Genomic DNA, 56701 nt, shown 5'->3' with positions numbered 1-56701 from the left:
ACCTGTACCCCGACATGCCGCTGGTCCTGCTGCTCTCCAAGGCGCTCGGCCGGCCCGTGAAATGGGTCGACACCCGCACCGGGCTGATGAACTCCACCGTCCAGGGCCGCGACCACCGCCAGCACGTCACCCTGGCCGGCACCCGCGACGGCCGGATCACCGCCGTGCGCTGCACCAGCTACGCCAACCTCGGCGCCTACCCCTCCACCATCGGCCCCGGTGTCGCCACCGCCCTGATGGGCCGCTCCATCAGCGGCATGTACGACATCGACGCCGCCTTCTGCGAGGTCTACGCCGCCTTCACCAACACCGTCCCGCTCGGCGCCCAGCGCGGCAGCGGACGCGCGGAGGCCGCGTTCCTCATGGAGCGGCTCGTGGACCGCTACGCCGGCGAGATCGGCATGGACCCGGCGGCGGTGCGCCGCAAGAACCTGGTGCCGAAGGAGAAGTTCCCGTACGACAACGGCCTCGGCTGGACCTACGACTCGGGCGACTACCAGCGCAACTTCGACCGGGCCATCGAGCTCTCGGACTACGCCGGAATGCCCGCCCGCAAGGCCGAGGCCCGCGCCCGCGGCAAGCGGCTCGGCGTCGGCATCGCCTCCTACGTGGCGATCTGCGGCGTCGGCCCCTCCACCCGGATGTCCCAGGAGGGCATGCTCGGCGGCACCTGGGAGAGCGCGAACATCCGCGTCCACCCGACCGGCGAGGTCACCGTCACCGTCGGCTCCGCCTCCACCGGCCAGAGCCACGGCACCGTCTTCGCGCAGGTGGCCGCCGACGAGCTCGGCATCGACCCGGCGCAGGTCCAGGTGTACGAGGGGGACACGCTCAAAGCCCCGTACGGGCAGGGGACTTACGGATCGCGCTCCTACAGCATGGCCGCGCCGGCCGTCGCCCTCACCGCCCGGAAGATCAAGAGCAAGCTGGTCAGGGCCGGAGCCGTCTTCCTCGGCGTCCCCGAGGAGAAGGTCGTCTACGGGGAGGGCAAGGTCTTCGAGGAGGGCAACGAGGAGAACACCAAGACCTTCGCCGAGCTGGCGATGGCCATGTGGTACGGCTGGGGGCTGCCCCCCGAGATCGAGCCCGCCCTCGACGAGACCACCCACTTCGACCCGCCGGACTTCAACTACCCCTTCGGGACGCACGTGGCGGTCGTCGAGATCGACGAACTGACCGGCGAGACCGAGGTGGTGGCCTACACGGCCGTCGACGACGCGGGCAACATCGGCAACCCGAAGATCGTCCTCGGCCAGATCGAGGGAAGCATCCTGCACGGCCTCGGCCAGGCCCTCATGGAGCACGCCGAGTACGACACGGACGGGCGGCTCGTCAGCCGCGACCTGAACCACTACGCCCTGCCGCGCGCCGCCGACGCGCCCTTCTTCACCCTCGACAAGACGGTCACCCCCTCCCCGCACAACCCGCTGGGAGCCAAGGGCGCGGGCGAGATCGCCACCGTGCCGCCCGCCGCGGCCGTCGTCAACGCCGTCGTCGACGCCCTGTCCGACCTGGGCGTCCGGCACATCGACATGCCCGTCACCCCCGAGAAGGTCTGGCGCCGCCTGAGAGGGGAATCCCAGTGATCCTCGCCGAGTTCGACTACGTACGCCCCGTCGGCCTCGACGAGGCCCTGACCCTGCTGGCCGGCCGCCCCGGCGCCCGGGTGCTGGCCGGCGGGCAGAGCCTGCTCCCCGGGCTGCGCACCGGCGAGGACCGGGCCTCCCTGCTCGTCGACCTCCGCAGGCTGGAAGAGCTCCGGGGGATCGAGCCGGTGCCCGGCGGGCTCCGGATCGGGGCACTGACCACCCTGGCCGAGCTGGCCGCCGACCCCCTGGTGCTGGCCGGGGCCCCGGAACTCGCCGCCGCCGCCCGCGCCAACGGCGACCCCCAGGTCCGCAACCTCGGCACGGCCGGCGGCAACCTCGCCGCCCGCGGCCGGGCCACCGACCTGCCCGTCGCCGCCATCGCCGCCGGCGTCACGGCCGAACTGGCCGGTCCCGGCGGGGTGTCCACGCTCACCGCCGAGGAACTGGCCGCCTCCGGGGTCCCCGCGGGCACCGTCATCACCGCCCTGCACGTCCCGTCCGGCTCGGGCGGCGGCGCCGCCTTCGAGAAGACCGCCGACCGGGCCACCCGCTACCCGGTCTGCGCCGCCGCCGTACGGATCACCCCCGACGGGCCGCGCATTGCGGTCACCGGAGCCACCGCCCGCGCCCTGCGGCTGCGCGGGGTCGAGGAACGCATCGGCGGGGGCCCGTACACGACGGAGGCCGTGCTCGCGGCCTTCCGCGCCGAACCCCGGGAGCTGTTCGTCCCGGGGCGCGGCACCTCGGCCGAGTACCTCGGCCACCTTGCGGGCGTACTCACCGCCCGCGCGCTCACGAGGGCCGTGCAGGCAGCCGCCTGACCGCCCACGACGGGGGAGTTGAAGCAGTGGAACCGTTGCCCACGACAGCACGGACCGCGCGGTCCGCCACCACCACGGGGGTCACCTTGCGTCCAGCCGCCGGCGCCGCCGGCGCACCGGGAGGCTCCGGCTTCCGGGTGGTCGGCGCGGTCCTCGTCCTGCTGATGCTCTCCTCCTCCGTCCCCTCGGCCCTCTACGTGCTCTACCAGCAGGAGTGGGGCCTGTCCTCCGGCATGATCACGGTGGTCTTCGCCCTGTACGCCGTCACCGTGCTCGCCGGACTCCTGCTGTTCGGCTCCCTGTCCGACACCCTGGGCCGGCGGCCCGTGCTCGCCGCCGGGCTGGTCCTCGCGATCGTCGCCATGGGGCTGTTCGCCTCGGCCCAGGGGCTCGGCCTGCTGCTCGCCGCCCGCGCCGTCCAGGGGCTGGCCGTGGGCCTGGCCACCGGGGCCATGGGCGCCGCCCTGCTGGAACTCGCCCCCAGCGCCCGGCCCGCGCTCGGCGCCCAGGTCAACAGCGCCGGCCCGACCGTGGGGATCGGCCTCGGCGGCATCGGGGCCGGGCTGCTCGTGCAGTACGCACCCGCTCCGACCGTCCTGACCTACCTGCTGCTCGTCGGGGCCTTCGCCGGCTGCCTGATCGGCGTGGCCCGGATGGCGGAGAGCGCCCCGGGGCGGGCGGGCGGGGGCCGGTTCGCGCTCGCCCCGCACCGGATCCACATCCCCGCCCCCGTGCGCGGCCGCTTCGCCGTGCTGATCCTGACCATCGTGGCCGTCTGGTCGGTCGGCGGCTTCTACCTCTCGCTCGGCCCGCACCTGGCCCTCTCCCTCCTGCAGAGCACCAACTACCTCGTCGGCGGCGCCACCGTGGCCCTCCTCGCCGGAGCCGCCACCGCCGCCCAGCTCCTGCTGGGCCGCACCGAGGCCCTGCGCACCGCCGTCCTCGGCCTGCTCGGCCTGCTCGGCGGGCTGGCCCTCGTGCTCCTCGCGCTCGGACTCGGCTCGGCCCCCGTGTTCCTGGCGGCGACCGCGGTGCTCGGGGCCGGCTGGGGAGCCGCCTTCCTCGGCTCCTTCCGTGCACTGAGCGCCCTGGCCGAACCGGCCCACCGCGGCGAACTGACGGCAGCCGTCTACGTGTTCGCGTACCTCGCGATGAGCGTGCCGGCGGTGCTGGCCGGACTGCTCACCAACGTCCACGGCCTGCACCGCACCGCGGTCGGCTTCATGGCCACCGTCGCCGGGGTGTGCGCGCTGGCCCTGCTGGCCACCCTGCGGCTGGCGGCCCGGAACCGGGCGGAAGGGGGCGCCGCATGAGCGGGATCCCGGGCACCGCGGCGCTGCGCACCGCCCTGCGCGCACTGGAGATCTTCGAGGGGCTCACGGAGGAGCAGCTGGACTGGCTGGTCTCCGTCTCCGAACCGAGGGTGCTCGCCGACGGGGAGCTCCTCTTCCGCGACGGGGAGGAGGCCACGGGCTTCCACGTCCTGCTCTCCGGGGGCCTGGTGGTGACCAAGGTCGTCGACGGCCGGGAGGAGGTCCTGACCCGGCACTCCACCGAGGAGGAGAGCGCGGCCGCCGAGGACCACGACGGCAAACCCTCGGCCGCCCACCGCTTCACCGGCGAACTGCCGCTGCTGACGGACGGGGCGTACGTGGCCACGGCCGCGGCGAGCGGGCCGGCCACCACCGTGGTGGCGTACCCGAAGCCGGTCTTCTTCGAGATGCTGACCCGCTGCCACGGGGTGGCCGCCGTACTGATCCCCGTACTGGCCTGGCGCATCAAGTCCTCCGAGGTGCAGGCCCGCAAACGGGCCACCGTCGAGGCCCTGGGCACCCTGGCGGCCGGCCTCGCGCACGAGCTGAACAACCCCGCCGCCGCCGTGGCCCGCGCCGCACAGGAACTGGCGCCCGCGCTGGAGCAGCTGACCCGCTCCGCCCAGGCCTGGGGGGCGGCCGCCACGGACGCCGAGCGTGCCGTCTTCGACCGGCTCGCCGGGGAGCTGGACAAGACGGCGCCGCCGGTGGTCACCGATCCGCTGGCCCAGGCGGACGCAGAGGAGGCGATCGCCGACTGGGCGGAGGAAGCGGGCGCGGAGCGGGCGGTGCTGCTCGGCTCGGGGGTCTCCGATCTCGGAATGGACCTCGGCGGGCTGCTGGACCGGCTGGAGGGGATCGGCGAGCCGGCGCTGCCCGCGGCCCTGGACCATCTGGCGGCCCTCCTGGAGATCCGCTCGCTCGCCGCCGAGCTGCGGGCGGCCGGTCCGCGGATCTCGCAGCTGGTGTCGGCCACCCGGGATTACGCCAATCTCGACCGGGCGCCCGAGCAGCGGTTCGCCGTCACCGACGGACTGGAGAACACGCTGGTCGTGCTGCGTGCCAAGCTCGCCGGGATCGGGATCGTGCGCGCGTACGACCCCGACCTGCCCGAACTGACGGGCTATCCGAGCGAGTTGAACCAGGTGTGGACCAACCTGGTCGACAATGCCGCGGCGGCCATGGACGGCGCCGGAACCCTCACCCTGCGGGCCCGGGTCGAAGGCGTCTGCATGGTGGTGGAGATCGCCGACACCGGCTCGGGGATCCCCGAGGAGTCCCTGCCGAGGATCTTCGAACCCTTCTACACGACCAAGGACGTGGGGAAGGGGACGGGGCTCGGGCTGCACCTCAGCTACCGCATCGTGACCCAGCGCCACCACGGTTCGATCACGGCCCGCTCGCGGCCGGGGGAGACCCGGATGACCGTCCGGCTGCCGCTGTCCGGGACGGACCCGTCCTGTGCCGTGCCGGCCGTACCCGCCATGGACCCAACCGTTCCGTCCTCATCGCAGAGTTGAAATCGAAGAGCTGAAAGGGAGTCGACATGCCCAAGTACGACATCTCCACGCTGCACCCGGTGTTCGTCCGGCAGATGGACGCGCTCGCCGCCCTGGACATCGAGGCGGTCATGAAGAACTACACCGACGACGCGGTGCTGTTGCGCTTCGAGGGGGTCTCCGTCGGCATCGACGCGGTGCGCGAGACCTTCACCGGCTACCTGACGGTCAAGCCCACCCTCGTGGAGCTCCAGGAGTACGTGGAGACCGACGACACGATCTTCTACCGGGCGATCATGAACCTGAACGGCGAACCGGAGCACGCGTTCGGGACGCTCGTCGTCCGCGATGGCCGGATCTGGCGGCAGACTGCCGGATTCGGCGGCTGATTTCGGAAATCTCTGGGTAGCGTGTGCGGGGAGGGTGGGGAAGTGCACCCTCCCCGTATGCGCGACAGCCGTAGATATATGCAAGAACCGTGAAGGGGAGGTCATGGAAACCGAAACGGGCCGGGTCGAGGCATTCAGTGATGGTGTATTCGCGGTCATCATCACCATCCTTGTCCTGGAGTTGAAAGTTCCGGAAGAAACCGGATCCGACTTCTGGCACGGAGTGCGAGAGCAGTGGCCGCACTACGCCGCCTATGTGGTGAGTTTCCTCATCATCGGAGTGATGTGGGTGAACCACCACACCATCTTCAGTCACATCAAGCGGGTCGACCGTCCCCTGCTGTTCCTGAACCTCCTGGTGCTGATGGTCGTGTCGGTGGTTCCCTACACGACCAACGTGCTCGCCGAGCACCTCATGGAGGAGGGCGGGTCGGCCAACGCGGCGGCCGTCCTCTACAGTCTCCTCACGGTGGCCTACGCCTTGGCGTTCCTGGCCTTCTGGTGGTACGTCACCCGCGTCGGGCACCTCTTCCACGACCAGGTGGACAAGAACGGCGCCCGGGCCACCCGGGTCCGGTTCGGACTCGGCGCCATCGCCTACCCCTGCACCGTCGCCCTGGCGTTCTTCTCCGCCCCGCTCACCCTCGTCGCGCACTTCCTGATCGCGCTCTACTATGCGGCGAACCAGATCCCCATCCCCCTCGTGGTAGAAGAAGAGCGGCTCGAAACTGTCAGCGACCTCAGGAAGTAGCCGCACGGACCTACGGCCGTTCTCCGCGGTCAAGTAGGGTAATGGATCTAGCTGGTCGCGGGGGAGGCCCGGATGGCTCGCGTAGTCCTGCCGGAGGAATCCACGAAGGAAATCTCCGAATCGATCGACGTTCTGATCTCGCTCTTCTTCGAGTCGTTACCCCGGCGGGACCAGCGAAACTGGGCCCGCGTATACCTGAACGGCCTGGTGCGGACCAACGGAAAGAAAACAATTCGTAACATCGCCGGAACCGGGGCCAGTTCCGTCGAGCAGAGCCTCCAGCAGTTCATCAGCAAATCCCCCTGGGACTGGACCCCCGTCCGCCGCTCCCTCGCCCAGCACCTGGAACGCACCGCGCAGCGCCCGCTGGCCTGGGTGGTGCAGCCCATGGTCATCGAGAAGGCCGGGGACCGGTCGGTCGGCGTGGGGCGGCAGTTCGTCCCCCAGCTGGGCCGCACCGCCAACTGTCAGCAGGCCAGCGGCATCTGGCTCACCTCCAGCGATGCCGGCTTCCCCGTCGAATGGACCCTCACCCTCCCCGGGCCCTGGACGGCGGAACTCCTGCGGCGCCGGCGGGCCGGGATCCCCGACACGGCCCGCTCGCTCACCCCCGCCCAGGACGCGGTACACGCGGTCCAGCGGATGGCCGCCGGCTGGCAACTCCAGCGCAGGCCCGTGGTGATGGAGGTCTCCAACAGCGAACTTCCACAGTGCATCGAGTCGTTCGCGGCGCAGGACATCCCCTTCGTATTCAAAGTGGACGGCACCCTGCCCGTCTCCTTCGGCGGAGCCGGCCGGCACAAACCCGGACCGCACACCGCACCGGCCCGCGAGCTCATCGACTCCCTGCGCTCCCAGCGGCGGGTCGTCGAATGGACCCGGCACGGCCGCGCCGAGGGAGCGGTCACCCTGCTCACCTCCGCCGCCATCTTCGCCACCCCCGGCGAGGACCGCCTCGTACCGGCCCCGCCCACCCCGCTGCTCCTCGTCGGCGCCTGGACCGAGGCGGCCCTGCTGCCCACGGAGTTCTGGATCACCAACATCGGGGACCGGCCGCTCGCACAGCTCTTCCTGCTCGCCAAACTCACCGACCGGGTCGCGCTCGACTTCGCCGAGGTCTGCGAGCCCGCCGGAATCCGTGACTTCGAGGGCCGCTCCTTCCGCGGCTGGCACCACCACGCCACCCTCGCCAGCGTCGCCCACGCCGCGATGCTGCTGGGCGCGCGCGACCGGGGCACCCACCCCGCACCCGCCGAGCCCTACCCCGGCACGGCGCGGACCGCCCCCACCCGTACGATCGCCGCCGCGCACGCCGGGGGACCCCCTGCGCTGCCGCCGAGACCGGTCATCCCCGGGCAGAGCCCGCGCCGCGAGTACATCCGCTGATGCTGGACATCGCCGAAGAACTACGCGCGTGGTGCGCCGCCGGACGGGACTTCGCCGTGGCCACGGTGGTCGCCGTCAGCGGCAGCGCACCACGCGGTCCCGGTGCCTCACTGGCCGTCGACGCCGCGGGCACCGCGCTCGGCTCCCTCTCCGGGGGCTGCGTGGAATCCGCCGTGCACGAGCTGTGCCTGGAGGCGATCGCCTCCGGGCAGGGCGGTGTGCACCGCTTCGGGTACAGCGACGACGACGCCTTCGCCGTGGGGCTGACCTGCGGGGGAGTCCTCGACGTGCTGGTCACCCCGGTGCGCCGGCAGGACCCCGTGCGGCCCGTCATCGGGGCCGTGCTCGACGCGGCCCGCGGCGGGGCCCGCTGCGCGCTGGGCCGGGTGGTCTGCGGGCCGCCGCAGCAGCTGGGCCGGGCCATCGCCGTGCACGCCGACGGCTCCTACGAGGGCCGCCTCGGCGGGGGCGCCGCGCTGGACCGGGCCGCCGCCGAGCGGGTCCGGGGCTGGCTCGCGGCCGGCCGCACCGGCACCGCCGAGCTCGGCACGGCGGGCGGGCTCTGCGGACAGCCCCTGACCCTGCTGGTCGAATCGGCCGCCGAGCCGCCCCGGCTGCTGGTCTACGGGGCCATCGACTTCGCCGCCGCCCTCACCCGGATCGGCGCCTTCCTGGGCTACCGGGTCACGGTGTGCGACGCCCGGCCCGTCTTCGTGACCGCCGCCCGGTTCCCGGAGGCGGCCGAGGTGGTCGTGGACTGGCCGCACCGGCACCTGGCCGCGGAGTGGGAGGGGGGCCGCCTGGATTCCCGTACGGCGGTGTGCGTCCTGACCCACGACGCCAAGTTCGACGTCCCGCTGCTGACGCTCGCCCTGGGGCTGCCGCTCGGGTACGTGGGAGCCATGGGCTCGCGCCGCACCCACACCGAGCGGGCGCGGCGGCTGCGGGCGGAGGGCGTGCCGGCGTCCGCGCTGGCCCGGCTGCGCTCACCGATCGGCCTGGACCTCGGCGGGGGGACCCCCGAGGAGACCGCGCTCGCCATCGCGGCCGAGTTCACGGCCGTACGGTACGGCGGAACGATTCTTCCGCTGGCCCGGACCCACGGCCCCGTCCACGGGCAGGCGCAGGCGCCGGTGGCGGCGCCGGTGCACGACCGGAGGACCAAGGTCCCGTAGGAAGAGACCATCCAGCCCAAAATGTCCTGGACGATCAGCCGGGGCGGTGTGAACTCCAGGTCGTGTGAGAATGAAGTACGTGCGTTCCTCGACTGCCCTGTCGGGGTCACCTCCGAACGACTGGGATGTTCAGCACGTGCGTTTTCTCAATGACCTGAAGCCGCCGTACGACCTGACGTACGACGACGTATTCATGGTGCCGAGCCGCTCCGCGGTCGGTTCCCGCCAGGGCGTCGACCTTTCCGCGCCTGACGGCACCGGCACCACCATTCCGCTGGTCGTGGCCAACATGACCGCCATCGCCGGCCGCCGGATGGCCGAGACGGTCGCCCGCCGCGGCGGCATCGTCGTCATCCCGCAGGACATCCCGATCGACGTCGTCACCGACGTGATCTCCTGGGTGAAGACCCGCCACCTCGTGCTCGACACCCCGATCACGCTGGCCCCCACCCAGACCGTCGCCGACGCGCTGTCCCTGCTGCCCAAGCGCGCGCACGGCGCCGGCGTGGTCGTCGACGCGGACGGCCGCCCGGTGGGCGTCGTCACCGACCACGACCTGACCGGCGTGGACCGCTTCACCCAGCTCTCCGAGGTCATGTCGAAGGAGCTCCTGCTCATCGACGCCGACATCGACCCCCGCGACGCCTTCAACCAGCTCGACGCCGGCCACCGCAAGCTGGCCCCCGCCGTCGACAAGGACGGCAGGCTCGTCGGCATCCTCACCCGCAAGGCCGCGCTGCGCGCGACCCTGTACACCCCCGCCACCGACGCCAACGGCAAGCTGCGCATCGCCGCCGCCGTCGGCATCAACGGCGACTTCGTGGCCAAGGCCAAGCAGCTGCTCGACGCGGGCGTGGACACGCTCGTCATCGACACCGCGCACGGCCACCAGGAATCCATGATCAACGCGATCAAGGCCGTCCGCGCCCTCGACCCGCAGGTCCCGATCGTCGCCGGCAACATCGTCGCCGCCGAGGGAGTCAAGGACCTGATCGACGCCGGCGCCGACATCATCAAGGTCGGTGTGGGTCCGGGCGCCATGTGCACCACCCGCATGATGACCGGTGTGGGCCGCCCGCAGTTCTCCGCGGTGCTGGAGTGCGCCGCCGAGGCGAAGAAGTACGGCAAGCACGTCTGGGCCGACGGCGGCGTCCGTCACCCGCGCGACGTGGCGATGGCGCTGGCCGCCGGCGCCTCGAACGTCATGATCGGCTCCTGGTTCGCCGGTACGTACGAGTCCCCGGGCGACCTGCAGCAGTCGGCCGACGGCCGCCTCTACAAGGAGTCCTTCGGCATGGCCTCCGCGCGCGCGGTCCAGAACCGCACCTCGGAGGAGTCCGCGTACGACCGCGCCCGCAAGGGTCTCTTCGAGGAGGGCATCTCCACCTCGCGGATGTTCCTGGACCCGGCCCGCCCGGGCGTCGAGGACCTGATCGACTCGATCATCGCGGGCGTCCGCTCCTCCTGCACCTACGCCGGTGCGGCCTCCCTCGCGGAGTTCGAGGAGAAGGCCGTCGTCGGCATCCAGTCCGCGGCGGGCTACGCCGAGGGCAAGCCGCTGCACGCCAGCTGGAGCTAGTCGCTCGGATTCACCTCTTCACTGCGCCGGGGTCCCCAGCTGGGGACCCCGGCGCAGTGCTGTCCGGGACCGCCTCCGCCACCTTTCCGAGTGCCGCCCTAGCGCCCCGGCCCAGACTGTCGAGCGCCGACGACGCGTCGTGCTGCCCCAGGCCGTGGAAAGGTGAAGACAGGTGGACACATTCAGCCGAGACTTCGGGCGGACTTCCGTCGTTCCCCCCGAGCTGGTGGTGCGGGAGGACGAGGGCGACACCGTGGCGCAGGCGATGCGGGAGGCGGCCGCCGCGGGCCGTGACATGACCGTCCGGGGAGCAGGCCGCTCGACCAACACCCAGACGCTGTCGCCCGGGGTCGTCATCGACAACTACCGCCCCGATGCCGTCCCGCGGTTCGTCGGGGACGACCACCGCGTCGAGGTCCCGAGCGGGATCACCTGGCTCGAACTGGAGCGGTGGCTGAACCGCCACGGCCGCTCCAATCCCGTCCTCCCCAGCTACCTCAACATCACCGTGGGCGGAAACCTCTCCATCGGGGGATTCGGGCTCGCCTCCTGCCGTTCCGGCATCCAGAGCGACCAGGTCCACGAGATCGAGCTCATCGACGGGACGGGCCGCGCGCGACGGTGCTCCGACCAGGAGAACTCCGAGCTGTTCCGCTACGCCCTCGGCGGCCTGGGGCAGGTCGGGTTCATCAAGAAGGTGGTCCTGCGGACGGTTCCGTACCAGCCCGTCACCCGTGCGGCCAGGATCGAGCACACCGGACTGGCCGACCTCACGGAATTCATGCTGAACGGCGTGCAGGAGCCGTGGGTGTCGAGCTTCTTCGGCATGTACGACCGGGCCTCCTGGTACTCGCACGTATCGCTCACCGACGACGCACCCGCGCCCGCGGACCCGGCGCAGGAGTTCCTTGTCCCCGACTACATGCAGTTCAGCCACGGCGAGACCGCGAAGGCCCTGCACCACCTGCTCGAAGAGGACTCCCACGCGAACATGTGGGTGGACCACATCTTCGACGAGGAGGGCTTCAAGCTCTTCACCAAGAAGGTGGAGGGCATGCTCGACGAGTACCCGCTCTCCGAGACCCTGGTCGCCCTGTACTTCCTGGTGATCCGCCGCCCCGAACAGGCCACCCCCTTCGTCCTCGCCCCCGTGGTGGACGCCCCGGTCCAGTACCTGATCGGCATCTTCACGGCCGCCGGGACCGGGGATTCCCGCGGGATCTCCGAGACCGGGCGGGTCCTGCGGGAACTGCTGGAAGCCTGCGCGGAGGCCGGGGGCCGCCCGTACCTCTACGGAACCCACGATTTCGACACCGACCTGCTCGAGCGGTTCTACGGGGCTCCGGCCCTGCAGCGGCTGCGGGAACTGCGCGAGGAGCACGCGCTGACCCACTTCGCCCGCCGGGCCTTCGGGGACGTACGGCCTTCCTAGCGGCGTCTTCCGCCGGTCGCCCCGCCCGCGGACCGACGGGCGGGGGCAGGTGGGCGGTGCCACGCTGGTCGTACCCGATCCGCGAAAGGCAGTCGCCATGATCACCACCGACTTCGTCCCCGGCTCCCCCTGCTGGCTGGACCTCGGCGCACCCGACGTACCCGCCGCTGCGGCCTTCTACGGGGCCGTCCTCGGATGGGACTACGAGTCCATGGGAGAGGGAGAGGGTGGCGGGGAGGCCGGCGGGGAGGGCGGCATGTTCCGGAAGGACGGCAAGATCGTCGCCGGACTGGGGAAGCTCACGGAGGAGGGCGCCCGCCCGGCCTGGATGATCTACTACAGCGTCCCCGACGCCGAGGCCACGACCAGTGCCGTCCGCAGCGCCGGCGGCACCGTCCGGGTGGAGCCGCGGCAGCTCGACGCGTGGGGCACGATGGCGCAGTACAGCGACCCGCTGGGGGGCCAGTTCGCGGTCTGGCAGCCCGGGGAGAACAAGGGCGTCGACCTCGTGGACCAGCCGGGCTCGCTGTCCTGGACCGAGCTGTACACGAGCGATGCCGCGGCCGCCCGGGAGTTCTACGGGGGCGTCTTCGGCTGGTCGTTCAGCGATATGCAGATGCCGGGCGGTGGGGGCACGTACACCCTGATCACCCCTGCCGGGCAGCCCGAGGGCCGGATGCAGGGCGGACTGATGGAGCTCTCAGCGGAGGACCTCGCGGTGGCGGGCGGACGGCCGTACTGGCACCCGGTCTTCCACGTCACCGACTGCGACGCGGCGGTCGCCGAGGTCACCGCGCGCGGGGGCAGCGTGCAGATGGGGCCCGCGGACGCCGAGGGCGTCGGCCGACTGGCCGTCTGCCTCGACCCGTCGAACGCGGACTTCGTGGTACTGACCCCCTCGGAGGCCTGAGCCCCACCCCGGACTGTCGGGCTCCGTCCCGGGCTGCCGGGTTCCGCCTTGGGGTGTTGGCCCGCCTTGGGGTGCCGGGCTCCGTCCAGGGCTACCGGGTTCCGCCTTGGGGCGCTGGCCCGCCCTGGGCTGCTGGGCCGCCCTTGGGTGCTGGCCCGTCTTGGGCTGCTGGGCTCCGCCTTGGGGTGTTGGGCCGCCCTTGGGTGCTGGCCCGTCTTGGGGTGCCGGGCTCCGCCCCGGGATGTCGGCCCGCCTTGGGACGCCGGGGCCCGCCCTGGGCTGCCGGGCGGGGCCCGGGACCGGACCTGCGCCTCTCTCCCGGGGCCCCTCTCCTCAGGGGGCGGCGCTTTCCGCTGTGGTCCCGGCGCCGTCCGCAGGGGCGGGGGCGGGACCGTTCGTGTGCCGTCCGCCGCCGCTGCGCGCCGGGGGGCGACCGTTCACCGACGGGAGGCGACCGGTGGGCGCAGGGCGCGGAGGGATACGTCAGGCGGCGGATAACTCCACGCGCGCGGTCGGGCACGCTCGGTGCATCCGACCCGGAAGGGGTAGCCCATGTCGCCCATGTTCGCGACCGCCGGCTCCGTCATCGGCTCCGGCCCCGCCATAGGCCCCGGCCCCGTCATCGGCCTCGCCCCCGTCACCGGCCCCGGCCTGGGCTCAGGCTCCGCCACTGACCCCGGCCTCGACTCCGCCTCGGGCTCCGGCCCTGTCATGAGCCCCCGCCCCGGCCTGGGCCTGGGCCTGGGCCTGGGCTCAGGCTCCGTTGCTGGCTCCGGCCTCGGCTCTGCCTTGGGCTCCGGCTCCGTCGCCGGCCTCGGCTCTGCCTCGGGCTCCGGCCCCGCCATAGGGCCCGGCCCCGGCCTGGGCTCAGGCTCCGTTGCTGGCTCCGGCCTCGGCTCTGCCTTGGGCTCCGGCTCCGTCGCCGGCCTCGGCTCTGCCTCGGGCTCCGGCCCCGCCATAGGGCCCGGCCCCGGCCCGGGCTCAGGCTCCGTTGCGGGCCTCGGCCTCGGCTCTGCCTTGGGGTCCGGCGCCGTCGCCGGTCGCGGTGGCGCTGCCGGCCTCGGACTCGGGGCCGGCTTGGGGCCCGGCACCGAGCCCGGCACCGGGTCCGGCGCGGCCCGCCGCCGGACCGATGCGTACGCTCTTGCGCGGGTGGAGAGGGAGCACGGCAAGGCGCTTCACGGGTTTCTTCTCGGCCTCACCTTCGGGGACCGGCACCGGGCCGAGGACCTGCTCCAGGAGACCCTGTTCCGGGCCTGGAAGCACCCCGAAGCCCTGGAGAGTCCGGCTCATGGGTCGCTGCGGCCCTGGCTGTACACCGTCGCCCGGCGCGTGGCCATCGACGCCCGCCGGGCCCGGCTGTCGCGCCCGGCCGAGGTCGGGCCCGACGGGCTGGAGCAGTCGCCGGCCGACGAGGACCGCACCGAGCGGTCCGCGGCCGTCCTCGACGTCCGCGAGGCCCTGCGCTCACTCAGCCCCGATCACCGGGCCGTGCTCCTGCTCATCTACTTCCGCGGGGCCAGCGTCTGCGAGGCCGCCGAAGCGCTCGGAGTGCCCGCCGGCACCGTCAAGTCCCGTACGTACTACGCCCTGCGGGCCCTGCGCGCCCTCCTGCCCGGCTACGATGACGGCCACCTCCGCGCGTGAACGGACCTCCAGCTTCGCCAGGATGTGCGAGACATGGGTCTGCACGGTCCGGCGGGACAGGAAGAGGGCCGAGGCGATCTCCGGGTTCGTCCGGCCCCGCGCGACCAGCAGCGCCACCCTCAGCTCCGCCGGAGTCAGCGCCTCCCACCCCCGCGCGGGCCGGCGCCGCGCCGCCCGGCTGCCCCGCCGCACCCCCAGGCTCCGCAGCCGCGCGTCCGCCCGGGCGATGTCCCACCGGGCGCCGAGGAGCTCGTACGAGGCCACCGCGCCGGCCAGCGCCGACCGCGCGGCCGGGAGGTCCCCGTGCCAGGCCCGGGCCACCGCCAGGTCCTCCAGCGTCTGCCCCGCCACCAGCCCGCCCCGCGCCAGCGCCGCCGTCTCCGCCAGCAGCTCCGGGTCCTGCGCGAACAGCCCGCGGCAGCGCAGCAGCGCCAGCGCCGGACCCGGCTGCTCCGGCAGGGCCGCCGCCGCGCGGGCGCAGGCGGCCAGCGCCGAACGCGCCGTAGCGGCGTCCCGGTCCTCCAGCGCGAGCCGGACCGCCTCCGACAGCGCCCACGGCCGGTCGGAGGCCACCGCCTCGTCCACGCCGTCCTCCAGCACCGGCAGCAGGGCCTCGAGCGCCTCGCGGGGGCTCCCGTCGCGCTCCGCCAGCAGGGCGCGGGCCAGCAGGACGTGCACGGTGTGCCGGCGGGCCGCGGGCGGCTCGTACGCCGCCGGGCCGAGCGCGGCCAACTCCGCTCGGGCAGGCGCCTGTTCACCCCGGTGGCCCAGGATCAGGGCGCGCAGCCCGCGGGTCAGGACCGGCAGCCAGCCGTCCGAGACGGGCATGGCCTCCGCCCGGGCCAGGCCGGCCAGTGCGGCGTCCCAGTCGCCGAGCCGGTAGCGGAGATCGGCGAGCAGGGCCTCCGTGACCACGAGCCGGCCCGTGGAGCCGGTCCGCGCCGCCAGCCTCCGGGCCTCGCGCAGCGCGGCCGCGGCGGTGTGCGGTTCGTCGAACCGCAGATGCCCCTCGGCCTGGTTGGCGAGCAGCAGCAGCCGCATGTCGTTGGCGGCCGGACTGCGGCGGGCGTACGCGATCCCGGCCGCCATGTGGCGCAGCGACTCCCGGCCCCGGTTCAGGTGGAACAGCGCGAAGGACATGGCGTGTTCGGCCTCCGCGCCGCACAGCGGATCGCCGAGCAGCCGCGCCCGCGCGACCAGCGGCCCGGCCAGCGCGTACGCCTCCTCCGGCCGGTGCAGATCGGCCAGCGCCAGGACCCGGCACGCCTCCAGACGCAACCGCATGCGCGCCCCCGGGTCCTCCGAGCCCGGGTCCTCCGCGCCCCGTACCTCCGCGTCCGGCACCTCCCCGGCCAGCGCCTCCTCGGTGACCTCCAGGGACCGGGCCATGTCCCCCTGGATCATCAGCGCCGACACCAGCTTGAAGGAGAGCGCGGCCCGCCGCCCCGGATCCCGCGCCCGTTTCCGCAGCGTCCGGAGCAGCTCCACGGACTCGGGCCGCCGCAGCATCAGCGCGGCATCGGCGAGCCCGTCCTCCAGGGCCTCCCGGTAGGGGGCCCGGTGCTGCCCGGCGCTCCGGTCCGCGGGCGGGTCGGCGCGCGGCTCCGTGGCCCGGTCCTCGGTCTGGTCCACGGCGCGGCGCAGCAGGGCGGCGGCCGTTTCGGGGGCCGTCGCGACCAGGGCCTGCGCCGACTCTGCCGTCCAGCGCACCGCCCACGGGTCCAGCGGGCCGCCGGCCAGCAGGTGTCCGGCGGTGCGGGCGGGGTCGAGGCCGGCCTCGGCGAAGGTGCGTGCGGCGTCCTGGTGGAGGACGGTCCGGGCGGCCGGGGGCAGCTCCGCGTACAGGGCCAGCCGTACGGCCGGCTGCCGGAACCGCAGGGCCTCGTCCTCGTCGGCCGGGGGTCCGGCGGGCAGGGGGCCCGGTTCCAGTACGCCGGCCAGGAGGGGCGCCTCCAGGTCCGCGAGCAGGTCCCGCACGGGCAGGTCCCGTACGAGGGCCAGCTCGCGCGCCGTGAAGGCCGGTCCGAGCAGGGCCGCGTGCCGGAGCGTGGCCACGGCCGCCGGGGGCAGCCGGCCCGCTTCGCGGGTGGCCGACTCCGGGGGCGGCGGCAACTCGGCGACTGGGAGGGTGAGTTCGGCGCAGTCCCCGCGGACTTCGATGATGCCGGACCAGTGCGCGAGCAGCTCCCGCAGCAGCCGGGGATTGCCGCCCGCGTGCCCGGCGGCCTCCCGCAGCCGGGGGCCGGGCGGCGCGCCCAGGACCTCCCGGACCAGCGCGGCCGACTCCGCCCCCGTCAGCGGCTCCAGCCGGAGCGTCCGCCCGCCCGGCCCGCCGCCCAGGGAGGCGCACAGCTCCTCCACCCCGGCCCGCCGGGGCAGCCGCCGTCGGGCCGTCAGCAGCATCAGCGGCAGCCGCCGCGCCGCCCGCGCGAGATGGCGCCACAGCAGCAGGGAGGCCGGATCCGCCCACTGGAGGTCGTCCAGGGCCAGCAGCAGCGGCCGCCGGGCGCACCACTCCTCCACATCGGCCGCCAGCAGGTCCACGGCGGCCAGCAGCGCCCCGCCGGGTTCGGCCGACCGGGAGGCCTCCCGGAGCAGCGCCAGGGCCCGGGCCCGCCCCGGGCCGGCCGGATGCAGGCAGTCCAGCGCGGCGCGCAGCGGAAGTCCGGTGCCCAGCGTCTCGGCGGCCCCGTACCGCACCCCGCAGCCGAGCGCGGCCGCGTCGGCCACCGCCCCGCGCAGGAAGGAGGTGCGGCCCGCACCCGGCTCCCCCTCCACCAGCAGGCAGGCTCCGCCGCCCTCCGCGCCCGCCCGTACCCATGTCCGCAACGCGTCACGGCACTCGTCGCGGTACTGTTCCCGCCCGACCCGCACGTCGGCGATCCCTCCGGTCGTCCGCGCCCCCTCCAGGATGGCAGCCCGCGGGCCGGTCAGCGCCGGGGAATTCGGCCAGGTGGGGCCGAACTGTGCACCCCCGCCCGGTATTTGGGAATCCGCACCGAGATCTTCATGCCCGCGCCGACACCCGTCTCGATGACGAGCCCGTGGCCGTCCCCGTAGACCTGGCGCAGCCGCTCGTCCACATTGGGCAGCCCGATGCCCGAGGAGGATCCCGGCTGTTCCCCGGCCAGGATCCGGCGCAGCAGGGACGGATCCATCCCGACGCCGTTGTCCTCGATGGTGATCAGCGCCTCCGCGCCGGCGTCCCGGGCCGCGATGGTGATCCGGCACTCCTCGGTGGAGTCCTCCAGCCCGTGCTTGACCGCGTTCTCCACCAGCGGCTGCAGACACAGGAAGGGCAGAGCCACCGGCAGCACCTCGGGCGCCACCTGCAGGGTCAGCTTGAGCCGCTCCCCGAACCGGGCCCCGGCCAGCGCCAGATACTGCTCGATGGACCGCAACTCCTCCGCCAGCGTGGTGAACTCCCCGTGCCGCCGGAAGGAGTAGCGGGTGAAGTCCGCGAACTCCAGCAGCAGGTCCCGGGCCCGCTCCGGATCGGTGCGCACGAACGAGGCGATCGCCGCCAGGGAGTTGAAGATGAAGTGCGGGGAGATCTGGGCGCGCAGCGCCTTGATCTCGGCCTCCATCAGCCGGGTCCGCGAACGGTCCAGCTCGGACAGCTCCAGCTGTACGGACACCCAGCGGGCGACCTCGGTGGCGGCCCGCACCAGGACCGCGGACTCCCGCGACCCGTAGGCCACCAGCGCGCCCAGCATCCCGTCCTCGCCGGTCAGCGGGGCGACCACGGCCCACTTGAGGGGGCAGTCGGGCCGCTCGCACTCGGTGCGCACGCTCTGGCTGCGCCCCGAGTCCAGCATCACCGCGACCCGGGCCATCGCACGGCGCTCGTGGTGGTCGGCGCCCGGGCCGTCCCAGGCGAGGACGCGTTCGCGGTCGGTCAGGCACAGGGCCTCGGTGCCGAGGAGGGAGCGCAGGCGCCGGGCCGCCTTGCGGGCGGCGTCCTCGGTGAGACCGGCGCGCAGCGGGGGAGCGGCGAGGGAGGCGGTGTGCAGGGTGTGGAAGGTGGCCCGCTCGACGGGGGTGCCGAGGTCGAGCCCGAGGGCCCGCTCGCCCCGCCGGGCCTGCCACCGGCCTCCGGCCCACCCGACGCCGAGCAGCAGCGCCCCGCCGACCGCTGCCAGCACCGAGAGCAGTGCTCCGGTCATGGTGTGCCGCCCTTCGTCGAGAGCGGTGCTCCGGGGGCCGCCGGAGCCGGGTCCGACACCGCCTCCGGGAGGTGGAGCCGGGCCAACGTCGCCGCCGTGCCCGGCGGGATCCGCCCGCGCGTGCCCAGGGACACCGCCACCATGGTCAGGAAGCCCAGCGGGACCGACCACACCGCCGGCCACGCCAGCAGCGTGTTCGCCCAGCCCGCCGGTGCCAGCCCGGCCCGCGTCGCCAGCACCGCGCTCAGCGCCGCCCCGCCTCCCGTGACCAGCCCGGCCACCGCCCCCGGCGGCGTCAGTCCGCGCCACCAGATCCCCAGCACCAGCAGCGGACAGAACGAGGACGCCGACACCGCGAAGGCCAGCCCCACCGCGTCCGCCACCGGCACCTCCGTCACCGCCGCGCTCCCGGCCAGCGGCACCAGGATCGCCACCAGCACCGCGGCCCGGAAGCTCCGTACCCCGCGCGCGGGCAGCACGTCCTGGTGCAGCACGCCCGCCACCGCCATCGTCAGCCCCGAGGCCGTGGACAGGAACGCCGCGAACGCGCCGCCCGCCAGCAGCGCCCCCAGCAGTTCCCCGGCGAGCCCGCCCACCAGCCGGGCCGGCAGCACCAGCACCGCCGCGTCCGCCTCCCCGGTCAGGGCCAGCTCCGGGGCGTAGATCCGGCCCAGCGCCCCGTACACCGGCGGCAGCAGGTAGAAGGAGCCGACCAGGCCGAGGACCACCAGCGTGGTGCGCCGCGCCGCCCGCCCGTTCGGGCTCGTGTAGAAGCGCACCGCGACGTGCGGCAGCCCCATGGTCCCGAGGAAGGTGGCCAGGATCAGCCCGTACGTCGCGTACAGCCGCAGCTCGGGCCGGTCCCCGGACAGCGGCTCCGACCAGCTCGACACCCCGGGCCGGGCCTCCGCCCGGCTCTGCGGCACCGCGGTGTGCGGGGCGAACTCCAGCCGTGCGTGCGCCCGTACGGAATGCTGCCCGGCGCCGAGGGTCACGGACTGCCCCGCGTACGCCTGCCCGTCCACCTGGCCGGTCACCGTCACCGTCAGCGGCGCGTCCAGGGAGAGCCGTACGTCCTCGGCCAGGGTGACGGCGGTGTGCTCGCGGAACACCGCCGGGGCGTCGAAGGAGGCGCGCGGGGCGCCGTCCCCCGCCCAGGCCGCGAGCAGGAAGAACGCGGGCACCAGCAGGGCGGTGAGCTTCAGCCAGTACTGGAAGGCCTGCACGAAGGTGATGGACCGCATCCCGCCGGCCGCCACCGCCGCCGTCACCACGCAGGCGACGACCACCCCGCCCACCCAGTGCGGGGCCCCGGTCAGGATCTCCAGGGTCAGCCCCGCGCCCTGGAGCTGCGGCAGCAGGTACAGCCAGCCGACGCCGAGCACGAACAGCACCGCGATCCGGCGCACCGCCTGCGATTCGAGCCGGGCCTCGGCGAAATCGGGCAGGGTGTACGCCCCCGAGCGGCGCAGCGGTGCCGCGACCAGCACCAGCAGCACCAGGTACCCGGCGGTGTAGCCCACCGGGTACCAGAGCATCTGCGGCCCCTGGAGCAGCACCAGCCCGGCCACGCCGAGGAAGGAGGCCGCCGAGAGGTACTCGCCGCCGATCGCCGCCGCGTTGAGGCGCGGGCCGACCGTGCGCGAAGCCACGTAGAAGTCCGAGGTGGTCCGGGAGATCCGCAGGCCCAGCGCGCCGACGAGCAGGGTGACCAGGACGACGACGGTGACCGCGGTCAGCGCGTACGTCTGGTTCACCGGCGGGTCCTTCGGCTGCGGCGCGGGCGCGGGCGCGGCCCTGCGCGGGTGGCGGGTCCCGGTCGCGCGCCGGATGCCGGTCGCGTGCCGGATCCCGGTCGTGTGTCGGGGTCCGGGGAGTCTACGCACGCCCCCGGACCGGGCAACAGGCCCTCCCGCAGGTCAGGCCGGATATGGCTCAGCGGGCGGGATCGCGGTGCTCCGCGCAGTCCCGCAGCGCGATCTCCAGCTCCACGTACGATTCCTCGGCGCGCCGGAAGGCCAGCGTCAGGGCGGCCCCGGCCCGGGGCGGCAGCTGTCCGTGCACGCCCTCGCGGGCCTCGTCCAGTACGTCGGCCCAGCGCGCGGCCGCGCTCCGCAGGCGGGCGAGCAGCGCCTCGGCCTCGGCGGGGCCGGCCGGCCGGGTGCGGGGCAGTCCGGTCAACGCGTCGAGCAGCGCCTGGATTTCGGACATCGCTTCCTTCCGTGGCGGAAGATCCACGATACGCGTGGGGCTCCGGCCGGGCGGGCGTCGCGGACGCCGCTGCGGCCGATGGCGCGGGCGGATCGCCGTACGCGCCTCGCCGCACGGTGAACGGTGCGTTGCCGCGCCGGACGGTAGGCGCGACCCGCCGGGGCCGCTTCGTCCGGGCCTCCGCGGGCCGGCGCCGGGTCCCTGCGGGGCCGTTCCCCCACCCCGCCCCTTCCCGAAACCGGGGCTGCGCCCCGGACCCCCTTGGGGCTGCGCCCCGGACCCGCTCGGGGCTGCGCCCCGGACCCCCTTGGGGCTGCGCCCCGGACCCGCTCGGGGCTGCGCCCCGGATCCCGGGCGGTTCAGCCCATGGCCTGGCGCATCAGCAGGTCCCGCAGTTCCCGGGTGTGGCGGCGGCTCACCTGGAGTTCGGCCGATCCGACGCGGACCGTCGTGGTGCCGGAGTCCAGGCGCAGTTCGTCGATGCGGGCCAGGGCCACCAGGTGGCGCCGGTGGATGCGGACGAACCCGCGGGCCGCCCACCGCTCCTCCAGCGTGGCCAGCGGGATCCGGACCAGATGGCTGGTGCCCTCGTCGGTGTGGAGCCGGGCGTAGTCGCCCTGGGCCTCCACGTACGCGATGTCCGCGATGGCCACGAAGCGGGTGACGCCGCCGAGTTCGACGGCTATCTGGTCGGGGCCGCGATCGGTGACCCGGTCCGTGCCGGCCCCGGTCGCGACGGCCGCCGGGAGCCCCGTGGCCGGGGCCCCGGGGCTTGCGGGGGCGGCGGCGCGGGCCGCGGGTACGGCCGCCACGCCCCCGGGGGCGACCGGCGCGGGCTGCTCCCCGGACAGGCCGGACTGCGCGCAGGCCCGCCGCACGGCCTCGGCCAGCCGCTCCGGCCGGACCGGCTTGAGCACGTAGTCCACGGCCTTGAGGTCGAAGGCCTGCACGGCGAAGCCCTCGTGCGCGGTGACGAACACGATCAGCGGGGGCCGTGCGAACCCGGCCAGCAGCCGGGCGATGTCCAGCCCGGTCAGACCCGCCATGTGGATGTCGAGGAAGACCACGTCGATGCCGTCGGCCCCGCCCGGGCCGCTCTCCAGCGCCCGGGTGATCCGGCGCAGCGCCTCGGTGGCGTCGCAGGCGCCCTCGGCGCTGAGCACCCGCGGGTCCGAGCGCAGCAGGTAGAGGAGCTCCTCGAGCAGGGGCTTCTCGTCGTCGACGGCCAGTACGCGCAGCATGATGCGGAGTCTAGATTCCGCCCGGCCGGGGCGGAACGGTGCGCGGCCCCCGCCCCGGGGGGAGGGGAGGCGGGGGCCGCGCGGTCCGGTGGCCGGGGTGAGGGGTGGCGCGGCGGGCTACTGGGCGGTGATGAGCTTGCCGTTGGGGGCGACCGGGTACCAGGTGCCGCCGACGCCCTGCCCGTTGATGTCGCCGGGCTTCTTGTCGCCGGTGAAGGTGTAGACGGGCCAGCAGTCCACCGTCTGCTGCTTCTTGCCGTCGGGGCGGTCGAGCACCAGGTAGTTCTTCTGGACGATCCCCTTGGTGTTCGCCTGGTCCACCGGCGGTACGACCGGCCACTTGGCCACGCAGTCGCCCTCGCACTTGGAGACCATGGGCCACGCCGTGTCGGGCTTGAACCGGTAGACCGTCATCCCGTTGCCGTCGACGATGTGGTCCCCGAGCTTCGGGTCCTTGGCCACCGTCAGCGCGCCGGAGGGCTGGCCCGCGCCGGCCGCCGGGGGAGCGGCCTTCGCCGCCTTCTTACCGTCGGGGGCGGCCGCGAACCAGGTGCCGCCGACGCCCTGCCCGTTGGTGTCGCCCGCCTTGGTGTCCTTGCTGAACCGGTACACGGGCCAGCCCGCCACCGTCAGCTGCTTGCTGCCGTCGGTACGGACCACCTCGCCCAGCAGCGCCGGGTCCATGCCCGCCGCGGCGGTGGCGTCGCCGGCCGCGACCACCGGCCAGGTCTTCGCGCAGTCCCCGTCGCAGCTGGACTTGGACGGCTTCGCGGTGTCCTTGTCGAAGCGGTAGAGGGTGAAGCCCGCACTGTCGGTGAGGACGGAGCCGAGCTTCTCGTCCTGAGTGACGGCCAGTTGGCCGGTGGGCCCGGCCTCGGCGGCGCCGGCCGCGGAGGCGTCGGAGCCGTAGCCGTCGCCCGAGGAGCCCGGGGAGCCCGAGGAGGGGGCCTGGGAGGGAGCGGCGACCGCTCCGGCCGGCTTGGCGGCGTCGCCCGCCGGGTCGCTCCCGCCGCACGCGGTCGCGGTGAAGACGACGGCGACCGCCACGGCCGCCAGGGTGGTTCCGCGCTTGATGCCCATCTTGATCTCTCCCACGTGTGTGTCCCTGCCTGCGCCGCCGCGCCCCTCCGTCCGAGCGGAGTGGAGCGGCGGCAACTCTGCGCAGGACACGCCTCGTCGGAGCCGATCTGTTCAATTCCTCCGATGTGGGCTGTTTCACTCACCCCAGGTCGAACCCGGCCCGCCTCATGGCCGTGGCCACAGCGAGGCCGAGCGTGCGGTGTCCGGCGTCGTTGGGGTGCAGGCCGTCCGCCAGGTGCTCGGGGCCCAGCACCTCCCGCCCCGGCAGCAGCACCAGCCGCTCGTCCCCGGCGGCGATCCGCTCCCGGACGGCACGCTCCATCGCGTCGCGCAGGGCGCCCAGGGTGGCTCCCAGCTTGTTCGGGGTGCGCTCCGCGTCGGGGCGCAGCACGGGGGAGAGGAGGAGCAGCGGGGTCCGGGGGTGGCCCTGGCGGACCAGTTCGAGGAACGCGCGGGTGGTCTCGTACAGCAGGGGGGCCGAAAAGGGCACGCGGGACCAGCAGTTGGTGCCGAAGGCGAGGGTGAGGACATCGGCGGGGAGTCCGGCGAGCTGCTCGGCGCAGGCCAGCTCCCCGCGCGCGGCGCCCGCGTAGCCGAGGTTGACGGTGTCCCAGCCGAGGGCCCGCCCGGCCACCGCGGGCCAGCCGTGCGCGGGCCGGGTGGACCACCAGCCCTCGGTGATGGAGTCTCCGTGCACCACCCAGCGGGTGGTCGGCGGCGCCGGGGAGACCGGGCCGCCGATCCCGCGCAGTCCGAGGATCAGCGGGGACTGGGTCTCGGGCGGGTGGATGGTGAACGGGCCGGATCCGCCCGGCAGTTCGAGGCGTACGACGGCCTCGGCGGCGGGCTCCGTGTACAGCTCGGTGACCACCCCGTGCCGGTCCCACAGGGCGAACCCGTGGGCGAGGTCGCGCAGCGCGTCGGTGGGGCCGGGCACGGTCGCCCGGTAGTGGATCTCCACCGCCCGGGCCCCGGGCGCGGTGAACTCCAGGCGCACCCCGATGGGCAGGGTGGCCCGCTCGCCGGTGTCCCAGGGCAGCCGCATGGTGTCCGCGGGGTCGGCCCGCACGGGGCGGCCCCCGTCCAGCCAGGCCACACCGCGCAGGAAGGGCCCCGGCTCCAGCCACGGGCCGGCCTCCGCGCCGGCGGGCGTACCGGCGGGCATGCCGGCGGGCGCGCCCGTGTCCGGCCCGGCTTCGCGTGTGCTCATCGTGCGCCTCCGACCGTCGGGTAGGGGAACTTCACGCCGACGCCGCCGTCCACCACCAGCGTCTGGCCCGTGATGTACGAGGACTGCGGCGAAGCCAGGAAGTACAACGCGGCCGCGATGTCCCGGGGTTCCGCGACCCGGCCGAGCGGCGCGTTCTCCGCGTTGAGCCGCCGCCCCTCCGGACCCAGCAGGGCGGCGACCCGCGGGGTCCACACCACTCCCGGCGCCACCGCGTTGACCCGTACCCCGCGCGGGCCCAGCTCCACCGCCGCCGAGCGCACCAGGGACATCAGGCCGGCCTTCGCAGCCCCGTAGGCGGCGTGCAGCGGGGCCGCGGTGAGTCCGGAGACGGAGGCGACGAAGACCAGGGGGCCGCCGCCGGCCGCGGCGACGGCCTCGCCGCCGTACTGGACGGCCAGCCAGGCGTGCCGCAGCACCAGGTCGAAGTGCCAGTCCCAGCCGGGGTCGTCCAGCTCGGGCAGCGGGGCGTACCGGGCCATGCCGACGATGTCGACGACCCCGCCGACCGGGCGGCCGCCGAGCAGGTCCGGCGCCGCGGCGAAGAGCTCCCGTACGGCCTCGCGGCGCGTGACGTCGGCGGCGTACGGGACGCCCCCGGTCTCGGCCGCGACCGCGCGGGCCCGCTCCTCGTCCACGTCCACGCACAGCACGCGGGCACCGCCGGCGGCCAGCGCGTGCGCGGTCTGGCGGCCGATGCCGTTGCCGGCGCCGAGCAGGACGAGGGCCCGGGCGTCGAGGCGGTGCAGGGCGGCGTAGTCGGGGACGGGGGAGGTGTCGGGGCCGGAGTCCGGGCCGCCACCGGACGAGGGGCCACCGCCGGACGCAGGGCCGCCGCTCACGCCGAGGCCCTGCGGGGCGTGTAGCGGGCCAGCTCCGGGATGACTTCCTTGCCCAGGATCTCCAGGGTGCGCAGGATCTCCCGGTGCTCCAGGTAGCCCCACTGGACGTAGCAGATGAGCTGGTCGACGCCGAGGTCCGCGTACCGCTTGGCCTTGGCGACGATCGTCTCCGCGTCCCCGATGAGGATCATGTCCCCGTCGCTGAACTCCCGTACGGGCACGTTCCCTTCGAGGATCGGCGTGAGCAGCGGGAAGGTCCGCTCCCGCTCCTCGGGGCTCAGGTGGGGCAGCTCCCAGTCCAGGGTGAACTGCGCCAGGTTGGAGTACCACCAGGCGACCGACTCCCAGACCCGGGGGCCCGGCTCGGTGCGCGGCGCGGTGGCGTGGACCAGGGTGTAGGCGGCGACCCGGTCCGTGGTGACGTCGGTGAGCGGGCGCGGGGCGGCGGCCGCGGCCCGGTAGGCGGCGACCTGGGCGGCCATCGCCTCCAGCGGCTGCATGATCGAGAAGGAGAGCAGTCCGAGGCCGTGCCCGCCCGCCACCTCTGCGGAGCCGGGGGAGGTGGCCGCCATCCAGGCGGGCGGGTGCGGGTCCTGCACGGGCTTGGGGGTGACCATGCGGCGCGGGAAGCTGAAGCGTTCCGATTCGTACGCGAAGTACTCCTCGCGCCACATTCCGGTCACGATTTCGATGGCCTCGCGCCAGTCCTCGCGGGACTTCTCCCGGTCCACCCCGAAGGCCGCCTGCTCCATGGGCGTGGAGCGGCCGGTGCCCCATTCCACCCGGCCGCCGGAGAGCACGTCGACGGTGGCGACCTTCTCCGCGATGCGCTGCGGCGGGGTGAAGGCGAAGGGGGTCAGGGTGACGCCGAAGCCCAGCCGGATCCGCTCGGTGAGACCGGCCAGGTGCCCGAGGAGGACCTCGGGGGCCGGGCAGTGCGAGCGGCCCTCGCGGAAGTGGTGCTCGACCGCCCAGACGGTGCGGAATCCCATCCGGTCGGCGAGCCGGATCTGTTCCACCGCCTCCCGGTAGGCGCGCTGCTCCGCGGCCCGCTGGCCGTGCGGGTGGGCTCCCCGCCAGGGCCGCGGCACGTCGATCTCGTAGAGCACGTCCAGGTCCATGGCGGCACGCTGCGCCAGATCTGACGAAGTGTCAAGAACGGGGGCCCGGGATAGGCCGCGCACTGATCGATCATCCCCGCGCAACAAAGGACCATCCAGGACAGATCCGCGCAACGATCAGTCGCCAATGTGCAAGGATGGTGCATTACGGGCGGTATCACTCAGCTCGTAGGCTCACTCGCTGTACGTGGAGTGGCGTGGACCGCCTGCTCGGCGGTCCCCCATGCCCAGGCCCTTCCCGGCCTGCTCCTGCTCCGGACCGCTGCGGTCGACGCCTGACAACCCCACCCGCAGTGACAAAGGAGTCCCCTCGTGCTCGACCACGGCCAGGCGCCCCCGCTCGCCCCCGCCCCCGAGGCGCCGCGCAAGCCCGCCCACCCGCTGCTGCGCCGCAAGCCGGTGGAACAGCTGGTCGCCGAGGGCGGCAAGGGCGAAGGCGGCTCCCTGCGCCGCTCGCTCACCATGTGGCAGCTGACGATGATCAGCATCGGCGCGACGCTCGGCACCGGCATCTTCGTCGTACTGGGCACCGCGGCCCCCAAGGCCGGCCCCGCCGTCACGATCTCCTTCATCATCGCGGGCCTGACCGCCCTCTTCTCGGCCCTCTCCTACGCGGAGCTGGCCGGATCGGTGCCGGTCTCCGGATCCTCGTACTCGTACTCCTACGCCACCATGGGTGAGCTCGTCGCCTGGGTCTGCGGCTGGTGCCTGGTCCTGGAGTACGGGGTCTCCGTCGCGGCGGTCGCCGTCGGCTGGGGCGAGTACCTCAACGAGCTCCTCGACGGCACGATAGGGGTCACCATCCCGGAGGGCGTCTCGGCGCCGCTGGGCGAAGGCGGGTTCATCAACCTGCCGGCCCTGGTCGTCGTCCTGCTCGCCATGGTCTTCCTGATGCGCGGCGCCAAGGAGAGCGCCCGGATCAACTCGATCATGGTCGCGGTGAAGATCGTCACCCTGCTGCTCTTCATCGGCATCGGCTTCATGGGCATCAAGGCCGGCAACTACGCCCCGCTCGCCCCGCTCGGCATCACCGGCATCAGCGCCGGCGCCGCCACGCTCTTCTTCTCGTACATCGGCTTCGACGCCGCCTCCACCGCCGGTGAAGAGGCCAAGAACCCCAAGCGAGACCTGCCGCGCGCGATCATGCTCTCGCTGCTGATCGTGACCGTGCTCTACGTGCTCGTCGCCTTCGTCGCCGTCGGCGCCATGCCGTGGCAGGACTTCGAGGGCACCGAGGCTGCGCTCGCGCAGATCATGACCGACGTCTCCGGGCACACCTTCTGGGGCGTCGTCCTCGCCGCGGGCGCCGTCGTCGCCATCGCCTCCGTGGTCTTCGCCGTCCTCTACGGCCAGACCCGCATCCTCTTCGCCATGTCCCGCGACGGCCTCGTGCCCAAGGTCTTCGCCAAGGTCGACGGGAAGACCGGCGCCCCTCGCGCCAACGTGGTGATCGTCTCCCTCTTCTGCGGAACGCTCGCCGCCTTCATCCCGCTCGGCAAGCTCGCCGACGCCACCAGCATCGGCACCCTCTTCGCCTTCGGCCTGGTCAACGTCGCCGTCGTGATCCTGCGCAAGACCCGCCCGGACATGCCGCGCACCTTCAAGGTGGCGCTGTTCCCCATCACCCCGATCCTCGGCCTGCTGGCCTGCGGCTACATGATGCTCAGCCTGGACACCGCGACCTGGATCGTTTTCGGTGGCTGGATGGTCGTCGGGCTCGTGATCTACTTCCTGTACGGCATCCGCCGCTCCCGTCTGGCCGTCGTAGAACCGGCCGCAGCAGAGAAGTGATCCACGCGCAGTGCGACTGAACGATCTCGACGAACGCATCGTGCACGCCCTCGCCAAGGACGCCCGCCGCTCCTTCGCGGACATCGGCTCCGAGGTGGGACTCTCGGCCCCCGCCGTCAAACGGCGGGTGGACCGGCTGCGCGCCGAAGGAGCCATCACCGGCTTCACGGTCCGCGTGGACCCCGCCTCGATGGGCTGGGAGACCGAGGGCTTCATCGAGATGTACTGCCGCCACAACACCTCGCCGGACGACATCCGGCGGGGGCTGGAGCGCTACCCCGAGGTGGTGTCCGCGTCGACCGTCACCGGCGACGCGGACGCCCTCGTCCAGATCTTCGCCTCCGACATGCGGCACTTCGAGCGGGTCCTGGAGCGGATCGCCGGCGAGCCCTTCGTGGAGCGCACCAAGTCCGTCCTCGTCCTCTCCCCGCTGCTGCGCCGCTTCACCTCGGGCGCACCCGCCTAGGCGTGCTGCGGGACCTCGTCCTTCATCAGGCCGCGCAGCTGCTCGCGGAACTCCGGGGTGTCGGTGTGGCTGTGCACGTCGGTGGCGTGCTGCACGGCGGCGCGGAGCAGTTCCTCCTCCTCGCCCGCGATGGTGAGGGTGCAGTTCAGTTCGCTCGGGTACTCCCTGCAGTCCAGAACCTTGCGCATGACGTACCTCCCTGGATGGCAGGCGCTGGTGGACTCACCTCACCTCCCACGATCCTCTTCCCGGGCCCGGGGCGAAAGCCGGGAGGCCGGGAGCCGGGAGCCGGGACGCCGGAATATCCGGGACCTCACCCCCGCCGCGCCCACTCCGCGGCCAGCAGCCGGTACGAGCGCACCCGGTCGGCGTGCGCGTGCGTGATCGTGGTGATCAGCAGCTCGTCCGCGCCCGTCGCGTCCCGCAGCCGTTCCAGCTGGTCGGCGACGGTGGCCGGCGAACCGGCGAACTGGGTCTCCACCCGGTCCGCGACCAGCTCGTGGTCGGCCGCCGACCAGTCCCGGGTCAGTGCACGGGCCTCGTCCGGCGACGGGAAGGGGATCGCGCCCTCACCGCTGCGGATGCTGTGCACCCAGGGCGCGTACCCGGTGGCCAGCTCCCGGGCCTCCTCGTCGTCCGGAGCCACCACCACGTCGGCGGACACGCTCAGGTACGGCCGGTCCAGCCCGCCCGGCTCCGCCGAGGGCTTGAAGGCCGCCCGGTAGGCCCCGACCGCTTCCAGTACGCTCGCCGGGCTCACGTGGTAGTTCGCCGTGAACCGCAGCCCGTTGGCCCCGGCCGTCTCGGCGCTCACCCCCGCGCTGCTGCCCAGGATCCACACCTGCACCCCGGCGCCCTCCCCGGGCACGGCGTGCCCCTCCACCCCCTCCGGCGAGCGGTACTCCCCGCGCAACAGGGCCAGTACGTCGTCCACTTGCTCGGAGTACTCCTGCGGCGTCGCTCCCGGAAGCTGCAGCAGCCGGTGCTGGAGCGCCACCCGCGGGTGATCGCGCAGGTGGGCGAAGGAGAACGGCTTCGGGATGCGCAGCCCGTTCCCCGTGGTGTACGCCACCGGCGGCCCGGCCTCGGTGCGGCGCGGCGGCGGACCGCCCGCCGAGCGGCCCAGACCGAGGTCGATCCGCCCCGGGTGCACCGCGTCCAGCAGCCCGAACTCCTCGACCGTGGACAAGGCGGTGCGGTGCCCGAGCTGGACCGCCCCCGAGCCGATCCGGATCGTGGAGGTGGCCGAGGCGGTCAGCGCCAGCACGACGGCGGGCGAGGTCCCCGCCACCCCCGGATTGAGGTGGTGCTCGGCGAACCAGTAGCGGGTGTACCCGAACCGCTCGGCCTGCCGGGCCAGGTCGACGCTGCCGCGCAGGGCCTCGGCCGCCGCGGAGCCGGACGGTATCGGGACGAGGTCGAGGACCCCGAGCGGGATTCCGGGCATGGTGTGCCCCCTTCTTGCTTGTGGTGTGTGACGGGCTCCGGACGCGGGGCCGCGCTCGTACGGGCCCCGCGTCAGCCGCGGGCCGGGGCGAGCGCGCGGGGCGCGGCCAGGCCGAGGTGGTCGCGCAGCGTCGGGCCCCCGTACTCGCGGCGGAAGACCCCGCGCTCCTGGAGCAGCGGGACGACGGTGTCCGCGAAGGCGTCGAGCCCGCCGGGGGTGAGGTGCGGGACCAGGATGAACCCGTCGGCCGCGTCCGCCTGGACCAGGGCGTCGATGGCCTGGGCGACGGTGAGGGGCGAGCCGACGAAGGACTGCCGGGCGGTCGTCTCGATCACCAGCTCCCGGATCGACAGGTTCCGGGCGGCGGCCAGCTCCCGCCACTCCCGGGCCACGGCCAGCGGGTCGCGGTGCATGCGCACGCTCGCCCGTCCCAGCGCGATGGTGTTCTCGCCGGGCTCCGGATCGACGGTCGGCAGCGGCCCGTCCGGGTCGTGGTCGGAGAGGTCCCGGTTCCAGACGTGCTCCAGGTGCTTGATCGCGGTCGCCCCGCTGACCTGCTGGAGCCGCACCTCGTGGGCCAGCTCCCGGGCCTCGGCGTCGGTGTCGCCGAGCACGAAGGAGGCCGCGGGCAGGATCTTCAGCTCGTTGGGGGTGCGCCCGTAGCGGCCGAGGCGCCCCTTGACGTCCGCGTAGAAGGCCCGGCCCTCCTCCAGCGTCCGGTACCGCCCGAAGATGGCGTCCGCGGAGGCCGCCGCGAACTCCCGGCCCTCGTCCGAATCGCCCGCCTGGAAGATCACCGGCCGGCCCTGGGGGCCGCGCGGCACGTTGAAGTGCCCGGCGATGTCGAACTGCTTCCCCCGGTGGGCGAAGGCGCCGGGGCCCGCGTCCCGCAGGAACTCCCCGGAGACCGGGTCGGCGAGGATCTCGCCGCCGTCCCACGCGTCGAAGAGCTCGTGGGCGGTGTCCAGGAACTCCCGTGCCCGCTCGTAGCGTTCCTCGCGCGGCAGGAAGCCGCCGCGCCGGAAGTTCTCCCCGGTGAAGGCGTCCCAGGAGGTGACCACGTTCCAGGCGGCGCGGCCGCCCGAGAGATGGTCGAGGGAGGCGAACTGGCGGGCCACCTCGTACGGTTCGTTGAAGGTGGAGTTGATGGTGCCGGTCAGTCCGAGGTGTTCGGTGACGGCGGCGAGCGCCGCCAGCACCGTGAAGGTGTCCGGGCGGCCCACCACGTCCAGGTCGTAGATCTCACCGCCCTGTTCGCGCAGGCGCAGGCCCTCGGCGAGGAAGAGGAAGTCGAACTTCGCGCGCTCGGCGGTCCGCGCGAAGTGGACGAAGGAATCGAAGTCGATCTGGCTCCCGGCGGCCGGGTCGCTCCACACGGTGGTGCTGTTGACCCCGGGGAAGTGCGCCGCGAGATGGATCTGCTTGAGCGGCTTGCTCATGGGTGCTGTCGGTCCTTCCGGGGGATCAGGCGGCGGGGACGGTAGTGGGGGAGGGCTCCGGGGGTGCGGCGTACCGGTTGGCGGGGCGTGCCAGCCCCAGCAGGCCGCGGAGCGAGGAAGCCTCGTAGACCCGGCGGAAGACCCCGCGCCGCTGGAGCTCCGGGACCAGGCCGCGGGTGATCGCCGGCAGGTCGTGGGCGAGCACCCCCGGCCGCAGCCGGAAGCCGGTCAGCCCGGCCCCCCGCCACTCCAGCAGCAGGTCGGTGAGGTCCGCCGGGGTCCCCGCGAAGACGCGGGCGTCGCTCGTGTACGCGGCCCCGTGCGCGGCGTCCAGCCGCTGGAGCCGCCGCTCCGCCGTGGCCTGCTGCTCGTCGAGGAAGACGGTCAGCTCGCCGAACAGGTGCGGGATGCCGGGGAGCGCGGAGACGGCGGAGCGGACCTCGGCGGCATCGCGGGCGGTCACGTAGCCGATGTCGGCCGACCGGGCCAGGAAGGGGTACACGGCGGCGTCCGAGGCCAGCGCGCTGACCGGCGGCAGACCCTGGGGCGGCCGCGGGGTGATGGACGGGCCCTTCACGCTGAAGCGGGGCCCCTCGAAGTCGATGTAGTGCAGCTTGGAGCGGTCGATGAACCGGCCGGTGGCCACGTCGCGGATCTCGGCGTCGTCCTCCCAGCTGTCCCAGAGCCGGCGCACCACCTCGACGTGGTCGGCGGCCTCCGCGTACAGCCCGGCCGGGTCCAGGGGCTCCGTACGGCGCCCGAAGTGGCGTACCTCGTCCGGCCGTTCGGAGATCTGGATGCGCAGCCCGGCGCGCCCGCGGCTCACGTAGTCCAGGGTGGCGAGCGCCTTGGAGACGTGGAAGGGCTCGGTGTGCGTGGCCACCACGCTCGGCACCAGCCCGATGTACCGGCTCAGCGGCGCCACCCGGGCGGCGACGAGCACCGCGTCGAGCCGGCCCCGCACCAGGTCGGTGCGACCGTCGGGCCCGGCCGGATCGGTGGACTGCAGGCTCAGCGAGTCCTCGAAGGTGACGAAGTCCAGCAGCCCCGCCTCGGCCTCGGCGACGAGCGCGGCCCAGTAACCGGCGGTGAACAGCAGGCCGGGCTCCGCCCCCGGTTCGCGCCAGGCGGCGGGATGCCAGCCGGCACCGTCGAGGGCGACGGCGAGGCGGAGCGCGGGGGAGGGAGAGAGGGAAGGGGAGGGAGAAGGGTGCGCGGGCATGGTGGAACGGCCTCCTGATCGGGCGGCGCGGCGAAGGGCGGAACGATCGCGGAACGGATCGCGGAACGCGGAGCGCTGATCAGGAACGACAGAGGGAGCCGGCGACGCGCAGGAGGTCGATGTGCGCGCGGGAGTGCAGCCGCACGGTGCGGCGCGGGGTACGGGCCTCACCAGCGGTGCGTACGGTTCGTACGGTCATGCCGGGCCACCCCCTTCACCTCGTGCTCCGGTCTCCCTCCCGACGCTAGGTCAGGAGGGACCGGGCCACAACGGATGGAGTGTCAATCCGTGTTAAGCCTTCGTGTCGGGCGTGCGAAGCCCGACGAAGAACGGCTCGCGGCGCAGGGTGAACCCCATCGAGAGGTAGAGCCCCACCGCCGCGGTGTTCTCCGCCGCGGCGTGCAGGAAGGGGGTGTCCCCGCGCTCCTCCACGGCGGCCGCGACCGCGCGGATCAGCCGCCCGGCGAGCCCCTCGCCCCGGTGACCGGGGTGCGTGCAGACGGCGCTGATCTCCGACCAGCCCGGCGGCCGCATCCGCTCGCCCGCCATCGCGACGAGCCGGCCGCCGCGGCGGATCCCGAGGTACGTGCCCAGCTCGACGGTGCGCTCCCCGAACGGGCCGGGCCGGGTCAGCGCGACCAGCTCCAGCATCTCCGGCACATCGGCGGGCCCCAGCAGGACCGCCTCCGGCTCCTCCTTGCCGCGGACCGCGCTGCCGTCCAGCTGCACGCCCGGTATCGACATCAGGGTCTCCCAGCCCGCGGGCGGGGTCGGCGACAGCCCGGTCACCCAGACCTCCTGACCGGGACCGGCGAGCGCGGCCAGATCGGCCCAGGCCCGCGGATCCTCCGGGTCGGCGAGCGCGGCGAAGGGCGATACGCCCGCCGGGTACCGGGCGGCGAGGCCGGCGGGACCGGTCTCGGCGAAGCCCCGGTGCGGGCCGCCCAGCGCGGCCCAGACGGGATTGTCGAGGACTGCGCCGGGCCGGGACTCGCGGGACATGGCGGGAGCTTCCTTCCATCGGGCACGGGCCACGGGCCCGGGCTGCGGGCACGTACATGCTTGCGCGCGGTCTTGACGGCCCCTGGCGGTGCCATGAGACTGCGAACGCCAGCCTAATGGGGGTCGCGGACAGGAAGGGGGGCCCGGTGGACCAGCTCACCGCTCCCTCCGCCGCCACCACCCCGCTGCGCCGCTCCTGGCTCACCCGCCGGCTGCACATAGATCTCCTCCGCGTCTGCAGTGCCACGGCCCCGGCCCTCTGAGGCCCCGCCGCCGAGCACGCGCGTACGCACGCACACAGACCGAGGAGAGCCATGCCCCAGACCCATGTCCAGACGCCTGCCGAAAGCCGCGTCCAGGCCCCCGTCCAGAGGCCCGCCGCGACTCCGGCCCCCGCCCCGGCCCCCGCCCGGCCCCGTCCGCCCCAGGCCCTCCGGGGCCGGATCGGGACCGGCTTCTCGCCGGAGCCGCACCGGTACCGGCTCTACGTCGCCGCCGACGACTGTCCCGGCTGCCTCGGCGTCACCGCCGCCTTCGCCGACCTGGGCCTGCGGGACACCGTGGCCCTGACCGTCCTGCGGCCCGGCGCCGACCCCGCCGGGCACGACGCGCTCCGCCGCGCCTACGAGGCCACCGGGCACGACCACGACGGCACGCTCACGGTCCCCGCCCTCTGCGACGGCTGGAGCGGCCGGGTGGTCTCCAACCACGCTCCGGACATCCTGGAAGACCTGCGCAGGCTGAGCGTGCACCCGGCCTTCCGCCAGGCCCCGTAGGCCCCCTCGTAGACCCCGGGAAAAGCCCTTTCGGACCGTTCGTACGGCCTCCGCGCAACGAATCGCCGCCTCCTCCCGTCAATGCGCAACGAATCGATGCGCGGAGCGCAACGGTCACGCCTTGTCCCGGTCGAACGCGCGAACGTACCGTCTAAGGACCCCCACCCCTCCTGCCACAGAGGTACGCCCATGCCCCCGCTGCGCACCGCCCTCCTCCAGAGTTCCGGACGGCTCGGCGACACCGCCGACAACCTGAAGGCGCTTGAAGAGGCCGCGGCCCGCGCCGCACAGGCGGGGGCCGGGCTCCTCGTGACCTCGGAGATGTTCCTGACCGGCTACGCGCTGGAGATCGAGGACATCGCCCGGCTCGCCGAACCGGCCGACGGCATGTCCGCCCGCGCCATCGGCGAGATCGCCCGCCGCCACGGGGTGGCCGTGCTCTACGGCTACCCGGAGCGGGACGGCGACGCCGTCTTCAACGCGGCGCAGCTCCTCGGCCCCGACGGGGAGCGGCTCGCGAACTACCGCAAGACCCACCTCTTCGGCTGCTTCGAGCAGGCGGCCTTCACCCCCGGCGACACCCCGGTGGTCCAGGCGGACCTCGGCGGCCTCCGCATCGGCATCATGATCTGCTATGACGTGGAGTTCCCGGAGAACGTCCGGGCGCACGCGCTCGCCGGCACCGACCTCCTCCTGGTGCCGACCGCGCAGATGCACCCGTTCCAGTTCGTCGCCGAGCAGCTGGTCCCCGTACGGGCCTTCGAGAACCAGATGTACATCGCGTACGTCAACCGCACCGGCCCGGAAGGCGAGTTCGAGTTCGTCGGCCTCAGCTGCCTGGCGAGCCCCGACGGGACCACCCGGACCAGGGCGGGCCGCGGCGAGGAGCTGGTGTTCGGCGAGGCCGACCCCGAGCTGCTGCGCGTCTCGCGCGAGACCAACCCGTACCTGCGCGACCGGCGCCCCGGGCTGTACGCCTCGCTCGTCTGACCGCGCGCGGCCCCGCCCGCCGCCGTACCCCCTGCCTGCCCTTCCCCCCTGCCCCACCCCGCTAGGAGTCGTACCCCATGACGTCCACGGTGCCCACCACCGCCGTCCCGCACAGCGACGGACAGCTGCCGATCACGATGTTCGGCCCGGACTTCCCCTACGCGTACGACGACTTCCTCGCGCACCCGGCGGGCCTCGGCCAGATACCGGCGACCGAGCACGGCACCGAGGTCGCCGTCATCGGCGGCGGGCTGTCCGGCATCATCTCCGCCTACGAGCTGATGAAGATGGGCCTCAAGCCCGTCGTCTACGAGGCCGACCAGATCGGCGGCCGGCTGCGGACCGTCGGCTTCGAGGGCGCGGGCACCGAGGAGCTGACCGCGGAGATGGGCGCCATGCGCTTCCCGCCGTCCTCCACGGCCCTCCAGCACTACATCGACCTCGTCGGCCTGGTCACCGAGCCCTTCCCGAACCCGCTCGCCGAGGCCACCCCCTCGACGGTCGTCGACCTCAAGGGCGAGACCCACTACGCCGAGACCATCGCCGACCTCCCGCAGGTCTACCGCGACGTGTCCGCCGCGTGGAACGCCTGCCTGGACGAGGGCGCCGACTTCTCCGACATGAACACCGCGATGCGCGAGCGGGACGTCCCGCGCATCCGGGAGATCTGGGCGAAGCTCGTCGAGAAGCTCGACGACGAGACCTTCTACGGGTTCCTCTGCAAGTCCGAGGCCTTCAAGTCCTTCCGCAAGCGCGAGATCTTCGGCCAGGTCGGCTTCGGCACGGGCGGCTGGGACACCGACTTCCCGAACTCCATCCTGGAGATCCTGCGCGTCGTCTACACCGAGGCCGACGACCACCACCGCGGCATCGTGGGCGGCTCGCAGCAGCTCCCGCTGCGCATGTGGGACCGCGAGCCCGAGAAGATCGTGCACTGGGCGCAGGGCACCTCCCTCTCCTCCCTGCACGGGGGCACCCCGCGTCCGGCGGTCACCCGCCTGCACCGCACGGCGGGCAACCGCATCACGGTGACGGACGCCTCGGGCGACATCCGCACGTACCGCGCCGCGATCTTCACGGCCCAGTCCTGGATGCTGCTCTCGAAGATCGCGTGCGACGACACGCTCTTCCCGATCGACCACTGGACGGCGATCGAGCGCACCCACTACATGGAGTCCAGCAAGCTCTTCATCCCGGTCGACCGCCCCTTCTGGCTGGACAAGGACGAGGAGACGGGCCGCGACGTCATGTCGATGACCCTGACCGACCGCATGACCCGCGGCACGTACCTCCTCGACAACGGCCCCGACAAGCCGGCCGTCATCTGCCTGTCCTACACCTGGTGCGACGACAGCCTGAAGTGGCTGCCGCTGTCCGCGAACGAGCGGATGGAGGTCATGCTGAAGTCCCTCGGCGAGATCTACCCGAAGGTCGACATCCGGCGCCACATCATCGGCAACCCGGTGACCGTGTCCTGGGAGAACGAGCCCTACTTCATGGGCGCGTTCAAGGCCAACCTGCCGGGCCACTACCGCTACCAGCGCCGCCTGTTCACCCACTTCATGCAGGACCGCCTCCCCGAGGACAAGCGCGGCATCTTCCTCGCGGGCGACGACATCTCCTGGACGGCGGGCTGGGCGGAGGGCGCGGTCCAGACGGCGCTGAACGCGGTCTGGGGCGTCATGCACCACCTCGGCGGCTCCACGGACTCCACCAACCCCGGCCCGGGCGACGTCTACGACGAGATAGCCCCGGTCGAACTCCCGGAGGACTGACCCCTCCCGGCCCCCGACACGGGCCGCCCCCGCGCGCGCGAGCGCGGGGGCGGCCCGTCCTCATGCCCGGGGCGGGTACGGCCGCTCCCACTCCGCGTCGCCGCGCCATACGGCCCGCCAGCGCGCGGCGCAGGCGATCCGGAGGTGGGGGTCGTCGACCGTCTCCGGGGCGGAAGGGCCCCGCTCCACCCCGCAGTGCGCGCACAGCGCGTACACGCGGTGGCCGTCGCTCCAGCTCAGGACGGAACGGTCGGCCCCGCACACCGCGCACCCCGCACCCGCGTACTCCCGGGCCCGCAGGATCCGGGGCATCACCTCGGCCAGCGGGCCCAGCGGATGGAACTCCAGGTTCGGACACGAGACCCAGGGCCGTGGTTCGGGCGGCTTCGGCAGGCGCACCCCGGCCCGCTTCTGGATCCGCCGGGCCTCCTGCCAGGCCAGGATGCCCGGTACCCACACCTCCCGGGCGGCCTGGAGCTCCTCCACCGCCCGCACCAGCGAGTCGGGGTCCCGGGCCGGGTCGCGGGGGATGCCCGCGCTGCCCCGCAGGTGGTGGAAGGTCGCGCGGAGCCCGTACGGGGCGAACTCGGTCAGGCAGGTGCGCAGGGCCGACATCCGCCGGTGGACGGGCAGCGCGGCATCGTGCACGCGGAGCCGGTGCGTGGCGAAGCTGGTCATGCGGTCGAGCCTAGTGCTGGGTCCCGCTCACGGGTGGGCGCGGCAGAACGTGCGGACGGCCTGGTTGAACGGCTCCGGAGCCTCCAGGTTGCTGACGTGCCCCGCGCCGGGGAGCACCACGAGCTCGGCGTGCGCGATCGCGTCCTCGAAGGCACGGGCGACGCTCAAGGGCGAGCGGGCGTCGAGCTCGCCCCAGAGGAGCAGGGTCGGCACGGTGATCGCGGGCAGCAGGTCGCGCTGGTCTGCCTCGGCCATCATGAACAGCTCCGCCCCCATGGTCTCCGGCCGCACGTCGCGGGCCATGGCGTCGAGCAACGGCACGAACGCGGCGGGAGGCCCGCCCGCGAACAGCCCGGGCAGGGTCGGATCGAACTGCTCCCGAGGCGCCGCGAGCATCCGCCCGGCCCCCTCGACGCGGGCCGCCACCTCCTCCGGCGGCAGCGAGCCCTTCCACCCGGCGTAGGTGTCGGCCAGGATCAGCGTCCTGACCAGCTCCGGACGGTGGCGGTACAGCTCCAGTACGAGCGTCCCGCCCCAGGAGAGCCCGGCGACGTGGGCCGGGCCGAGCCGCAGTGCCTCGATCACGGCGGCGAGGCAGTGCGCGAAGTCCGCCAGGCCGAAGCCGGCCGGCAGGTCGGAGGACTGCCCGGCGCCCGGCTCGTCCCAGGCCACCACGGTGAACTCGTCTTCCAGGTCGGCGAGTTGCGGCTGCCACATGCGGCCGTCCACGCCCGCTCCGTGCACGAGGACCAGGGGCGGGCCCTGCCCCGCGCGTGCGTAGGCGACCTCGACCCCGCCGACCCGCACCGTTGCCATGCCACCAGGCTAGGCCGTCTCTTCGGAGCCGGCCCGTCGGCCTCAGCCCGTGGGCGTCAGCAGGCAGCGGCCCACCAGGCCGACGCCCGCGTCGAGGGACTCGGTGAACTCCTCCGCGAGGTCGGGGGAGCGGCGCAGCGACCACAGCAGGCGCGCCGAGGCCCAGGCGCCCGCGCGGGCCCGCTCCAGGCTCCAGGCGCCGAGCAGATGGGTGAGCGGGTCCGCGATCTCCAGCAGGTCCGGGCCCGGCATCAGGTCCTCCCGGATGTGCTCCTCCAGGGAGACCAGGGTGTCGCCGACCCGGTCGAAGTCCGCTTCGAGCGCGGCCGGTTCGCAGCCGAGCGAGCGGCAGGTGGCCACGACCGCCAGCGCCAGGTCGTGGCCGATGTGCGCGTTGATCCCGGCCAGGGCGTGCTGGAGCGGCCGGATCCCGGGGTGGCGGCGGTACTGCAGCAGCGGCCGCCAGCACGCGGGGGCCCGGTCGGCCTCGACCGCCGTCAGGTAGCGCTCGGCGAAGCGGACGCTGAGCGCCTCCGCCCGGCGGGGCGAGGGGAACGCGCCGTGCGCGATCCCCTCGTGCAGGGTCTGCGTCACCGTGAGGTACACCCGGTTGAAGACGGCGACGCCGTCCCGCTCGGGGAGCCGCTCGTCCAGGGCGCGCATCCGCGCCAGCACCGCTTCCATGGGGACCATGGGAGGCAGCGTCGCAGCCGCGGGCCGGGATCAGGGGAACTTGGCCGTACGCTTCCCCGGTTCGGGCGAAACTCCGTCAACCCCGCTTGTCACCGGCCGGGGCCCCAGGCCCGTCCGGGTCGTCGTACGCCGAGGTTCCCGAGTCCAGCAGCGGTTCCTGCTGCTTCATGTGGGCCGGGGCGAAGTACCGCAGGGCGTGGTAGCCGGTGATCACGACGATGGTGCCGAGCGCGATGCCGCCGAGCTCGAAGCTGTCGCTGATGTGCAGCTCGACCCCGCCGACGCCGATGATGATGCCCGCCGCGGCCGGCACCAGGTTCAGCGGATTGCGCAGGTCCACCCGGCCGTTGATCCAGATCTGGGCGCCGAGCAGGCCGATCATGCCGTACAGGATCACGGTGATCCCGCCCAGCACCCCGCCGGGGATCGCGGCCACGACCGCACCGAACTTCGGGCACAGGCCGAAGAGGAGGGCGAAGCCGGCCGCCGCCCAGTAGGCCGCCGTGGAGTAGACGCGGGTGGCGGCCATCACGCCGATGTTCTCGGAGTAGGTGGTGTTCGGCGGGCCGCCCACGGCCGTGGACAGCATGGAGGCGGCGCCGTCGGCGGCGATGGCCGTGCCGAGCTTGTCGTCGAGCGGATCGCCGGTCATCTCGCCGACGGCCTTGATGTGCCCGGCGTTCTCCGCGATCAGCGCGATGACCACCGGCAGCGCGATCAGGATCGCCGACCACTCGAAGGCGGGCGCGTGGAAGGTCGGCAGTCCGATCCAGTCGGCCTTGCCGACCCCCGACAGGTCGAGCCTCCAGTGGTCCACGGCCTCGGGACCGCCCACCGTCGAGTGGATCTTGCCGAAGACGAGGTCGAAGACCCAGGAGATGCCGTACCCGAAGATCAGGCCGAGGAAGATCGCGATCCGCGACCAGAACCCGCGCAGGCAGACCACGGCCAGCCCGGTGAACAGCATCGTCAGCAGGGCCGTCCACTGGTCCTGCGGCCAGTACGTGGAGGCCGTCACGGGCGCCAGGTTGAAGCCGATCAGCATCACGACCGCGCCCGTCACCACCGGCGGCATCGCCGCGTGGATGATCCGGGCCCCGAACCGCTGGACGGCCAGTCCCGCGAGGAACAGCGCCGCGCCGACCACGAAGACGGCGCCCGTGACGACCGCGCTGTCCCCGCCGCCCGCCCGGATCGCCGCCGCGACCCCGACGAAGGAGAGCGAGCAGCCCAGGTAGGAGGGGACCCGGCCGCGGGTCGCCAGCAGGAAGATGACGGTGGCGACACCGGACATCATGATGGCGAGGTTCGGGTCCAGGCCCATGAGGACCGGAGCCACGAAGCTGGCCCCGAACATCGCCACGACGTGCTGGGCGCCCAGCCCGGCGGTCCGCGGCCACGACAGCCGCTCGTCCGGCCGCACCACTGCGCCGGGGGCGGGGGTCCGCCCGTCACCGTGCAGGGTCCAGCGCACGCCGAGGCCCATGTTCCACCGCTTTTCGTTCGTTCTCTGATGTTCGCCGGGAGCGTGGTCACGCTACGAGGCCGCAGGTGACCAGGCGACATATTACGGCCGGATAGGTGCAGGTTCGTCCCGGTTGGCGGGCGAGGGCACGGCCGCCACCGGCTTCTGCCGCAGTACGGTCGCCCCCGCGATCAGCGCGAACGACAGCAGCGTGACCAGCCCGAACGACACCACCAGCGAGGTCGCGTCGGCCACCGCGCCGATCGCCGACGGGGCGATCAGCCCCGAGGTGTACGTGATCGTCGCGACACCGGCGATGGCCTGCGCCGGGGCCGGCCCGCTGCGCGCGGCCGCCGCGAAGGCCAGCGGGACCACCACCGCGATGCCGAGTCCGATCAGCCCGAAGCCGGTGAGGGCGGCGGCCGGATGGTGCACGGTGACCACGAGGAGCCCGCCCGCGGTGGCCAGCACGCCGCCCACGCGGACGGTGCGTACGGCCCCGAACCGGTCCACGACCTTGTCCCCGGCCAGCCGGGCGAGGGCCATCGTCAGCGCGAAGGCGGTGGTCGAGGCGGCGGCCAGACCGGCGTCCGTGCCCAGCACGTCCCGCAGGTACACCGCGGACCAGTCCAGGCTCGCACCCTCCGCGAAGACCGCGCAGAAGCCGATCGCGCCGATGAACAGCGCGGACTTCGGCGGCAGCGCGAAGTGCGGCGGAGCCTCCTCCCCGCCGGTGTCGGTCCGCAGGTCCAGGACGCCCCGTACGGCGACCAGCCCGGCCAGCGTCAGGGCGAGCGCGGCGACCAGGTGGTGCAGGCGGGCATCGGCACCGGCGTGCGCGGCGACCGTACCGGCGGCGGAGCCGATCAGGGCGCCCACGCTCCACATGCCGTGCAGCGAGGACATGATCGAGCGCCCGAGCCGGTTCTCGGTCTCCACGCCCAGCGCGTTCATCGCCACGTCCGACATGCCGGCGGTGGCCCCGTAGACGAAGAGGACGAAGCAGAGCGTCCACAGGTTCGGCGCGAGGCTCGGCAGGATCAGGGCGAGGGTCCACAGGGCCAGCAGCACCCGCAGGGCGGTGCGCGCGCCCAGCCGGTGGTTGATCCGCCCGGCCAGCGGCATCGTCAGTGCGGCGCCGATGGCGGGGAAGGCGAGGGCCAGACCCAGGGTGCCCGCGCTGAGCTGCGCGTGGTCCTGGATCCAGGGGATGCGGGTCGCGAAGGAGCCGGTGACCGCGCCGTGTGCGCAGAAGACGCCGGCGATGGCGAAGCGGGCATGGCGCAGTCGCGCCGGGCTGAGGTCGGTTTCCCCGGTCATGCTCCGTAAACTATCAGGGACCCTGCCTGATAGTTAGCCCCCGGAACTCCTAGGATGGGCGACGTGACTCTTGCCAAGGCCCTGACCGCCACCACCCGCGCCACCGCCCGCGCCGCGTCGGCGACCCCGTCCCCCGCCTCGCCGAGCACGGCCAGGGCCATCAACGACCGGCTCGCCCTCGAACTCCTCCAGGAGGAGGGCCCCCTGACGGCGCCCCAGCTCAAGGGGCTCACCGGGCTGTCCCGCCCCTCCGTCGCCGACCTGGTCGAACGGCTCACCGGGGCCGGGCTGATCGAGGTCGTCGGGGAATCGGGCGAACAGCGGCGCGGACCCAACGCCAAGCTCTACGGGATCGTCGCGCGGCGGGCCTACCTCGCCGCCCTCGACGTCCGCACGGACAGCGCCACGGCAGTCGTCGCCGACCTCCTCGGGCGGCCGCTGGCCCAGGCGGCCCTGCCGGTGGACGCCGTGGAGGAAGCGGTGGACCGGCTGGAGGAACTCGCCTCGGAGGCGGGCGCCGACCGGCTCCACACGGTGGTGATCGGAGCGCCCGGACTGGTGGCCCCGGGCAGCGGAGAGCTCCGCGACACCGCGGGACTGCCTGCCTGGCACCGGGCCCTGGTGGCGGCGGTGCAGCGGAGGCTGCCGGCGGTGGTCGTGGTGGAGAACGAGACCAACCTCGCGGCCCTGGCCGAACAGCGGGTAGGAGCCGCCCGCGACCTGGACTCCTTCGTGCTGCTGTGGCTCGGCGAGGGGGTCGGCGCCGCCGTGGTCCTGGACGGGCAGCTGCGCCGGGGCGCCTCCGGCGGAGCGGGCGAGATCGGTTTCCTCCCGGTGCCCGGGACGGGCGGCCTCCCCTCGGCCACGAACTGCGACGGCGGTTTCCATGAGCTGGCCGGGCGGGGCGGGGTGGCCGCGCTCGCGGCGGCCCACGGCTACCGCGGGCCGGTCGAGGAGGCCGTCGCGGGCGCGGCCGGACCGGCCTTCCTCGACGCCCTGGCCGAGCGGCTCGCCCTCGGGGCCGCGGCCGTCGCGGCGATCCTGGACCCCGGCTGCGTCGTGCTCGGCGGGGAACTCGGCCGCGCGGGCGGACCCGCCCTGGCGGACAGGGTCGCCCGCCGCCTGACCACCCTGACCCCGGTCCCGACCGAGGTCCGCGCCGGCGCCCTCGGCGATCCGGCGGTGCTCACGGGGGCGCGGCTGGCCGCCCGCGAGTCGGCGCAGGCCGCCCTCTTCACGGCCTGAGGCCCGGCCCTGCCCGAGCCGGCCGGCCGATCGTCCTCAGCCGGCCCCGCGGGCGGCCAGGTACTGCGCGAAGGTCTTCTTCCCCACCGCGTGCGCGGGCGCCAGGTTGCCGCCGCGGACGAACCCGGCGTACGCCCTGCCGGCCAGCGGGAGCGGCACCACGCGCCGGCGGATGCCCCGGGCGGCCAGGTACGCGCGGCCCAGGTCCGTCAGGGTGTGGGTCTCGGGGCCGCCCATGTCCGGGCCCCGGCCCGCCGGTTCGGGGACCGCCAGCTCCGCGAGCCGGTCGGCGACCTCGTCCGCCGCGATCGGCTGCACCCGGACCCCCTTCGGCAGCAGGACCACCGGCAGCTTCGCCGCCGTGCCGGAGACCCGGGCCACCAGATCGTGGAACTGCGTGGTCCGCAGGATCGTGACGCCGAGCCCGGAGGACTCCAGCAGCCGTTCCACCGCCAGCTTGCTCCGGTAGTAGCCGAGGGGGACCTCGTCCACTCCCACGATCGAGATGTAGACGATGTTCCGGACCGTCCCGGCCCGCCGGGCCGCCTCGATCAGGTGCCCGGCGGCCACCTCGTCGCCGCCGCGCGTCGCGGTCGCGCAGTGCACGACCACCTCGGCTCCCGCCATCGCCGCGTCGAGTCCGGTGCCGTCCATCAGGTCCACCCGGTGGACGGGCGCGTGCCGGCTCAGCACGCGGACGTCCTCGTGCCCCGCCTCCCGCAGCCGGGCGACGAGCAGCGCCCCCAGGTTCCCCGTGCCTCCCGTGACCAGGATGCCGCCCATGGCTCTCCGCTCCCTTCCCCGTCCGGCGCGCTCCCGTGCGAGCCCGCAACCTGGGACCGTACAGCCCTGCGAACCGGGGGAGTCGGGGGACTCCGCGAGATCCCGGGCCGGCCCGGGGAACGCGAGGACCCGGTGGCCGCCGGGCCACCGGGTCCTCACCTCTCTTCACCTACGCGGTCACCCCGGGGGTGTCAGCAGGCGCCCTGGTCCTTCCAGACGCCCCACTCGCCGGTGGTGCCGGGAGTCTCGTTCTGCGTCCACCACTGGGCCTTCCAGTTGCGGCCCTGGTGCGAGACGACGTTGCCGCTGTTGTAGACCGTGCCCGCCACGTACGCCGGGTTGGTGCACGTGCCGCCCGGAGGAGTCGTGGGCGGAGTGGTGGGCGGGGTGGTCGGGGGAGTCGTCGGCGGGGTGGTGGGCGGCGTGGTCGGCGGGGTGGTGGTGCCGCCCGGCTGGACCACGGTGATGCCGCGCGCCAGGTCGCCGGCGAGGGCGTAGGTCGTGCCGGAGATGTTCACCGTCCAGTTGGAGGGCGTGGACACCGGCAGGTAGTAGTTGAAGGCCAGGTCGACCGAGGCGCCCGGGGCGAGCGTCTGCCACGCCGGGAGCTTCAGCGAGACCCGGTGGAAGTCGCCCTTCAGACCGCCGACGTTGCTGCCGGTGTGGTCGCTCTTGATCACCTTGGTGCCGAAGCCCGACTGGTCGGAGGCGTTGGCGGGAGCGGCGGTGGAGTAGTCGAACTGGAACTCCGTGCCGCCCGGCAGGGTCGCCGTGGTGTTGTTGGTGATCTTGAGCTTCGGGGTGATCGGGTAGTTGGAGTCGCCGAGCTTGAACTCGGTGAACTCCGTCTTGATGTCCACGGCCTGCGTCGGCAGGGCGGTGTTGGACTTCTTGGCGCCGTACGGGGAAGCGGCCTTGAACTTGTCGTACATCAGCGAGGTGAGCGTGTCGCCCATCTCGTACTGGCCCTTGGCGGCGTTCCAGCTGTAGTCGCCCGCCATCTCCCAGACCATCGTGCCGCCGATGCCGCGGTCGATCACGTAGTCGGCCTTGGCCGCCACCGACTGCTCGTCCTCCGTGGAGAGGAAGACCTTCTTCTGCGCGTTCCACAGCCACGGCGCGACCAGGGTCGAGTCGTACTTGCGGGCGTAGGTGCCGGTCAGCGTGGTGTTCGCCGGGAAGCCGTACTTGGTGACGTAGTCGCCGACGATCCCCTTCTCGAGGTTCTTGGCGTGCCACATCGGGTTGGAACCGGCCGGCGACTCGACGCCGTTGGTGTCCTTGTCGTGCCACAGGTTGTCGATGCCGGTCGCGCCGTCACCGCACTTGGTCAGGCCCGCGCCGGCCGGGCAGGTGGTCGCGGAGGCCTTGCCCCACAGACCGTCGGTGCCGCCCTGGACGTTCTTGTGACCGCGGGTGTAGTACGGCAGGCCGATGTTGATGCGGCCGGCCGGCATGGAGCCGCGGAAGTAGTGGTAGGCCCAGTCGGTGTTGAGGTAGCCGACGCCGCCGTACTGCTGGCTGCCGTAGACGCCCGCGGCGGCGAGCTCGCCGTCCTTGCCGTCGTCGAACAGCGAGGCGTTGGGGCCGACGTACTCGTTCCAGGCGCCGTGCAGGTCGTAGGACATGATGTTGACGTAGTCCAGATACTTCTGCATCTGGAAGGTCTCCATGCCGCGCAGCAGGTAGCCGGAGGAGGGGGCGGCGACGGTCAGCAGGTAGTGCTTGCCGTCGGTGGCGCCGGCCCGGTCCAGCTTCTCGCGCAGGCTCTTCATCAGGGCGTCGTAGCCCTTGACCAGACCGGCGCGGCGGGCGTTGGCCAGCTGCCAGTCCAGCGGGTTGCCCGCGTCCTTCATGGTGGTCGGGTACTCGTAGTCGATGTCGACGCCGTTGAACCCGTACTTGCGGATGAACTCGACCGAGGAGTCCGCGAAGGTGTCGATGCCGGCCTGGTTGACCGAGCCGTCGGCGTTGGTGGCCATCGAGTAGAAGCCGCCCGACGCGACGCGGTTGCCGTCGTCGCCGAAGTAGCCGCCGGTCTCCGCCCAGCCGCCGACCGAGATCAGCGTCTTGACGTTCGGGTACTGCTTCTTGAATTTGTTCAGCAGGTTGAAATTGCCCTTGTAAGGGAGCGCGGGGTCCATCTCGGCGCCCGCGACGCCCGGCCAGGTCATCCCGGTGGCGGAGTTGTTCACGCCGTCGGCCCCGACCGAGATCTTGTTGTCGCTGCCCACGTGGGCGAAGGCGTAGTTCAGGTGCGTGACCTTGGACCACGGGATGTTGTGGGGCAGGTAGGAGGGCGTGCCGTCCTTGCCGGTGCGCCAGCCGGTGAAGTAGCCGATGACGCGGCGCTGGTGGTCGGCGCCCATCTTCTCGCGGCCCTCGGCGTCGTAGACCGAGCAGTACGGGACGTCGACGCCCGCGGTCTTGTACAGACCGTCGGGGCGACAGGACTCGTTGTCGGCGGCGTGCGAGACGCCGGAGGAGAGGCCCGCGACCAGCAGACCGGCGATTGCGGCGCCGGACGTCAGGAGCATGGCTCTCGTCTTGGTGGGGGACAGCATTGTGCCTCCTGGGGAGGGGAGGATGGCAGGACACAACAGGCTGGAACGTGGTGCGTGTTGGCCCGTGACGTGCGCACATCTGACGGGCTGTCTCCCGGGGAAGATGAAGGGAACGTTAAGAGGACTAGACCAACCCGTCAATAGGTCTGGACCAAAGTGCGCGATCCGGCAAGAGGCGGCGCGGTTCGTTCAAGGCCCGTTCAAGGTCCCGTCAAGCCGTCGTCAAGCTCCCGTCAAGCCGTCGCCGGGCTCGCTGTCAGGTCGGCCGAACGGCGCAACGGACGCGCCCAAGATCGACCGAATGTGTGACCCAGGCCACATTGACTCACCCGCATGGCCGCCGATCACCCGTGGCACACTGGCTTCAGTACCAGTAGCAGCGCACTCCGGGGTCGGTGTAATTCCGAACCGGCGGTTATAGTCCGCGACCCGTCCGCAGCCAGCGGCCGGTTGACCAGGTGAAATTCCTGGACCGACGGTTAAAGTCCGGATGGGAGGCAGTGCGCGGCGGGCCAGTCACCGGTACGCCGCCGTCGGCGGTCCATCGGCACACCCCTCGGGGCATGCCGTCGCAACGGACCGTTCTTCCGGCCTCGGCGTCCCCGCGTGTGCTACCCGCTTCATCTGTCGTATCCCGACAGGCCCCGGAGTCCGTGCCCGATGAGGCAGGAGGACCCGGTGGCGACACACGCCGCGCACGCAAGCCCCGACGAGGGCGCCCGCGCCATGCGCCGAGCCATCGAGCTCGCCGCCCGCGGACTCGGCTCCACCAGCCCCAACCCCGTCGTCGGCTGCGTCATCACCGATGCCTCGGGCACCGTCGTCGGCGAAGGCTGGCACGAGCGGGCCGGCGGCCCGCACGCCGAGGTCCACGCCCTGAACGCCGCGGGCGGAGCGGCCCGGGGCGGCACCGCCTACGTCACCCTCGAACCCTGCAACCACACCGGCCGTACGGGGCCCTGCGCGCAGGCCCTGATCGCCGCCGGGATCGCCCGCGTGGTCTACGCCGTCTCCGACCCGAACCCGCAGGCCAGCGGCGGGGGAGCCACCCTGCGCGCCGCCGGGATCGACACCGCGGCCGGTCTCCTCGCCGAGGAGGCCGCGGCGGGCAACGCCGCCTGGCTGACCTCCGTGCGCCTGGGCCGCCCGTACATCCTGTGGAAGTACGCCGCGACCCTCGACGGCCGCATCGCGGCCGCCGACGGCACCAGCCGCTGGATCAGCTCCCCCGAGTCCCGCGCCGACGTCCACCGGCTGCGCGCCGAATCCGACGCCGTGGTCGTGGGCTCCGGCACCCTGCGCGCCGACGACCCGCACCTCGCGGTGCGCGGGATCGACGGCTTCACCGCCGCCGACCAGCCCCTGCGCGTGGTCCTGGACACGCACGCCACCATCCGGCCCACCGCCCGGGTGCTGGACGAGGCTGCGCCCACCCTGATCGCGGTCGCCGAGGACGCCGACACCCGCCACCTCGCCGGAGCGGAGCTGGCCCGGCTCCCGTACGACAAGTACGGGATCTCCGTGGACGCCCTGCTGCGCGAGCTGTACGGGCGCGGCATCCGCTCCGTCCTCCTCGAGGGCGGCCCCACCCTGGCCGGCGCCTTCGTCGCCGCCGGGGCCGTGGACAAGGTCGTCGGCTACCTCGCCCCCGTCCTCCTCGGCGCGGGCCCCGCCGCCCTCGCCGACGCCGGCATCGGCACCCTCGCCGACGCGCTCCGGCTCCGCATCACCGAAACCGTCCGCATCGGCACGGACATCCGCGTCACCGCCGTCCCCGAGTCGGCCCCTTCCGCCCCCACCGCCCTCACAGCCCTCAAGGAGCACTGAGTGTTCACCGGAATCGTCGAAGAACTGGGCGAGGTCGTCGCCGTCGAGGAACTCGCCGAAGCCTCCCGCTTCCGCCTGCGCGGCCCGGTCGTCACCGAGGACGCCAAGCACGGCGACTCCATCGCCGTGAACGGCGTCTGCCTGACGGTCGTGGAGACCGGTGACGGCGAGTTCACCGCCGACGTCATGCAGGAGACCCTCAACCGCTCCAGCCTCGGCGCCCTCACCCAGGGCTCCCGGGTCAACCTGGAGCGCCCGATGGCGCTCGGCGGACGGCTCGGCGGCCACCTGGTCCAGGGGCACGTGGACGGAACCGGCGAGATCCTCGACCGGACCCCCTCCGAGCACTGGGAGATCGTCAAGGTCGCCCTCCCGGCGAACCTCTCCCGCTACGTGGTCGAGAAGGGCTCCATCACGGTCGACGGCGTCAGCCTCACCGTGGTCGAGGCCGCCGCCGACTGGTTCACCATCAGCCTCATCCCCACCACCCTCGCGCTGACCACCCTGGGCATCAAGAAGCCCGGCGACCCGGTCAACCTCGAGGTGGACGTCCTCGCCAAGTACGTGGAGCGGCTGCTGGCCGCCGGCGTCGACCCTCTGCACCCCCAGGAGACGGCCCAGTGAGCGCCCTGGCCTGGCTCAACACCGAGGCCTTCGAGGTCTTCGGCCAGACGGTCATCTGGTCCGACATGATCGGCAACCTGATCGGCCTGGGCGCCCTCGCGCTCGGCTGGCGGCGCTCCATATGGACCTGGCCCGCCCAGCTCCTCTCCGGCCTGATCCTCGTCGGCGCCTACGCCACCGCCCACCTCTCCGGCGGGGTCGGCAAGCAGCTCCTCGTCATCGGCGTGGCCGCGTGGGGCTGGCGCGCCTGGCAGCGCGGCAAGCAGGACGCCCAGGACGGCTCCATCGCCGTCCGCACCGCCACCTGGAAGGAGCGCGGCCTGCTGCTGGCCGGCGCGGCCGCCGGGACCCTGGCCGTCGGCGGACTGTTCACCCTCTACCCGAGCCTGTCGTGGAGCCCGTGGGCCGACGCCTACATCTTCGTCGGCACCATCGTCGCGATGGTCGCCCAGGCCCGCGGCCTGGTCGAGTTCTGGTTCGCCTGGCTCCTCGTCGACCTGGTCGGCGTACCCCTCGCCTTCAACAGCGGACTGGCCTTCTCCGGCCTCGTCTACGTCGTGTACTTCGCCCTCGTCGTCTGGGGCGCCTACGACTGGTACCAGCGCTCGCGCACCACCACCTCCGCCGCCCCGGCTCTGGAAGGAGCAACGGCATGACCCCGAACCCCGTCCTGAAGCCCGTGCCCGACGTCGAAGCGGAGACCTTCCGGCTCGACCCCGTCGAGCAGGCCATCCGCGACATCGCGGCCGGCCGCCCGGTGGTCGTCGTCGACGACGAGGACCGCGAGAACGAGGGCGACCTCGTCATCGCGGCCGAGATGGCCACCCCCGAGATCATCGCGTTCATGATGAGCGAGTGCCGCGGCCTGATCTGCGCCCCCATGGAGGGCGACGAGCTGGACCGGCTCGAACTCCCGCAGATGGTCCAGCACAACACCGAGTCGATGCAGACCGCCTTCACCGTCTCCGTCGACGCGAGCGGCGCCCACGGCGTCACCACCGGCATCTCGGCGGCCGACCGCGCCACCACCCTGCGGCTGCTGGCCGACGGGGTCTCGGGCCCCGCCGACTTCGTCCGCCCCGGGCACGTCTTCCCGCTGCGCGCCAAGCTCGGCGGCGTCCTGACCCGCAACGGCCACACCGAGGCCGCCGTCGACCTCGCCCGCCTCGCGGGCCTGCGCCCGGCCGGCGCCATCGTGGAGATCGCCGGCGAGGACGGGGTGATGCTGCGGCTGCCCGAGCTGATCCCCTTCGCCCGCAAGCACGGTCTGACGATCATCTCCATCGAGGACCTGATCGCCTACCGCCGCTCCGCCGAGCCGACCGTCCGCCGCGAGGCCCAGGTCAGCCTGCCGACCACGTTCGGCCACTTCACCGCGTACGGCTTCCGTTCCACCGCCGACGGCGTCGAGCACGTCGCCCTCGTCCACGGAGAGATCGGCGACGGCGAGGACGTCCTGGTCCGGATGCACTCCGAATGCCTGACCGGGGACATCTTCCAGTCGCAGCGCTGCGACTGCGGCCCCCAGCTGCACACCGCCATGGAGCGGGTCCAGGCGGCCGGCCGCGGCGTGATCGTCTACCTGCGCGGCCACGAGGGCCGCGGCATCGGACTGCTGTCCAAGCTGCGCGCCTACGAGCTCCAGGAACTCGGCCGCGACACCCTCGACGCCAACCTGGAACTGGGCCTGCCCGCCGACGCCCGCGACTACGGGGCCGGCGCGCAGATGCTCGCCGACCTCGGGGTCCACAGCGTCCGGCTGCTGACCAACAACCCCGAGAAGGCGGCGGCCCTCATCAGCCACGGGATCAAGGTTTCCGACCGGGAGCCGATGCCCATGGAGGCGGGCGAGCACAACCTGCGCTACCTGCGCACCAAGCGGGACCGGATGGGCCACGACCTGCCCTGGCTGGACGGGGCCGCGACCACGTCCGCCTGCGGCAATCAGTAACACCATCTGTCAGTACCACCCCACACCATACGAATCGCACGAATCGCACCGAGGAGCAGAGCTGTGAGCGGCAAGGGCGCACCCGAACTGAGCGTGAAGAACTGCGGAGACCTGCGCGTCGCCGTGATCGCGGCCCAGTGGCACGAGAAGGTCATGGACGGCCTGGTGGACGGCGCCCTGCGGGCCCTGCACGAGCTGGGGATCGACGAGCCCACCCTGCTGCGCGTCCCGGGCAGCTTCGAGCTCCCGGTCGTCGCGAAGGTGCTGGCCGGCCGCGGTTACGATGCGATCGTCGCCCTCGGCGTGGTCATCCGCGGCGGTACCCCGCACTTCGACTACGTCTGCCAGGGCGTCACCCAGGGCCTGGTGCAGGTGTCGATCGACACCGGAGTGCCCGTCGGCTTCGGCGTACTGACCTGCGACAACGACGAGCAGGCGCTCGACCGCGCCGGGCTCGAGGGCTCGAACGAGGACAAGGGACACGAAGCGGTCACCGCCGCCGTCTCCACGGCCATGACCCTGCGGACCGTCAGCGAACCCTGGCGCTAGTCCGCACCAGTCCAAGGAGTGAACCCCGGCACGGGGGGACCGGGGTGAGCCCGTACCCTAGGGACATCATGGCGAACACACCCTCCAAGAGTTTCGAAGAGCTCTTCACCGAGCTCCAGCTCAAGGCCGCCAACGGCGACCCCAGCACCTCCCGCACCGCCGAGCTCGTCGGCAAGGGCGTCCATGCCATCGGCAAGAAGGTCGTCGAGGAGGCCGCCGAGGTCTGGATGGCCGCCGAGTACGAGAGCAAGGAAGCCGCCGCCGAGGAGATCTCGCAGCTGCTCTACCACGTCCAGGTGATGATGGTGGCGCGCGGGATCTCCCTCGACGACGTCTACGCGCACCTCTAGGCCGCCGCAGGCCGCGGCAGCTCCGCGCGGGCCCCGGCACACTCTGCCGGGGCGTCCGCGCGCCCGTACCAGAACCACCCTTTCGCACCTACGCACCAAAGGAAGCCCCATGCTGCGCATCGCCGTCCCCAACAAGGGTTCACTCTCCGGACCGGCGTCGGCGATGCTCCATGAGGCCGGCTACCGGATGCGCAAGGAGTCCAAGGAGCTCGTGGTCGTCGACCCCGAGAACGAGGTGGAGTTCTTCTACCTCCGCCCCAAGGACATCGCGATCTACGTGTCCTCCGGCAAGCTCGACATCGGCATCACCGGCCGCGACCTGCTGCTCGACTCCGGCGCCAGCGCCGAGGAGATCCTGCCGCTGAACTTCGGTCGCTCGACCTTCCGCTACGCCACCATCCCCGGCACCGCGAAGGGCCCCGAGGACTTCCACGGGATGACCATCGCGACCTCGTACGAGGGAATCGTCGCGAAGCACCTTGCCGACAAGGGCATCGAGGCCTCCGTCGTCCACCTCGACGGCGCGGTCGAGACCGCCATTCAGCTCGGCGTCGCCCAGATCATCGCCGACGTCGTCGAGACCGGCACCAGCCTGCGCAACGCCGGACTGGAGGTCATCGGCGAGCCGATCATGACCTCCGAGGCCGTCGTCATCCGCGGCAACGGCACCGACCCCGACGACCCGCGGGCCCAGCAGTTCCTGCGCCGCCTCCAGGGCGTCCTGGTCGCCCGCAGCTACGTGATGATGGACTACGACTGCCGCGCCGAGCACCTGGAGCGCGCGGTCGCCCTCACCCCGGGCCTGGAATCGCCGACCGTCTCCCCGCTGCACAACGAGGGCTGGGTCGCCGTCCGCGCCATGGTCCCCGCCAAGGAGGCCCAGCGGATCATGGACGACCTGTACGAGCTCGGCGCGCGCGCGATCCTCACCACCTCGATCCACGCCTGCCGCCTCTGACGGACACCGCCCCGAGGGACACGCCGGCGCGCTCCGCCGCGCGGCGCGTCCCTCACCTCCCGGCTCACCATCCGGCACCACCCGAAGGCACCTGACGAACATGGCCGACGCCACCGCCCAGCCCGCACCGCCCGCCCTGCCGGTCACCTTCCGGCCGACCCGTACCCGGGCCGTCCTGCTGGGCGTGGGCGCCGCCATGTTCCTCACCATCACGACGATCGCCGTGATGCTGGAGCGCCTGCAGCCCGGCGAGCGGATCAGCTTCGTCTTCGTCGCCGTCCTGCTCTCCTCCGTCCTCGTCCTGCTCAGCCGCCCCAAGGTGGTCGCCGACGAGACCGGGGTCACGGTCGTCAACCTCACCACCACCCGCCGCCTGGAGTGGGCGCAGATCCTGCGCGTCAACCTCCGCCCCGGCGACGCCTGGGTGTTCCTCGACCTGAGCGACGGCACCAGCCTGCCCGCCCTCGGCATCCAGCCCGGGGTCGCCCGGGCCCAGGCGATCGGCGACGCCCGCGCCCTGCGCGCCCTGGCCGAAGCCCACGGAACCGGCTCAAAGAACGACTGAGCCCGCCCGGCCTCGTCGCTGCGTCCCATTGCGGCGGCGATCTCAATGACTAACCTGGTGTGGGGCCGCGACCGCGCGCCCTCCCACCGGCCCCGGGACCCCGAGGCCCGCGGGCACCTGCGACTCGAGGAGTGACTCCCTCCAGCAATGGACGGATCGTCCGGTAGTACACGCGCCGCCCTCCCCACGGAGGCGGCGGCATGACCATCCCGCTACTTCTGCTCGTGGCGGCATTCGCCCTGATCCTCGCCAACGGTTTCTTCGTGGCAGCCGAATTCGGCCTCGTCACCGTCGAGAGACCCGAGGCCGAACGCGCCGCGGCCGAGGGCGACCGCCGTGCCCGCACGGTCGTCGCAGCCCTGCGGGAGCTGTCCTTCCAGCTCTCCGGCACCCAGCTCGGCATCACCATCACCTCCCTCGTGGTCGGCATGCTCGCCGAGCCCGCCCTGGCCGCCCTGCTGGCCGGGCCGCTCGAAGCGACCGGCCTTCCCCGCAGCGTCGTACCCGGCGTGGCCGTCGTCATCGGCATGCTGCTCGCCTCCGCCGTCCAGATGGTCGTCGGCGAGCTCGTCCCGAAGAACTGGGCCGTCTCCCGGCCGCTCCAGGTGGCCCGCTTCGTGGCCGGCCCGCAGCACGCCTTCTCCCGGGTCTTCCGCCCGGTCATCGCGGGCCTCAACGCCGTCGCCAACCGGCTCGTACGGGCCCTCGGCGTGGAGCCCACCGAGGAGATGGCCTCCGCCCGCACCCCCGGCGAACTGGTCTCCCTGGTCCGGCACTCGGCCCAGGCCGGCGCCCTGGAGCAGGACACCGCAGACCTCTTCGTACGGACCCTCTCGCTCGGCGAGCTCACGGCGCAGCTGGTCATGACCCCCCGGGTCAAGGTCAGCGCCCTCCAGCACACGGCCACCGCGGCCGACGTGCTCAACCTGACCCGCGCCACGGGCCTGTCCCGCTTCCCCGTCTACCGCGAGCGCATCGACGAGATCACCGGGGTCGTCCACCTCAAGGACGCCCTCGCCGTGCCCGAGTCCGAGCGCGCCCGCACCAGCGTCAGCGGGATCTGCGTGGCCCCGCTGCTGGTGCCCGGCTCCCTGCCGGTGCAGCCGCTGCTGGAACGGCTGCGCAGCGAACAGCCCATGGCCGTGGTCGTCGACGAGTACGGCGGCACCGCCGGCGTCGTCACCCTGGAGGACATCGTGGAGGAGCTCGTCGGCGAAGTCCGCGACGAGCACGACCTCGCGGAGGACGGCAGCCCCGAACTGGCCGCCGTACCCGCCGAGGACGGCCGCCCGTCCTGGGAGGCCGACGGCAGCTGCCGCGTGCAGACCCTGCGCCGGATAGGCCTGGAGGTCCCCGAAGGCCCGTACGAGACCGTCGCCGGACTCGTCGCCGACCTGCTCGGCCGCATCCCCGCCCCCGGGGACCGCGCCGAACTGCCCGGCTGGAAGCTCTCCGTGCGCCAGGTCCGCCGCTACCGCGCCGAGCGCGTCCGCCTCGTGCGCACCGCCCCCGCGGGCCCCGGCGCACCGGGCCCCGGCGGGTTCGACGCGGGACGTTCCGCCCCCGCCGAGCTGGTCCAGGTGGGTGGCCGGTGAACGCGCTCCAACTCGTCTTCGCCCTGCTCCTCGTCCTGGCCAACGGCTTCTTCGTCGGCGCCGAGTTCGCCCTCGTCTCCGTCCGCCGCAGCCAGATCGAACCCCTGGCGGCCGGCTCCAAGCGGGCCCGCCAGGTGCTCCACGGGCTGGAGAACCTGCCGCGCATGATGGCCGCCGCCCAGTTCGGCATCACCGTCTGCTCGCTCACCCTCGGCGCCGTCGCGGAACCCACCGTGGCCCGGCTCCTGGAGCCGGTCTTCCACGCCGCCCACGTCCCCGAGGGCCTGATCCACCCCCTCGGCTACGCGGTCGCCCTCACCGCCGTGATCTTCCTGCACCTGGTCATCGGCGAGATGGTCCCCAAGAACCTCGCCATGGCCGCCCCCGAGAAGACGGCCCTGTGGTTCAGCCCCGGACTGGTCGCCTTCGCACGGCTCTGCGGACCGGTCACCACCGCCCTCGGTGCCTGCTCCACGCTGATCCTGAGGCTCTTCAAGGTGGAGCCCAAGGACGAGGTCGAGGCCGTCTACACCTCCGCCCAGCTCGGCCGCCTGCTCAAGGACTCCCGGCAGGCCGGTCTTCTGGAGCCGGTGGAACAGGAGCGCCTGGAGGACGCGCTGGAACTGGGCAGCCGCCCGGTCACCGACGTCCTCCTCCCCCCGGCCCGGCTGGTCACGGTCGGCCCGGCCGTCACCCCGCGCCAGATCGAGCAGCTGACGGTCCGCACCGGGTACTCCCGCTTCCCGGTCCGCACGGACAGCGGTGCCTTCATGGGCTACCTGCACGTCAAGGACGTCCTGGACCTGGAGGACCGGGAACGGGCGGTGCCGCAGCGGGTCTGGCGCCGCATGACCACGGTCTGCTCGACGCTCCCGCTGGACGACGCCCTCACCGTCATGCGCCGCGACGCCACCCACCTGGCGCAGGTGGCGGACCCGTCGGGCCGGGTCCTGGGCCTGGTCGCCATGGAGGACGTCCTGGAAACCCTGGTGGGCGAAGTCCGAGACCCGTCCCACCGCGGGTACGCGCGCAGCGCGTAGGGGGGGCCCTGCGGGCTGGATTTGCCGCTGCGCGGCAAATCCAGCCCGCCCGGCGTTTGAGGGCACGGGCGCGGAGCGCACGTATGGGGTCCGGGCGCAGCCCGGGGAACGGTGGAAGGGCGGGTAGGGGACAGCCCCGCAGGGCCTACAACGGCGGCGGCTCGGGCCGTTCCTGGGGCCCGCGGCCCGACAGGACCTCGCCGTAGGCCTGCATCAGGTCCGCCAGCCGCAGGGTGGACAGATCGTCCCGCGAGGGATCACCCGCGAAGCCGGACAGCCTCAAGTCCCGGTAAGCGCAGCTCTTCTCGTACAGCGTGCGCAGGAACCGCCCGTTCCCCAGCTCATCGATCCACCCCTGCTCCACCACGTGCCCGCTGATGCTGCGCAGCT

50 protein-coding genes, 1 pseudogene and 1 riboswitch (2 of these 52 running past the window's edge) are annotated in these 56701 nt (G+C 73.3%); of the genes and pseudogenes, 28 read left to right on the top strand and 23 right to left on the bottom strand.

Annotation, left to right across the window (positions count from 1 at the left end; translation table 11 throughout):
* From NLX94_RS34350 to NLX94_RS34295, 12 genes are all read left to right on the top strand, one after another.
* A protein-coding gene (locus tag NLX94_RS34350) for a xanthine dehydrogenase family protein molybdopterin-binding subunit (RefSeq protein ID WP_254387168.1) crosses the window boundary here: on the top strand, positions 1–1586 show its 3' portion. Its footprint begins 820 nt before the window's first position; 1586 of the gene's 2406 nt are visible here — the last part of the coding sequence; the start codon falls outside the window, past its left edge; the stop codon is at positions 1584–1586.
* On the top strand, positions 1583–2410 hold the full coding sequence (locus NLX94_RS34345; RefSeq protein WP_254387166.1) for a xanthine dehydrogenase family protein subunit M: 828 nt from the start codon (positions 1583–1585) through the stop codon (positions 2408–2410). The genes NLX94_RS34350 and NLX94_RS34345 overlap by 4 nt, the downstream gene beginning before the upstream one ends.
* Positions 2411–2445: 35 nt before the next feature.
* Positions 2446–3723 carry an MFS transporter gene (locus tag NLX94_RS34340; protein WP_254387164.1) on the top strand — a complete coding sequence of 426 codons (1278 nt, stop codon included), beginning with the start codon at positions 2446–2448 and terminating at the stop codon, positions 3721–3723.
* Positions 3720–5243 carry an ATP-binding protein gene (locus tag NLX94_RS34335; RefSeq protein ID WP_254387162.1) on the top strand — a complete coding sequence of 508 codons (1524 nt, stop codon included), beginning with the start codon at positions 3720–3722 and terminating at the stop codon, positions 5241–5243. The genes NLX94_RS34340 and NLX94_RS34335 overlap by 4 nt, the downstream gene beginning before the upstream one ends.
* A 26-nt stretch (positions 5244–5269) precedes the next feature.
* The gene (locus NLX94_RS34330) at positions 5270–5611 is read left to right on the top strand and encodes a nuclear transport factor 2 family protein (protein ID WP_243334431.1); all 342 of its coding nucleotides are present in this window, start codon (positions 5270–5272) and stop codon (positions 5609–5611) included.
* A gap of 103 nt (positions 5612–5714) precedes the next feature.
* Complete coding sequence (locus NLX94_RS34325) at positions 5715–6362, top strand: TMEM175 family protein (protein WP_254387161.1); 648 nt, start codon at positions 5715–5717, stop codon at positions 6360–6362.
* A gap of 72 nt (positions 6363–6434) precedes the next feature.
* The gene (locus NLX94_RS34320; protein WP_254387159.1) at positions 6435–7748 is read left to right on the top strand and encodes a transposase; all 1314 of its coding nucleotides are present in this window, start codon (positions 6435–6437) and stop codon (positions 7746–7748) included.
* Positions 7748–8923, top strand: coding sequence for an XdhC/CoxI family protein (locus NLX94_RS34315; protein WP_254387157.1), 1176 nt, complete (start codon positions 7748–7750; stop codon positions 8921–8923). The genes NLX94_RS34320 and NLX94_RS34315 overlap by 1 nt, the downstream gene beginning before the upstream one ends.
* A 136-nt stretch (positions 8924–9059) precedes the next feature.
* Positions 9060–10502: a GuaB1 family IMP dehydrogenase-related protein gene (locus NLX94_RS34310; RefSeq protein ID WP_254387155.1), complete on the top strand. Its 1443-nt coding sequence runs from the start codon at positions 9060–9062 to the stop codon at positions 10500–10502.
* 172 nt (positions 10503–10674) lie between these two features.
* On the top strand, positions 10675–11934 hold the full coding sequence (locus tag NLX94_RS34305) for an FAD-binding protein (RefSeq protein ID WP_254387153.1): 1260 nt from the start codon (positions 10675–10677) through the stop codon (positions 11932–11934).
* Between the two features lie 97 nt (positions 11935–12031).
* The gene (locus tag NLX94_RS34300) at positions 12032–12844 is read left to right on the top strand and encodes a VOC family protein (protein WP_254387151.1); all 813 of its coding nucleotides are present in this window, start codon (positions 12032–12034) and stop codon (positions 12842–12844) included.
* A gap of 1077 nt (positions 12845–13921) precedes the next feature.
* A complete protein-coding gene (locus NLX94_RS34295; protein WP_302171198.1) occupies positions 13922–14491 on the top strand; it encodes a sigma-70 family RNA polymerase sigma factor in 570 nt (189 codons plus the stop codon).
* A 36-nt stretch (positions 14492–14527) separates the two neighbouring features.
* Here the strand turns inward: NLX94_RS34295 and NLX94_RS39160 are convergent.
* From NLX94_RS39160 to NLX94_RS34240, 9 genes and pseudogenes are all read right to left on the bottom strand, one after another.
* Positions 14528–17365: pseudogene (locus NLX94_RS39160) on the bottom strand (AAA family ATPase); the annotation flags it as partial.
* 56 nt (positions 17366–17421) lie between these two features.
* Positions 17422–18657, bottom strand: a complete 1236-nt coding sequence (locus NLX94_RS34275; RefSeq protein ID WP_254387149.1) for a histidine kinase — start codon at positions 18655–18657, stop codon at positions 17422–17424.
* The gene (locus NLX94_RS34270; RefSeq protein ID WP_254387147.1) at positions 18654–20414 is read right to left on the bottom strand and encodes a cation acetate symporter; all 1761 of its coding nucleotides are present in this window, start codon (positions 20412–20414) and stop codon (positions 18654–18656) included. Before NLX94_RS34270 ends, NLX94_RS34275 begins: the two co-directional genes overlap by 4 nt.
* Positions 20415–20592: 178 nt before the next feature.
* Positions 20593–20868 carry a hypothetical protein gene (locus NLX94_RS34265; protein ID WP_254387145.1) on the bottom strand — a complete coding sequence of 92 codons (276 nt, stop codon included), beginning with the start codon at positions 20866–20868 and terminating at the stop codon, positions 20593–20595.
* Positions 20869–21227: 359 nt separating this feature from the next.
* Complete coding sequence (locus tag NLX94_RS34260; protein ID WP_254387142.1) at positions 21228–22109, bottom strand: LytTR family DNA-binding domain-containing protein; 882 nt, start codon at positions 22107–22109, stop codon at positions 21228–21230.
* Positions 22110–22226: 117 nt separating this feature from the next.
* On the bottom strand, positions 22227–23189 hold the full coding sequence (locus NLX94_RS34255; protein WP_254387221.1) for an SCO0930 family lipoprotein: 963 nt from the start codon (positions 23187–23189) through the stop codon (positions 22227–22229).
* A 139-nt stretch (positions 23190–23328) separates the two neighbouring features.
* Positions 23329–24354: a GDSL-type esterase/lipase family protein gene (locus NLX94_RS34250; RefSeq protein WP_254387219.1), complete on the bottom strand. Its 1026-nt coding sequence runs from the start codon at positions 24352–24354 to the stop codon at positions 23329–23331.
* Between the two features lie 41 nt (positions 24355–24395).
* Positions 24396–25259 (bottom strand): SDR family oxidoreductase, encoded by an 864-nt coding sequence (locus NLX94_RS34245; RefSeq protein ID WP_254387140.1) that lies wholly within the window; start codon positions 25257–25259, stop codon positions 24396–24398.
* Positions 25256–26380 carry an LLM class flavin-dependent oxidoreductase gene (locus NLX94_RS34240; protein WP_254387138.1) on the bottom strand — a complete coding sequence of 375 codons (1125 nt, stop codon included), beginning with the start codon at positions 26378–26380 and terminating at the stop codon, positions 25256–25258. Before NLX94_RS34240 ends, NLX94_RS34245 begins: the two co-directional genes overlap by 4 nt.
* Before the next feature lie 312 nt (positions 26381–26692).
* On the opposite strand from NLX94_RS34240, the gene NLX94_RS34235 reads away from it, so the two are divergent.
* On the top strand, positions 26693–28171 hold the full coding sequence (locus tag NLX94_RS34235) for an amino acid transporter (protein ID WP_254387136.1): 1479 nt from the start codon (positions 26693–26695) through the stop codon (positions 28169–28171).
* A gap of 10 nt (positions 28172–28181) precedes the next feature.
* A complete protein-coding gene (locus tag NLX94_RS34230) occupies positions 28182–28637 on the top strand; it encodes an Lrp/AsnC family transcriptional regulator (RefSeq protein WP_243334460.1) in 456 nt (151 codons plus the stop codon).
* On the opposite strand, the gene NLX94_RS34225 is transcribed toward NLX94_RS34230, so the two are convergent.
* The 6 genes from NLX94_RS34225 to NLX94_RS34205 form a co-directional block, all read right to left on the bottom strand.
* A complete protein-coding gene (locus NLX94_RS34225; protein WP_254387135.1) occupies positions 28634–28825 on the bottom strand; it encodes a DUF1059 domain-containing protein in 192 nt (63 codons plus the stop codon). The two genes, NLX94_RS34230 and NLX94_RS34225, sit on opposite strands and share 4 nt — an antisense overlap.
* Before the next feature lie 125 nt (positions 28826–28950).
* Positions 28951–30084 carry an LLM class flavin-dependent oxidoreductase gene (locus NLX94_RS34220; protein WP_254387133.1) on the bottom strand — a complete coding sequence of 378 codons (1134 nt, stop codon included), beginning with the start codon at positions 30082–30084 and terminating at the stop codon, positions 28951–28953.
* Between the two features lie 71 nt (positions 30085–30155).
* Entirely contained in the window at positions 30156–31523 is a 1368-nt protein-coding gene (locus NLX94_RS34215) for an NtaA/DmoA family FMN-dependent monooxygenase (protein ID WP_254387131.1), read from the bottom strand.
* Positions 31524–31548: 25 nt separating this feature from the next.
* Positions 31549–32745 carry an LLM class flavin-dependent oxidoreductase gene (locus NLX94_RS34210; RefSeq protein ID WP_254387129.1) on the bottom strand — a complete coding sequence of 399 codons (1197 nt, stop codon included), beginning with the start codon at positions 32743–32745 and terminating at the stop codon, positions 31549–31551.
* A 79-nt stretch (positions 32746–32824) separates the two neighbouring features.
* The gene (locus NLX94_RS39665) at positions 32825–32944 is read right to left on the bottom strand and encodes a putative leader peptide (RefSeq protein ID WP_374684059.1); all 120 of its coding nucleotides are present in this window, start codon (positions 32942–32944) and stop codon (positions 32825–32827) included.
* A gap of 92 nt (positions 32945–33036) precedes the next feature.
* Entirely contained in the window at positions 33037–33747 is a 711-nt protein-coding gene (locus NLX94_RS34205) for a GNAT family N-acetyltransferase (RefSeq protein WP_254387127.1), read from the bottom strand.
* Positions 33748–34061: 314 nt separating this feature from the next.
* Here NLX94_RS34205 and NLX94_RS34200 point away from each other — a divergent pair, with 314 nt between their 5' ends.
* The 3 genes from NLX94_RS34200 (at position 34062) to NLX94_RS34190 (ending at position 37288) form a co-directional block, all read left to right on the top strand.
* Complete coding sequence (locus tag NLX94_RS34200) at positions 34062–34523, top strand: hypothetical protein (protein ID WP_254387126.1); 462 nt, start codon at positions 34062–34064, stop codon at positions 34521–34523.
* 189 nt (positions 34524–34712) lie between these two features.
* Positions 34713–35513: a carbon-nitrogen hydrolase family protein gene (locus NLX94_RS34195; protein WP_254387124.1), complete on the top strand. Its 801-nt coding sequence runs from the start codon at positions 34713–34715 to the stop codon at positions 35511–35513.
* 77 nt (positions 35514–35590) lie between these two features.
* Positions 35591–37288 (top strand): NAD(P)/FAD-dependent oxidoreductase, encoded by a 1698-nt coding sequence (locus tag NLX94_RS34190; RefSeq protein ID WP_254387122.1) that lies wholly within the window; start codon positions 35591–35593, stop codon positions 37286–37288.
* 60 nt (positions 37289–37348) lie between these two features.
* Here the strand turns inward: NLX94_RS34190 and NLX94_RS34185 are convergent, their stop codons facing one another.
* From NLX94_RS34185 to NLX94_RS34165, 5 genes are all read right to left on the bottom strand, one after another.
* Entirely contained in the window at positions 37349–37966 is a 618-nt protein-coding gene (locus NLX94_RS34185) for a hypothetical protein (RefSeq protein ID WP_254387121.1), read from the bottom strand.
* Between the two features lie 27 nt (positions 37967–37993).
* Positions 37994–38782: an alpha/beta fold hydrolase gene (locus NLX94_RS34180; protein WP_254387119.1), complete on the bottom strand. Its 789-nt coding sequence runs from the start codon at positions 38780–38782 to the stop codon at positions 37994–37996.
* A gap of 42 nt (positions 38783–38824) precedes the next feature.
* A complete protein-coding gene (locus NLX94_RS34175; RefSeq protein WP_254387218.1) occupies positions 38825–39466 on the bottom strand; it encodes a DUF5995 family protein in 642 nt (213 codons plus the stop codon).
* Between the two features lie 85 nt (positions 39467–39551).
* On the bottom strand, positions 39552–40961 hold the full coding sequence (locus tag NLX94_RS34170) for a uracil-xanthine permease family protein (protein ID WP_254387118.1): 1410 nt from the start codon (positions 40959–40961) through the stop codon (positions 39552–39554).
* Positions 40962–41042: 81 nt separating this feature from the next.
* Positions 41043–42260: an MFS transporter gene (locus NLX94_RS34165; protein WP_254387117.1), complete on the bottom strand. Its 1218-nt coding sequence runs from the start codon at positions 42258–42260 to the stop codon at positions 41043–41045.
* 54 nt (positions 42261–42314) lie between these two features.
* Between NLX94_RS34165 and NLX94_RS34160 the strand changes: the two genes are divergently transcribed.
* Entirely contained in the window at positions 42315–43505 is a 1191-nt protein-coding gene (locus tag NLX94_RS34160) for an ROK family transcriptional regulator (protein ID WP_254387116.1), read from the top strand.
* Positions 43506–43541: 36 nt separating this feature from the next.
* Here the strand turns inward: NLX94_RS34160 and NLX94_RS34155 are convergent, their stop codons facing one another.
* Together NLX94_RS34155 and NLX94_RS34150 are read right to left on the bottom strand one after the other, a co-directional pair.
* Positions 43542–44288: an SDR family oxidoreductase gene (locus NLX94_RS34155; protein ID WP_254387114.1), complete on the bottom strand. Its 747-nt coding sequence runs from the start codon at positions 44286–44288 to the stop codon at positions 43542–43544.
* Positions 44289–44479: 191 nt separating this feature from the next.
* Positions 44480–46852, bottom strand: coding sequence for a chitinase C-terminal domain-containing protein (locus NLX94_RS34150; RefSeq protein WP_254387113.1), 2373 nt, complete (start codon positions 46850–46852; stop codon positions 44480–44482).
* A 377-nt stretch (positions 46853–47229) separates the two neighbouring features.
* Positions 47230–47360, top strand: a riboswitch (FMN riboswitch).
* A gap of 218 nt (positions 47361–47578) precedes the next feature.
* Between NLX94_RS34150 and ribD the strand changes: the two genes are divergently transcribed.
* The 10 genes from ribD to NLX94_RS34100 all read left to right on the top strand — a co-directional run bounded on the left by ribD (position 47579) and on the right by NLX94_RS34100 (position 56311).
* Positions 47579–48679, top strand: a complete 1101-nt coding sequence (gene ribD, locus NLX94_RS34145; protein ID WP_254387216.1) for a bifunctional diaminohydroxyphosphoribosylaminopyrimidine deaminase/5-amino-6-(5-phosphoribosylamino)uracil reductase RibD — start codon at positions 47579–47581, stop codon at positions 48677–48679.
* The gene (locus NLX94_RS34140) at positions 48680–49303 is read left to right on the top strand and encodes a riboflavin synthase (protein ID WP_254387111.1); all 624 of its coding nucleotides are present in this window, start codon (positions 48680–48682) and stop codon (positions 49301–49303) included. It begins immediately after the preceding gene.
* Positions 49300–49959: a nicotinamide mononucleotide transporter family protein gene (locus NLX94_RS34135; protein WP_254387109.1), complete on the top strand. Its 660-nt coding sequence runs from the start codon at positions 49300–49302 to the stop codon at positions 49957–49959. The genes NLX94_RS34140 and NLX94_RS34135 overlap by 4 nt, the downstream gene beginning before the upstream one ends.
* Positions 49956–51254 carry a bifunctional 3,4-dihydroxy-2-butanone-4-phosphate synthase/GTP cyclohydrolase II gene (locus tag NLX94_RS34130; RefSeq protein ID WP_254387108.1) on the top strand — a complete coding sequence of 433 codons (1299 nt, stop codon included), beginning with the start codon at positions 49956–49958 and terminating at the stop codon, positions 51252–51254. The genes NLX94_RS34135 and NLX94_RS34130 overlap by 4 nt, the downstream gene beginning before the upstream one ends.
* 63 nt (positions 51255–51317) lie before the next feature.
* A complete protein-coding gene (gene ribH, locus NLX94_RS34125) occupies positions 51318–51803 on the top strand; it encodes a 6,7-dimethyl-8-ribityllumazine synthase (RefSeq protein WP_007262951.1) in 486 nt (161 codons plus the stop codon).
* Positions 51804–51871: 68 nt separating this feature from the next.
* On the top strand, positions 51872–52153 hold the full coding sequence (locus NLX94_RS34120; protein ID WP_250741528.1) for a phosphoribosyl-ATP diphosphatase: 282 nt from the start codon (positions 51872–51874) through the stop codon (positions 52151–52153).
* Positions 52154–52262: 109 nt separating this feature from the next.
* The gene (gene hisG, locus NLX94_RS34115; RefSeq protein WP_254387107.1) at positions 52263–53111 is read left to right on the top strand and encodes an ATP phosphoribosyltransferase; all 849 of its coding nucleotides are present in this window, start codon (positions 52263–52265) and stop codon (positions 53109–53111) included.
* 100 nt (positions 53112–53211) lie between these two features.
* Complete coding sequence (locus tag NLX94_RS34110; RefSeq protein WP_254387105.1) at positions 53212–53676, top strand: PH domain-containing protein; 465 nt, start codon at positions 53212–53214, stop codon at positions 53674–53676.
* Between the two features lie 200 nt (positions 53677–53876).
* On the top strand, positions 53877–55271 hold the full coding sequence (locus NLX94_RS34105) for a hemolysin family protein (protein ID WP_254387104.1): 1395 nt from the start codon (positions 53877–53879) through the stop codon (positions 55269–55271).
* Complete coding sequence (locus NLX94_RS34100) at positions 55268–56311, top strand: hemolysin family protein (RefSeq protein ID WP_254387102.1); 1044 nt, start codon at positions 55268–55270, stop codon at positions 56309–56311. The genes NLX94_RS34105 and NLX94_RS34100 overlap by 4 nt, the downstream gene beginning before the upstream one ends.
* 145 nt (positions 56312–56456) lie before the next feature.
* On the opposite strand, the gene NLX94_RS34095 is transcribed toward NLX94_RS34100, so the two are convergent.
* Positions 56457–56701, bottom strand: partial view of an AAA family ATPase gene (locus tag NLX94_RS34095; protein WP_254387101.1) — the end only. The gene runs 1708 nt beyond the window's last position; 245 of the gene's 1953 nt are visible here — the last part of the coding sequence; the start codon falls outside the window, past its right edge; its stop codon occupies positions 56457–56459.

It is taken from the genome of Streptomyces sp. TBY4 (assembly GCF_024213195.1).
GTDB lineage: Bacteria > Actinomycetota > Actinomycetes > Streptomycetales > Streptomycetaceae > Streptomyces.
Note: the sequence above shows the minus strand (reverse complement) of the source record. Positions and strands in the feature narration are given on the sequence as shown.

Excerpts from the sequence above, each read along its gene's own strand:
- NLX94_RS34150 (WP_254387113.1), bottom strand. The coding sequence starts at position 46,852 with ATGCTGTCCCCCACCAAGACGAGAGCCATGCTCCTGACGTCCGGCGCC.
- NLX94_RS34240 (WP_254387138.1), bottom strand. The coding sequence starts at position 26,380 with ATGGACCTGGACGTGCTCTACGAGATCGACGTGCCGCGGCCCTGGCGG.
- NLX94_RS34165 (WP_254387117.1), bottom strand. The coding sequence starts at position 42,260 with ATGACCGGGGAAACCGACCTCAGCCCGGCGCGACTGCGCCATGCCCGC.
- NLX94_RS34315 (WP_254387157.1), top strand. The coding sequence starts at position 7,748 with ATGCTGGACATCGCCGAAGAACTACGCGCGTGGTGCGCCGCCGGACGG.
- NLX94_RS34210 (WP_254387129.1), bottom strand. The coding sequence starts at position 32,745 with ATGCCCGCGCACCCTTCTCCCTCCCCTTCCCTCTCTCCCTCCCCCGCG.
- NLX94_RS34320 (WP_254387159.1), top strand. The coding sequence starts at position 6,435 with ATGGCTCGCGTAGTCCTGCCGGAGGAATCCACGAAGGAAATCTCCGAA.
- NLX94_RS34225 (WP_254387135.1), bottom strand. The coding sequence starts at position 28,825 with ATGCGCAAGGTTCTGGACTGCAGGGAGTACCCGAGCGAACTGAACTGC.
- NLX94_RS34195 (WP_254387124.1), top strand. The coding sequence starts at position 34,713 with ATGCCCCCGCTGCGCACCGCCCTCCTCCAGAGTTCCGGACGGCTCGGC.
- NLX94_RS34330 (WP_243334431.1), top strand. The coding sequence starts at position 5,270 with ATGCCCAAGTACGACATCTCCACGCTGCACCCGGTGTTCGTCCGGCAG.
- NLX94_RS34215 (WP_254387131.1), bottom strand. The coding sequence starts at position 31,523 with ATGAGCAAGCCGCTCAAGCAGATCCATCTCGCGGCGCACTTCCCCGGG.
- NLX94_RS34255 (WP_254387221.1), bottom strand. The coding sequence starts at position 23,189 with ATGGGCATCAAGCGCGGAACCACCCTGGCGGCCGTGGCGGTCGCCGTC.
- NLX94_RS34120 (WP_250741528.1), top strand. The coding sequence starts at position 51,872 with ATGGCGAACACACCCTCCAAGAGTTTCGAAGAGCTCTTCACCGAGCTC.
- NLX94_RS34180 (WP_254387119.1), bottom strand. The coding sequence starts at position 38,782 with ATGGCAACGGTGCGGGTCGGCGGGGTCGAGGTCGCCTACGCACGCGCG.
- NLX94_RS34265 (WP_254387145.1), bottom strand. The coding sequence starts at position 20,868 with ATGTCCGAAATCCAGGCGCTGCTCGACGCGTTGACCGGACTGCCCCGC.
- NLX94_RS34200 (WP_254387126.1), top strand. The coding sequence starts at position 34,062 with ATGCCCCAGACCCATGTCCAGACGCCTGCCGAAAGCCGCGTCCAGGCC.
- NLX94_RS34260 (WP_254387142.1), bottom strand. The coding sequence starts at position 22,109 with ATGCTGCGCGTACTGGCCGTCGACGACGAGAAGCCCCTGCTCGAGGAG.
- hisG (WP_254387107.1), top strand. The coding sequence starts at position 52,263 with ATGCTGCGCATCGCCGTCCCCAACAAGGGTTCACTCTCCGGACCGGCG.
- NLX94_RS34170 (WP_254387118.1), bottom strand. The coding sequence starts at position 40,961 with ATGGGCCTCGGCGTGCGCTGGACCCTGCACGGTGACGGGCGGACCCCC.
- NLX94_RS34110 (WP_254387105.1), top strand. The coding sequence starts at position 53,212 with ATGGCCGACGCCACCGCCCAGCCCGCACCGCCCGCCCTGCCGGTCACC.
- NLX94_RS39665 (WP_374684059.1), bottom strand. The coding sequence starts at position 32,944 with ATGACCGTACGAACCGTACGCACCGCTGGTGAGGCCCGTACCCCGCGC.
- NLX94_RS34190 (WP_254387122.1), top strand. The coding sequence starts at position 35,591 with ATGACGTCCACGGTGCCCACCACCGCCGTCCCGCACAGCGACGGACAG.
- NLX94_RS34300 (WP_254387151.1), top strand. The coding sequence starts at position 12,032 with ATGATCACCACCGACTTCGTCCCCGGCTCCCCCTGCTGGCTGGACCTC.
- NLX94_RS34130 (WP_254387108.1), top strand. The coding sequence starts at position 49,956 with ATGACCCCGAACCCCGTCCTGAAGCCCGTGCCCGACGTCGAAGCGGAG.
- NLX94_RS34220 (WP_254387133.1), bottom strand. The coding sequence starts at position 30,084 with ATGCCCGGAATCCCGCTCGGGGTCCTCGACCTCGTCCCGATACCGTCC.
- NLX94_RS34325 (WP_254387161.1), top strand. The coding sequence starts at position 5,715 with ATGGAAACCGAAACGGGCCGGGTCGAGGCATTCAGTGATGGTGTATTC.
- NLX94_RS34275 (WP_254387149.1), bottom strand. The coding sequence starts at position 18,657 with ATGACCGGAGCACTGCTCTCGGTGCTGGCAGCGGTCGGCGGGGCGCTG.
- NLX94_RS34105 (WP_254387104.1), top strand. The coding sequence starts at position 53,877 with ATGACCATCCCGCTACTTCTGCTCGTGGCGGCATTCGCCCTGATCCTC.
- NLX94_RS34335 (WP_254387162.1), top strand. The coding sequence starts at position 3,720 with ATGAGCGGGATCCCGGGCACCGCGGCGCTGCGCACCGCCCTGCGCGCA.
- ribD (WP_254387216.1), top strand. The coding sequence starts at position 47,579 with ATGCGCCGAGCCATCGAGCTCGCCGCCCGCGGACTCGGCTCCACCAGC.
- NLX94_RS34175 (WP_254387218.1), bottom strand. The coding sequence starts at position 39,466 with ATGGAAGCGGTGCTGGCGCGGATGCGCGCCCTGGACGAGCGGCTCCCC.
- NLX94_RS34155 (WP_254387114.1), bottom strand. The coding sequence starts at position 44,288 with ATGGGCGGCATCCTGGTCACGGGAGGCACGGGGAACCTGGGGGCGCTG.
- NLX94_RS34205 (WP_254387127.1), bottom strand. The coding sequence starts at position 33,747 with ATGTCCCGCGAGTCCCGGCCCGGCGCAGTCCTCGACAATCCCGTCTGG.
- NLX94_RS34185 (WP_254387121.1), bottom strand. The coding sequence starts at position 37,966 with ATGACCAGCTTCGCCACGCACCGGCTCCGCGTGCACGATGCCGCGCTG.
- NLX94_RS34160 (WP_254387116.1), top strand. The coding sequence starts at position 42,315 with ATGGGCGACGTGACTCTTGCCAAGGCCCTGACCGCCACCACCCGCGCC.
- NLX94_RS34250 (WP_254387219.1), bottom strand. The coding sequence starts at position 24,354 with ATGCCCGCCGGTACGCCCGCCGGCGCGGAGGCCGGCCCGTGGCTGGAG.